Annotated in this window: 57 protein-coding genes and 1 pseudogene (1 of these 58 cut by a window edge); 44 read left to right on the top strand and 14 right to left on the bottom strand. The window is 69.6% G+C overall.

What is annotated here, in order from left to right:
- Positions 1-583, bottom strand: a 583-nt coding sequence (locus B1729_RS07920) for a LysM peptidoglycan-binding domain-containing protein (RefSeq protein WP_163631845.1), incomplete at its 3' end; no start/stop codon positions are given.
- 200 nt (positions 584-783) lie between these two features.
- On the opposite strand from B1729_RS07920, the gene B1729_RS07925 reads away from it, so the two are divergent.
- Positions 784-1,134: an Rv2175c family DNA-binding protein gene (locus B1729_RS07925; protein ID WP_239526216.1), complete on the top strand. Its 351-nt coding sequence runs from the start codon at positions 784-786 to the stop codon at positions 1,132-1,134.
- 76 nt (positions 1,135-1,210) lie between these two features.
- On the opposite strand, the gene B1729_RS07930 is transcribed toward B1729_RS07925, so the two are convergent.
- Positions 1,211-2,305, bottom strand: coding sequence for a polyprenyl synthetase family protein (locus tag B1729_RS07930; RefSeq protein ID WP_239539532.1), 1,095 nt, complete (start codon positions 2,303-2,305; stop codon positions 1,211-1,213).
- Between the two features lie 63 nt (positions 2,306-2,368).
- Here B1729_RS07930 and B1729_RS07935 point away from each other — a divergent pair, with 63 nt between their 5' ends.
- The 10 genes from B1729_RS07935 (at position 2,369) to B1729_RS07980 (ending at position 13,495) form a co-directional block, all read left to right on the top strand.
- Positions 2,369-2,734: a DUF3040 domain-containing protein gene (locus B1729_RS07935; RefSeq protein ID WP_163620261.1), complete on the top strand. Its 366-nt coding sequence runs from the start codon at positions 2,369-2,371 to the stop codon at positions 2,732-2,734.
- Between the two features lie 195 nt (positions 2,735-2,929).
- Positions 2,930-3,361, top strand: a complete 432-nt coding sequence (mraZ, locus tag B1729_RS07940) for a division/cell wall cluster transcriptional repressor MraZ (RefSeq protein ID WP_163620259.1) — start codon at positions 2,930-2,932, stop codon at positions 3,359-3,361.
- A 122-nt stretch (positions 3,362-3,483) separates the two neighbouring features.
- A complete protein-coding gene (rsmH, locus tag B1729_RS07945) occupies positions 3,484-4,452 on the top strand; it encodes a 16S rRNA (cytosine(1402)-N(4))-methyltransferase RsmH (RefSeq protein ID WP_163631847.1) in 969 nt (322 codons plus the stop codon).
- Positions 4,449-5,075 (top strand): hypothetical protein, encoded by a 627-nt coding sequence (locus B1729_RS07950; RefSeq protein ID WP_239539534.1) that lies wholly within the window; start codon positions 4,449-4,451, stop codon positions 5,073-5,075. Before rsmH ends, B1729_RS07950 begins: the two co-directional genes overlap by 4 nt.
- A 48-nt stretch (positions 5,076-5,123) precedes the next feature.
- Entirely contained in the window at positions 5,124-6,911 is a 1,788-nt protein-coding gene (locus B1729_RS07955; RefSeq protein ID WP_163631850.1) for a penicillin-binding protein 2, read from the top strand.
- Between the two features lie 41 nt (positions 6,912-6,952).
- Positions 6,953-8,368 (top strand): UDP-N-acetylmuramoyl-tripeptide--D-alanyl-D-alanine ligase, encoded by a 1,416-nt coding sequence (gene murF, locus B1729_RS07960; protein WP_163631853.1) that lies wholly within the window; start codon positions 6,953-6,955, stop codon positions 8,366-8,368.
- The gene (gene mraY / locus B1729_RS07965) at positions 8,365-9,477 is read left to right on the top strand and encodes a phospho-N-acetylmuramoyl-pentapeptide-transferase (RefSeq protein WP_163631856.1); all 1,113 of its coding nucleotides are present in this window, start codon (positions 8,365-8,367) and stop codon (positions 9,475-9,477) included. Before murF ends, mraY begins: the two co-directional genes overlap by 4 nt.
- Positions 9,474-11,027 (top strand): UDP-N-acetylmuramoyl-L-alanine--D-glutamate ligase, encoded by a 1,554-nt coding sequence (gene murD / locus B1729_RS07970; protein WP_163631859.1) that lies wholly within the window; start codon positions 9,474-9,476, stop codon positions 11,025-11,027. Before mraY ends, murD begins: the two co-directional genes overlap by 4 nt.
- Positions 10,978-12,255, top strand: a complete 1,278-nt coding sequence (gene ftsW, locus B1729_RS07975; RefSeq protein WP_163620249.1) for a putative lipid II flippase FtsW — start codon at positions 10,978-10,980, stop codon at positions 12,253-12,255. The genes murD and ftsW overlap by 50 nt, the downstream gene beginning before the upstream one ends.
- Before the next feature lie 142 nt (positions 12,256-12,397).
- Positions 12,398-13,495, top strand: a complete 1,098-nt coding sequence (locus B1729_RS07980; RefSeq protein ID WP_163631862.1) for a UDP-N-acetylglucosamine--N-acetylmuramyl-(pentapeptide) pyrophosphoryl-undecaprenol N-acetylglucosamine transferase — start codon at positions 12,398-12,400, stop codon at positions 13,493-13,495.
- On the opposite strand, the gene B1729_RS07985 is transcribed toward B1729_RS07980, so the two are convergent.
- On the bottom strand, positions 13,481-13,855 hold the full coding sequence (locus B1729_RS07985) for a GntR family transcriptional regulator (protein WP_163620245.1): 375 nt from the start codon (positions 13,853-13,855) through the stop codon (positions 13,481-13,483). The genes B1729_RS07980 and B1729_RS07985 overlap by 15 nt on opposite strands.
- Entirely contained in the window at positions 13,852-14,766 is a 915-nt protein-coding gene (locus tag B1729_RS07990; protein ID WP_163620243.1) for a hypothetical protein, read from the bottom strand. The genes B1729_RS07985 and B1729_RS07990 overlap by 4 nt, the downstream gene beginning before the upstream one ends.
- A 107-nt stretch (positions 14,767-14,873) precedes the next feature.
- Between B1729_RS07990 and murC the strand changes: the two genes are divergently transcribed.
- The 9 genes and pseudogenes from murC (at position 14,874) to B1729_RS08035 (ending at position 22,768) form a co-directional block, all read left to right on the top strand.
- Positions 14,874-16,364: a UDP-N-acetylmuramate--L-alanine ligase gene (gene murC / locus B1729_RS07995; RefSeq protein WP_239539536.1), complete on the top strand. Its 1,491-nt coding sequence runs from the start codon at positions 14,874-14,876 to the stop codon at positions 16,362-16,364.
- 6 nt (positions 16,365-16,370) lie between these two features.
- Positions 16,371-17,513 carry an FtsQ-type POTRA domain-containing protein gene (locus B1729_RS08000; RefSeq protein ID WP_163631865.1) on the top strand — a complete coding sequence of 381 codons (1,143 nt, stop codon included), beginning with the start codon at positions 16,371-16,373 and terminating at the stop codon, positions 17,511-17,513.
- A 169-nt stretch (positions 17,514-17,682) separates the two neighbouring features.
- Positions 17,683-18,834: a cell division protein FtsZ gene (gene ftsZ / locus B1729_RS08005; RefSeq protein WP_163620240.1), complete on the top strand. Its 1,152-nt coding sequence runs from the start codon at positions 17,683-17,685 to the stop codon at positions 18,832-18,834.
- Positions 18,835-18,853: 19 nt separating this feature from the next.
- Positions 18,854-19,540: a YggS family pyridoxal phosphate-dependent enzyme gene (locus B1729_RS08010; protein ID WP_239539538.1), complete on the top strand. Its 687-nt coding sequence runs from the start codon at positions 18,854-18,856 to the stop codon at positions 19,538-19,540.
- Between the two features lie 32 nt (positions 19,541-19,572).
- Positions 19,573-20,037 carry a cell division protein SepF gene (sepF, locus tag B1729_RS08015; protein WP_163620265.1) on the top strand — a complete coding sequence of 155 codons (465 nt, stop codon included), beginning with the start codon at positions 19,573-19,575 and terminating at the stop codon, positions 20,035-20,037.
- A 9-nt stretch (positions 20,038-20,046) separates the two neighbouring features.
- The gene (locus B1729_RS08020; protein ID WP_163620236.1) at positions 20,047-20,346 is read left to right on the top strand and encodes a YggT family protein; all 300 of its coding nucleotides are present in this window, start codon (positions 20,047-20,049) and stop codon (positions 20,344-20,346) included.
- A 138-nt stretch (positions 20,347-20,484) separates the two neighbouring features.
- Positions 20,485-21,057 carry a DivIVA domain-containing protein gene (locus B1729_RS08025; protein WP_163620234.1) on the top strand — a complete coding sequence of 191 codons (573 nt, stop codon included), beginning with the start codon at positions 20,485-20,487 and terminating at the stop codon, positions 21,055-21,057.
- A 3-nt stretch (positions 21,058-21,060) separates the two neighbouring features.
- Positions 21,061-21,591, top strand: a pseudogene (gene lspA, locus B1729_RS08030) (signal peptidase II); the annotation flags it as partial.
- A gap of 256 nt (positions 21,592-21,847) precedes the next feature.
- Complete coding sequence (locus B1729_RS08035) at positions 21,848-22,768, top strand: RluA family pseudouridine synthase (protein ID WP_163631871.1); 921 nt, start codon at positions 21,848-21,850, stop codon at positions 22,766-22,768.
- Positions 22,769-22,809: 41 nt separating this feature from the next.
- Here the strand turns inward: B1729_RS08035 and B1729_RS08040 are convergent, their stop codons facing one another.
- Positions 22,810-23,286 carry an NUDIX domain-containing protein gene (locus tag B1729_RS08040; RefSeq protein WP_163631874.1) on the bottom strand — a complete coding sequence of 159 codons (477 nt, stop codon included), beginning with the start codon at positions 23,284-23,286 and terminating at the stop codon, positions 22,810-22,812.
- Between the two features lie 94 nt (positions 23,287-23,380).
- On the opposite strand from B1729_RS08040, the gene B1729_RS08045 reads away from it, so the two are divergent.
- The 9 genes from B1729_RS08045 (at position 23,381) to B1729_RS08085 (ending at position 34,009) form a co-directional block, all read left to right on the top strand.
- On the top strand, positions 23,381-23,950 hold the full coding sequence (locus B1729_RS08045) for a GNAT family N-acetyltransferase (protein WP_163620228.1): 570 nt from the start codon (positions 23,381-23,383) through the stop codon (positions 23,948-23,950).
- 9 nt (positions 23,951-23,959) lie between these two features.
- On the top strand, positions 23,960-24,409 hold the full coding sequence (locus B1729_RS08050; RefSeq protein WP_163631877.1) for a hypothetical protein: 450 nt from the start codon (positions 23,960-23,962) through the stop codon (positions 24,407-24,409).
- A gap of 72 nt (positions 24,410-24,481) precedes the next feature.
- Positions 24,482-25,087 (top strand): RNA polymerase sigma factor, encoded by a 606-nt coding sequence (locus B1729_RS08055; protein ID WP_163631880.1) that lies wholly within the window; start codon positions 24,482-24,484, stop codon positions 25,085-25,087.
- Positions 25,062-26,144 carry a hypothetical protein gene (locus tag B1729_RS08060; RefSeq protein WP_163631883.1) on the top strand — a complete coding sequence of 361 codons (1,083 nt, stop codon included), beginning with the start codon at positions 25,062-25,064 and terminating at the stop codon, positions 26,142-26,144. Before B1729_RS08055 ends, B1729_RS08060 begins: the two co-directional genes overlap by 26 nt.
- Before the next feature lie 182 nt (positions 26,145-26,326).
- A complete protein-coding gene (gene dnaE, locus B1729_RS08065) occupies positions 26,327-29,845 on the top strand; it encodes a DNA polymerase III subunit alpha (protein WP_163631886.1) in 3,519 nt (1,172 codons plus the stop codon).
- 119 nt (positions 29,846-29,964) lie between these two features.
- Positions 29,965-31,110: a hypothetical protein gene (locus B1729_RS08070; RefSeq protein ID WP_239539549.1), complete on the top strand. Its 1,146-nt coding sequence runs from the start codon at positions 29,965-29,967 to the stop codon at positions 31,108-31,110.
- Between the two features lie 30 nt (positions 31,111-31,140).
- A complete protein-coding gene (gene hisD / locus B1729_RS08075) occupies positions 31,141-32,442 on the top strand; it encodes a histidinol dehydrogenase (RefSeq protein ID WP_163631889.1) in 1,302 nt (433 codons plus the stop codon).
- A 31-nt stretch (positions 32,443-32,473) separates the two neighbouring features.
- Positions 32,474-32,965 (top strand): transcriptional regulator NrdR, encoded by a 492-nt coding sequence (gene nrdR, locus B1729_RS08080; protein WP_163620216.1) that lies wholly within the window; start codon positions 32,474-32,476, stop codon positions 32,963-32,965.
- Between the two features lie 18 nt (positions 32,966-32,983).
- Complete coding sequence (locus B1729_RS08085) at positions 32,984-34,009, top strand: quinone-dependent dihydroorotate dehydrogenase (protein WP_163620213.1); 1,026 nt, start codon at positions 32,984-32,986, stop codon at positions 34,007-34,009.
- A gap of 45 nt (positions 34,010-34,054) precedes the next feature.
- On the opposite strand, the gene B1729_RS08090 is transcribed toward B1729_RS08085, so the two are convergent.
- Positions 34,055-34,651 (bottom strand): DUF3043 domain-containing protein, encoded by a 597-nt coding sequence (locus B1729_RS08090; protein ID WP_163620211.1) that lies wholly within the window; start codon positions 34,649-34,651, stop codon positions 34,055-34,057.
- A 47-nt stretch (positions 34,652-34,698) separates the two neighbouring features.
- On the opposite strand from B1729_RS08090, the gene B1729_RS08095 reads away from it, so the two are divergent.
- The 6 genes from B1729_RS08095 to B1729_RS08120 all read left to right on the top strand — a co-directional run bounded on the left by B1729_RS08095 (position 34,699) and on the right by B1729_RS08120 (position 40,782).
- The gene (locus B1729_RS08095) at positions 34,699-36,099 is read left to right on the top strand and encodes a dipeptidase (RefSeq protein ID WP_163631892.1); all 1,401 of its coding nucleotides are present in this window, start codon (positions 34,699-34,701) and stop codon (positions 36,097-36,099) included.
- Between the two features lie 128 nt (positions 36,100-36,227).
- A complete protein-coding gene (gene erpA / locus B1729_RS08100; RefSeq protein ID WP_163620208.1) occupies positions 36,228-36,593 on the top strand; it encodes an iron-sulfur cluster insertion protein ErpA in 366 nt (121 codons plus the stop codon).
- Positions 36,594-36,761: 168 nt separating this feature from the next.
- On the top strand, positions 36,762-37,664 hold the full coding sequence (gene coxB, locus B1729_RS08105) for a cytochrome c oxidase subunit II (protein WP_163620206.1): 903 nt from the start codon (positions 36,762-36,764) through the stop codon (positions 37,662-37,664).
- Positions 37,665-37,666: 2 nt separating this feature from the next.
- Positions 37,667-39,430, top strand: a complete 1,764-nt coding sequence (gene ctaD, locus B1729_RS08110; RefSeq protein ID WP_163620204.1) for a cytochrome c oxidase subunit I — start codon at positions 37,667-37,669, stop codon at positions 39,428-39,430.
- A 1-nt stretch (position 39,431) separates the two neighbouring features.
- Positions 39,432-39,896, top strand: a complete 465-nt coding sequence (locus B1729_RS08115) for a cytochrome c oxidase subunit 4 (RefSeq protein WP_163620202.1) — start codon at positions 39,432-39,434, stop codon at positions 39,894-39,896.
- 55 nt (positions 39,897-39,951) lie between these two features.
- Positions 39,952-40,782 (top strand): protein phosphatase 2C domain-containing protein, encoded by an 831-nt coding sequence (locus tag B1729_RS08120; protein WP_163631895.1) that lies wholly within the window; start codon positions 39,952-39,954, stop codon positions 40,780-40,782.
- 9 nt (positions 40,783-40,791) lie between these two features.
- Here B1729_RS08120 and B1729_RS08125 read toward each other — a convergent pair whose 3' ends face one another.
- The 5 genes from B1729_RS08125 to B1729_RS08145 all read right to left on the bottom strand — a co-directional run bounded on the left by B1729_RS08125 (position 40,792) and on the right by B1729_RS08145 (position 45,854).
- Positions 40,792-41,211 (bottom strand): rhodanese-like domain-containing protein, encoded by a 420-nt coding sequence (locus tag B1729_RS08125; RefSeq protein WP_163631898.1) that lies wholly within the window; start codon positions 41,209-41,211, stop codon positions 40,792-40,794.
- A gap of 210 nt (positions 41,212-41,421) precedes the next feature.
- Entirely contained in the window at positions 41,422-43,227 is a 1,806-nt protein-coding gene (locus B1729_RS08130; protein WP_163619529.1) for a cytochrome bc complex cytochrome b subunit, read from the bottom strand.
- Positions 43,228-43,271: 44 nt separating this feature from the next.
- Entirely contained in the window at positions 43,272-44,351 is a 1,080-nt protein-coding gene (locus B1729_RS08135; RefSeq protein ID WP_163619371.1) for a Rieske 2Fe-2S domain-containing protein, read from the bottom strand.
- Between the two features lie 37 nt (positions 44,352-44,388).
- Entirely contained in the window at positions 44,389-45,192 is an 804-nt protein-coding gene (locus tag B1729_RS08140) for a cytochrome c (RefSeq protein ID WP_163619373.1), read from the bottom strand.
- A 20-nt stretch (positions 45,193-45,212) separates the two neighbouring features.
- Positions 45,213-45,854, bottom strand: a complete 642-nt coding sequence (locus tag B1729_RS08145) for a heme-copper oxidase subunit III (RefSeq protein WP_163619375.1) — start codon at positions 45,852-45,854, stop codon at positions 45,213-45,215.
- A gap of 187 nt (positions 45,855-46,041) precedes the next feature.
- Between B1729_RS08145 and trpD the strand changes: the two genes are divergently transcribed.
- The 3 genes from trpD to B1729_RS08160 all read left to right on the top strand — a co-directional run bounded on the left by trpD (position 46,042) and on the right by B1729_RS08160 (position 48,727).
- Positions 46,042-47,103: an anthranilate phosphoribosyltransferase gene (trpD, locus tag B1729_RS08150; RefSeq protein WP_163619377.1), complete on the top strand. Its 1,062-nt coding sequence runs from the start codon at positions 46,042-46,044 to the stop codon at positions 47,101-47,103.
- Between the two features lie 114 nt (positions 47,104-47,217).
- Positions 47,218-47,706: an aromatic ring-opening dioxygenase LigA gene (locus B1729_RS08155; protein WP_163619379.1), complete on the top strand. Its 489-nt coding sequence runs from the start codon at positions 47,218-47,220 to the stop codon at positions 47,704-47,706.
- Between the two features lie 19 nt (positions 47,707-47,725).
- Entirely contained in the window at positions 47,726-48,727 is a 1,002-nt protein-coding gene (locus B1729_RS08160) for a PHP domain-containing protein (protein ID WP_163631901.1), read from the top strand.
- Between the two features lie 48 nt (positions 48,728-48,775).
- Here B1729_RS08160 and B1729_RS08165 read toward each other — a convergent pair whose 3' ends face one another.
- A complete protein-coding gene (locus B1729_RS08165; RefSeq protein ID WP_163631904.1) occupies positions 48,776-49,699 on the bottom strand; it encodes a 5'-3' exonuclease in 924 nt (307 codons plus the stop codon).
- 237 nt (positions 49,700-49,936) lie between these two features.
- Between B1729_RS08165 and B1729_RS08170 the strand changes: the two genes are divergently transcribed.
- Genes B1729_RS08170 through B1729_RS08185 form a run of 4 tightly spaced genes read left to right on the top strand, consistent with a single transcriptional unit; the run spans position 49,937 to position 54,334 of the window.
- Positions 49,937-50,863: a hypothetical protein gene (locus B1729_RS08170; protein ID WP_163631907.1), complete on the top strand. Its 927-nt coding sequence runs from the start codon at positions 49,937-49,939 to the stop codon at positions 50,861-50,863.
- Positions 50,860-52,113 (top strand): acylneuraminate cytidylyltransferase, encoded by a 1,254-nt coding sequence (locus B1729_RS08175; RefSeq protein WP_163619386.1) that lies wholly within the window; start codon positions 50,860-50,862, stop codon positions 52,111-52,113. The genes B1729_RS08170 and B1729_RS08175 overlap by 4 nt, the downstream gene beginning before the upstream one ends.
- Positions 52,110-52,982: an N-acetylneuraminate synthase family protein gene (locus B1729_RS08180; protein ID WP_163619388.1), complete on the top strand. Its 873-nt coding sequence runs from the start codon at positions 52,110-52,112 to the stop codon at positions 52,980-52,982. The genes B1729_RS08175 and B1729_RS08180 overlap by 4 nt, the downstream gene beginning before the upstream one ends.
- Positions 52,979-54,334 (top strand): DUF6716 putative glycosyltransferase, encoded by a 1,356-nt coding sequence (locus tag B1729_RS08185; protein WP_163631910.1) that lies wholly within the window; start codon positions 52,979-52,981, stop codon positions 54,332-54,334. The genes B1729_RS08180 and B1729_RS08185 overlap by 4 nt, the downstream gene beginning before the upstream one ends.
- Here B1729_RS08185 and B1729_RS08190 read toward each other — a convergent pair.
- Together B1729_RS08190 and B1729_RS08195 are read right to left on the bottom strand one after the other, a co-directional pair.
- Positions 54,253-54,780 (bottom strand): hypothetical protein, encoded by a 528-nt coding sequence (locus tag B1729_RS08190; RefSeq protein ID WP_163631911.1) that lies wholly within the window; start codon positions 54,778-54,780, stop codon positions 54,253-54,255. The genes B1729_RS08185 and B1729_RS08190 overlap by 82 nt on opposite strands.
- A gap of 236 nt (positions 54,781-55,016) precedes the next feature.
- A complete protein-coding gene (locus B1729_RS08195) occupies positions 55,017-55,538 on the bottom strand; it encodes a hypothetical protein (RefSeq protein ID WP_239539551.1) in 522 nt (173 codons plus the stop codon).
- Between the two features lie 423 nt (positions 55,539-55,961).
- Here B1729_RS08195 and B1729_RS08200 point away from each other — a divergent pair, with 423 nt between their 5' ends.
- A complete protein-coding gene (locus tag B1729_RS08200; RefSeq protein ID WP_163631914.1) occupies positions 55,962-56,327 on the top strand; it encodes a TraR/DksA family transcriptional regulator in 366 nt (121 codons plus the stop codon).
- Between the two features lie 52 nt (positions 56,328-56,379).
- Positions 56,380-56,629 carry the 5' portion of a YchJ family metal-binding protein gene (locus B1729_RS08205; protein ID WP_345770806.1) on the top strand. Its footprint extends 140 nt past the window's final position, so only the first 250 of its 390 coding nucleotides appear in the window; it begins with the start codon at positions 56,380-56,382; its stop codon lies off the right edge, out of view.

Genomic DNA, 56,629 nt, shown 5'->3' on the forward strand with positions numbered 1-56,629 from the left:
TGATCGATGACCAGCCGAGACCGTTGGCCGACAGCACCGCGTTGACGCTGACGCCGTGACGCTGGGCGATGACGCTGATCGTGTCCCCACGCTGGACCGTGTAGGCACCGCCGGCCGGGGCCGGGGCGGGGGCGGGGGCCGGGGCGGGGCTCGCGGGTGCGGGTGCGGCGGCTGCGGCGCCGAGCTTCAGCACCTGCCCCGGGTAGATGGTCGACGACCAGCCGAGTCCGTTGAGCGCGAGCACGTCGCCGGTGCGCAGCCCGAAGCGCGCGGCGATGCGGCTCACGGTGTCGCCGCGCTGGACGGTGTAGGTCGCAGGTGCCGCCTCGGCGGCCATCCGGGCGGCGGCCGGCGCGGCGGAAGCGGCGGCCGGCGCGGGGGTCAGCGTGTGGGATGCGGACGTGGTCGCCATCTCGGGCGCCGCCCCGCGAATGCCGGTCGGCGGGTCGGCCGGCCGGACCGCGTCCACCGCTCGCGTGCCCGCTGCAGCGGCGGCGTCCCCCGTCGCGGCCTGCGCGGGAGCGGCTGAGAGCGTCAGCGCGATCGAGCCGGCGACGGCCACCGGGACCCCGGCGAAGAGCACCCGCGAAGGGCCGGCGCTCCTATGGACGGTATTCCTGGTACTCCGCACCTGTCGCACGAGTTCCCCCCTCAGTCGACTTCGAAAGACCGTGTCACGGAAGTCGATTGGTGTCAACGCCTGCTATAAGAAGAGGCCTGTGTGACTGGAGTGGCCAGAGTGCGAGCGCATTCGGTCCCACGTCATCTGAGATAGTTGTCTCCGTGACCTCTGACGACGCTCCCCGCTTCGAGACCGACTGGCTCACTCTTCCGGACCTCGTGGATGTGCTCGGCGAACCGCTCGGCCGGGTGCGCCGCATGCTCGACGAGTTCCAGCTCGTCGGGTCCAAGCGCGACGGCGTGCTGAAAGTCCCGTCCGTCTTCATCGTCGACGGGCATCCCCTGCCGTCGCTGCGCGGCACCGTGTTCGTGCTCCACGACGCCGGCTTCTCGGACGACGAGGCGATCGACTGGCTGCTCAGCCCCGAGGAGTCCATCGGCATGCCGCCGATCGAGGCGCTCCTCGCCGGTCGCAAGAGCGAGGTGCGCCGGGTCGCACGCACGGTGGTCTGAGCCGGGGCAGCCGAGCCGGTCAGCGCGCGCGGTCCAGCTGACGCCCGAGGATCGGTCGCCACGCGACGGCCGGTGCTCAGGTCGTGCGAACGGTCGCGGCGCGCGCCAGATCGCGGAGCTCGCCCACCGCGGCATTGCCGAGGCGTGCACCGGACAGCGCGCGGTCGGCTTCGCGGGCGTAATCGGCGATGAGGCGTTCGATGCGGTCGAGCGCTCCGGTGTCGACGATCGTCTGCTGCAGTGACGCGATCTGCTCGGCGTCGAGGTCGGGCTGTCCGATCAGCTCGTCGACGATGCGGCGTGATCCCGGGGCGAGCGCCTCGCGGGCGTACGCGATGAGAACGGTGCGCTTTCCCTCGCGAAGATCGTCCCCTGAGGGCTTGCCGGTGGCCGACTCGTCGCCGAAGACGCCGAGCACGTCGTCGCGCAGCTGGAACGCCATGCCGAGCGGATGCCCGAACGCGGCCAGCGCGGCCGCCTGGGCGGCATCCGCTCCCGCAAGGGCCGCACCGATCGCGAGAGGCTGCTGCACGCTGTACCGCGCGGATTTGAAGGATGCCACGCGCAGCGCCCGCTCGGCGTGCCGCTCGTCGGGCTCGGTCGCGAACGCCGATTCCTCCGCGATGTCGAGGAACTGGCCGAGCGTGACCTCGCGGCGCATCAGGGCGTACTCGCGGCGCGCCGCGGCTGCGCGGTCGGGCGTGGTCTCGGCGAGCCCTTCCTCGAGGAGGTCGTCGCTCCAGGCCACGAGGAGATCGCCGACCAGGATCGCACCCGACCGACCGAAGGCGTCGGCATCGCCGAGCCAGCCGGACACGCGGTGCCCGGTTTCGAGCGCGCGGTGCGCCGCGGGACGGCCGCGGCGGGTATCGGAGTTGTCGATGAGGTCGTCGTGGACGAGCGCGGCGGCATGGAACACCTCGAGCGCCGCGGCTGCTGCCAGCACGGGATGCGGAGCGTCGCCGGCCGGCGCCGACGCCTCCTCCACAGCCCTCCACCCGGCGATGCAGAATCGCCCTCGGAGTCGTTTGCCGCCTGTCGCCGCATCGGCTGCGGCGGAGACGAACCGGTCCGCCTCGGCGCCGGCATCCATCACGTCCTCGCGCTGAGCCGAGATGAACATGTCCACTCGCTGGGAAATGGCTTCGATCGGTTCTGCGGGGGCGGACACGGGCCTAGCCTAGTGAGGAACGGCACGCGTACAATCGAGCCACCGAAGTACAGAGGGGGATGCATGCCACTCTCCGAACAGGAGCAGCGCCTGCTGGACGAGATGGAGCGCCATCTCATGCGCAACGACGCGGATGTCGTCAGCGCGCCCCGCGACGGACGCACTCTGAGCTATCGCAACATCGTCTACGGCACGATCCTCGTGCTGCTGGGGCTCGGCGGTCTCATCGTCGGGGTCTCGCAGCAGCTGATCGTCGTCGGCGTCATCGGCTTCGTCGTGATGCTGGGCGGAGTCCTCCTTGCCGTTACACCGGGCCGCGGTCCCGGCAAGATGCGCGTCGAACCCGACCGACCGGCAAAACCGCAGAATGCCTCGTCGTTCATGGATCGCATGAACGACCGGTGGGACAAGCGGCAGGGCGAGCGCTGAGCATCGCCGGCTGAGTCCGCACGAGAAGCACCGACCTTCGGGTCGGTGCTTTTTTGTTGCCCGAGAACCCCCTCGATTCCCATGCGCGACGCTGCGCGGGAGCGGATTGTCATCGAATCGATAGCAAAGTGGAGGAGAGTGGAGTAAAGTGGCGTACAACCCGGGGGGGCCGGACGAAGGGGGTGTGATGTACCGATGCTTTTGGGCACGCACACACCCAAGCTCGATGACAAAGGTCGCGTCATCCTCCCGGCGAAGTTCCGCGACGATCTCGGTGGGGGTGTCGTCGTGACGCGCGGGCAGGATCGCTGCCTGTACGTGTTCAGCGAGAAGGAGTTCGAACGGGTGCACGACCGCATCCGCGAGGCACCGCTCGCCAACAAGCAGGCACGCGACTTCCTGCGCATGTTCCTCTCGGGTGCCAGTGCCGAGAAGCCCGACAGTCAGAACCGCATCACGATCCCCCCTCCGCTGCGCGCATACGCCGGCCTGGAGCGCGACCTCGTCGTCACCGGCGTCGGCGCCCATGCCGAGATCTGGGACGCCACGGCATGGAACACCTATGCCGAGGCCAACGAAGAGACATACGCCGAGCTGGAGCAGGAGGTGATTCCGGGCCTGTTCTGAGGCTCCTGTCGCCTGAGCCCTGACTCCCAGCCGCTCCCGCCCTGTCGCCACTTCCCCGGTGCCAGGTCAGAGCGGATGGGGATCAGGACCCAGGAGACAAGACCCCGGAGGCCCCGACGACCATGAACCTGCGCGACATCCACACCCCGGTCCTGCTCGAGCGCTGCATCGAGCTGCTCGCCCCCGCGCTCCAGCGCGAGGGCGCGGTCTTCGTCGATGCCACGCTCGGCATGGGCGGTCATTCCGAGGCGTTCCTCGAGCGCTTCCCGAACCTGCACCTGGTCGGTCTCGACCGCGACACCGATGCACTGCGCATCGCGGGGGAGCGCCTGGCGCGCTTCGGCGATCGCATCACTTTCGTGCACACCGTCTACGACGGGATCGCGGATGCCGTCACCTCCAGCGGTTTCGCCGCGGCAGACGGCATCCTGTTCGATCTGGGCGTCTCGTCGCTGCAGCTCGACGTCGCCGACCGCGGCTTCGCCTACGCCCAGGATGCCCCCCTCGACATGCGCATGGACCAGTCGGCGGGCACGACCGCGGCCGACATCCTCGCCACCTACGGCGAGGGCGACCTCCGCCGCATCTTCGAGCGCTACGGCGAGGAGAAGCTCGCCGGACGCTACGCGCGGGCCATCATCGCGGCCCGCTCGCAGGCGCCGATCGAGCGGTCGGGGCGGCTCGTCGAGATCCTGCAGGCTGCGACCCCCGCGGCCGTGCAGCGCGCGGGTCACCCGGCCAAGCGCGTGTTCCAGGCGCTGCGCATCGAGGTCAACCGCGAGCTGTCGGTGCTCGAGCGCGCCATTCCCGCGGCCCTGGACATCCTCCCGATCGGCGGACGCATGGTCGTGCTGTCGTACCAGTCCCTCGAGGACCGGCTGATCAAGCGCGCCTTCGCCGAGGCATCCGCTTCCACCGCGCCCGCGGGCCTGCCCGTCGAGCTTCCCGAACATGCTGCCAAGTTCCGACTGCTCGTCAAAGGTGCCGAGCTCGCCACCGACGAGGAGCGCGCGGTGAACCCGCGCGCGACACCGGTACGCCTGCGCGCCGCCGAGCGCGTCCGGCCCGAGCACGCGGGAGGTGCGTCATGAGCACGATCGCGAACGCCACGACGGCGGCCAGCCTTTCGGGGTCCGCTGTGCGCCGACCCGTCGGCAGCGCCGCACCGGATCGAGCGGATGCCCCGCGCCGGCGTCTGCAGGTCGTCGATGCGCCGGCTCGCCGGCGTCGGCCCAAGCTCTTCTACGGGATCGTCGCGGTGATGGGGGCGTTCCTCATCGCAGCGGCGCAGATGTCGCTGTCGATCATGACGACGCAGGGGACGTACGAGCTCGCAGCCCTGACCAAGGAGCAGCGCGACCTGACGTACGAGAAGCAGATCCTCTACGACGACGTCGCCGGGCTGAGCTCGCCGCAGTACCTCGCCGCGAACGCCGCCGCGCTCGGCATGGTGATCAACGAGGCGCCGAGTTACCTGCGGCTGAGCGACGGCTCGATCCTCGGTCCGTCGGAGGTGGCGATGGGATCGTCGTCGGTCGACGCGATCGGCCGAGGTGCGGTGGCCAACGCGCTCATCACGGACACCCCGCTGGTCACGGTGCCCGACGCCACGATCGACGGCGTCCCCGTCGACGTTGGTGAGACGCCCGACGGCGGAGTCGGCAACACTCCGCCGCCCCTCACCGACGGACTGCCCACCCCGAGCACACACTGAACCGACGGCAGCCGATACGAGAACGCGAGATCAGAGCACGAGACGGACATGACGACACGAAGCACGAGAAGTCCCCGCCGCCGCACGGTCGTCGCTCTCGCCGTCGTCCTGGCCGTCCTCGCGGGCTTCATCGTGCGACTCGTCGACATCCAGGTCGTGAACGCCGACGACCACGTCAAGGATTCGCTCGACACCGCATTCGCCGGCCAGCAGAAGCTGTACGGCGCACGCGGCACGATCATCGACGAGACGGGTCAGACCCTGGCAGGAAGCATCCTGCGCTACGACTGCCAGCTCGATCCGCTCCTCCTCACGCAGACCGATGCGGACGTCCTCGCGGAGAAGTCGGAATCGCGCCTCTGGGCGGACGTGTCGAACGACGTGGCCGAGATCACCGGCCAGACCCCTGAAGAGGTGCGCGCGATCGTGGGCACCGCCCTCGCCGAGGACCCGGAGACGCGGTACGCCAAGCTCCGGAACGGCGTGTCGACCGAGCAGTTCCGCGCCCTGGCCGACCTCAAGATGCCCTACATCACCTGCAACTCCCACCCCGCACGCGCCTATCCGGACGGGGCCGTCGCGGGCAACCTGGTCGGCTTCATGGGAACGGACGGCGAGGCGCTGGAAGGGCTCGAGCAGTCGCAGAACGACTGTCTGGCTGCGACCAACGGCGAGCGCCGCTACGAGCGCGGCAAGGACGGCGTCGTCATCCCCGGCACCGAGACCGAGACCCCGGCAACGGACGGCGGCACGCTGGAGCTGACGATCAATCGGGATCTGCAGTGGTACCTGCAGCAGCTCATCGCCGAGCAGACGCAGAACATGGCCGCGCAGCACGGCTCGATCCTCGTGTACGAGGTCAAGACCGGAAAGGTGCGGGCGGCGGCCGAGTACCCGACCGTCGACCCCAACGACGTGGACGCGACCGCAGCGGACGACCGCACCAGCCAGATCCTTCGTGGGACGTTCGAACCCGGGTCGACTTTCAAAGGCCTGACCGCGGCGACCGTCATCGACGCGGGCGGACAGTCGCCGGATTCCACCGTCGTGGCGTCCGGGCTGGAGAACTTTCCCAACGGCGCGCGCGTGCGCGACTCCTTCCAGCACCCGGCGCACACCTACACGCTCACCGGCGTGCTGATCGACTCGTCGAACGCCGGAATCTCGAAGTTCAGCGAGAAGGTCGACAACCAGACGCGCTACGACTATTTCCAGCGCTTCGGCATCGGTCAAGGCGCGTCGACCGGCTATCCTCTCGAAGCGAACGGCCTGATCCATCCCGTCGAGGAGTGGGGTGCGCAGACGGCGTACAACACCTCGTTCGGTCAGGGTGTCACCACCACGATGCCCGAACTGGCCCGCGCGTACGGGGCGATCGTCAACGGCGGCGTCAAGATGCCGCTGCAGATCATCGAGTCCTGCACCAAGCCCGACGGCACGGTGATCGAGCCGGATCTCGCCGAGCCCGAGCGGGTCGTCAGCGAGAGCACGTCGGCCCAGATGCGCGAGATGCTCGAGAACGTGTTCCTGCAGGCCCCCTACGCCAAGACCGTCGAGATCCCCGGCTATCGCATCGGCGGCAAGACCGGCACCGGCGAGAAGGCCGACCTGGTCAACGGCGGCTACAAGCAGGGCGTCTACTACACGACGATGGTGGGCTTCGCGCCGGCCGACGACCCGCAGTACGTGGTTGTCGTCACCCTGGACGAGCCGACGAAGGTAACATCGTCTGCGGCCAACGCGACGGCGTTCCAGAAGGCCATGACCCAGGTTCTCAAGACCTACCGCGTCATGCCCTCGACGACGTCGCCGGAGCTGCTGCCCAAGTTCGGGTAGTCCTGTGCCGGATTGCTGCTGAGGGCCGGAGTACCCCCAAGATGATCGCGCTCACCATCGCCCAGATCGCCCGTGCCCTCGCGGGCGAGGTGCACTTCGCCGACGGCGACACGCCCGACACGCTCATCTCGGGAGCGGTCGACACCGATTCCCGGCTCATCGCTCCGGGCGGCGTGTTCGTCGCGAAGCCCGGCGACGAGACCGACGGGCACCTGTTCGTCGACTCGGCGGTCGAGAAGGGCGCGGCGCTGGCGATCGTCGAGCGCCGGGTCGGCGCCGACGTCACGCAGGTGGTCGTGCCCGACGCGGTCGCCGCCCTCGCAGACCTCGCGCGCGAGGTCGTGCAGCGCGTCCGGGATGCCGGTGACCTGCGCGTCGTCGGCATCACCGGGTCGAACGGCAAGACCACGACGAAGAACCTGCTCGCCCGCATCCTCGAGGGCGAGGGCGAAGCCGTCTCTCCGAAGGCCTCGTTCAACAACGAGGTCGGCGCGCCGCTGACGATGCTGCGCGTCACCGAGACCACGGAGTTCCTCGTGAGCGAGTTCGGTGCGAGCGCGCCGGGTGAGATCGCGCGGCTCGCAGGGCTCGTCGACCCCGATGTCGGCGTCGTCCTCATGGTGGGCATGGCGCACGCCGGCGGGTTCGGCGGCATCGAGGCGACCTTCCACGCCAAGTCCGAGCTCGTCCGGGCGCTGAGCGCCGGGGGAGTGGCGGTGCTCAACGCGGACGACGCCCGCGTCGCCGCGATGGCCCCGATCGCCGGCGAGCAGGGCGCTGCCGTGCGCTGGTTCGGCCGCGGCGCCGCCGCCGCAGATGTCCGCGCCGACGATGTCGTGGTGACGGCATCCGGAACGTCCTTCACGGTGACCGCCGACGGGATCTCGCTGCCGCTCCGCCTGCGCGTGCTGGGCGAGCACCACGTCATGAACGCCCTCGCCGCCATCGCCGCGGCGACCACCCTCGGTGTCTCGCTCGCCGACGCCGTCGCGCGTCTCGAGACCGTGGAGATCGCCGAGCGGTGGCGCATGCAGCCGCTCGGGTCGGACCGCGTCCGCATCATCAACGACGCCTACAACGCCAGCCCCGACTCGATGTCGGCGGCCCTGCGCACCCTCGCCCAGATCACCGGGCCGGGCGAGCGCACCGTTGCGGTCCTCGGTGCGATGAGCGAGCTCGGCGAATACGCGGAGGAAGAGCACGACCGCGTCGGTCTGCTGGCCGTGAGACTCGGCATCCAGCGCATCGTCGTCGTCGGTGACGCCGCGCGCCGGATGTACCTGGAAGCCGTCGCCCAGGGCTCGTGGGACAACGAGGCCGTCTTCTTCGCGACGGCCGACGAGGCCTTCGACTATCTCCAGGGTGAACTGCGCGACGGCGACCGCGTGCTCGTGAAGTCGTCGAACTCGGCCGGGCTGCGGTTCCTCGGCGATCGTCTGGGAGAATCGTTCTCGTGAGATCTCTCCTGACCGCGGCGGCGATCTCGCTGGCATTCACACTCTTCCTCACCCCCGTGTTCCTGCGGCTCTTCCGCAAGTGGGGCTGGGGACAGGTCATCCGCACGCCGGAGGACATCCGCAACCCCAACCACCAGACGAAGCGCGGCACGCCGACCATGGGCGGCACCATCTTCATCGTCGGCACGATCGTCGGCTACCTGGTCGGCTGCTACGTGGGGAACAACCCGCCGACGATCTCGGGCCTGCTCGTCATCTGGATGATGGTGGGCCTCGGCGCGGTCGGCTTCATCGACGACTACATGAAGGTGCGCCAGCAGAAGTTCATGGGACTGAGCGGCTGGCGCAAGATCGTCGGCCAGGTCATCGTGACGGTGCCGTTCGGCATCGTGGCCCTGAACTTCCCGAACGACTTCGACCAGACGCCGGCCTCGCCGTACGTGTCGGTGTTCCGCGACGTGCCCGTGCTCGGCTTCATGACGCTTGGGCTCATCATCGGCTGGATCCTCTACCTGGCGTGGGTCACCTTCATCGGAGTGGCCTTCTCGAACAGCACGAACGTGACGGACGGACTCGACGGCATGGCGGCGGGCGCCGGCATCTTCGTCATCGGCGCCTACAGCCTCATCGCGTTCTGGCAGTTCAACCAGGCTTGCTGGGGTGGCGAGGGGCTCTCGGCGGCCGCCAAGGCCGCGTGCTATCCGACCCGTGACCCGTTCGACCTCGCGATCATCTCTGCGTCCTTCGTCGGCGCGCTCGTCGGGTTCCTCTGGTGGAACGCCCCGAAGGCCAAGGTCTTCATGGGCGACGTCGGGTCGATGGCCATCGGCGGCGTCATCGCCGCGATGGCGATCCTCACGCGCACCGAACTCCTCGCCGTGCTCGTCGCCGGCGTCTTCATCATCGGCCCCGGCTCGGTGATCCTGCAGCGCCTCTACTTCAAGATCACGCGCGGCAAGCGGCTCTTCCTGATGAGCCCGTTCCACCACCATCTCGAACTCCGCGGCTGGTCGGAGGTCACCATCGTCGTGCGCATGTGGATCATCGCGGGCCTCCTCGCGGTGTCGGGCGTCGGCTTCTTCTACGTCGAATGGCTCTCGCGCACATGACCTCGGAACGCCTGTCCACTCTCACCAGCTGGAACGCCGACTGGAAAGGGCTGCGGGTCGCGGTGCTCGGGATGTCGGTCACCGGCTTCTCCGTCGCCGACACGCTCGCCGAGCTCGGCGCCGAGGTGCTCGTCGTGACCGAGAGCGCCGACGAGGAGTTCGAGCGCCTGCTGCCGGTCATCGGGGTGCGGCTCTGGACCGGGAGCCTCGACGCCGTGCCGGCCGAGCTCGCGGACTTCGCGCCGGAGGTCGTCGTGGCGTCGCCGGGCTTCGCGCCTCGGCATCCGGTCATCTCGTGGGCTCGTGAGAACGACATCGCACTTTGGGGAGACGTCGAGCTCGCGTGGCGGGTGCGCGACAAGGTGGTGCGATCGGACGGCACGCCCGCGGACTGGATCCTGATCACCGGCACCAACGGCAAGACCACGACCACCCGACTCACCGCGACCATGCTCGTCGCCGGCGGCCTCAGGGCTGCCCCCGTGGGTAACATCGGCACTCCCGTGCTGGACGCGGTGCGCGACCCCTCCGGGTTCGACGCGCTGGTGGTCGAGCTCTCGAGCCACCAGCTCTGGTACCTCGGGCTGCAGGACTCGCCTGATCCGTTGTCGCCGTGGGCGGCGGTGTGTCTCAACCTCGCCGACGACCACCTCGAGTGGCACGGCTCGTTCGACGCCTACCGCGCCGCGAAGGCGCAGGTGTACGACAACACGCGCGTCGCGTGCGTGTACAACAAGGCGGATGCCGCGACCCAGCGCATGGTCGAAGACGCCGAGGTGGTCGAGGGGGCGCGCGCGATCGGCTTCGATCTGGGCGTGCCCGGTCCGAGCGACCTCGGGGTCGTCGAGGGCATCGTGGTCGATCGCGCCTTCCTGGACGACCGGCGCACCAGCGCGCTGGAGCTCACCACGGTGGAGGAGCTGGCCGCGAAGGGCCTCGCCGCGCCCCACATCGTCGCGAACATCCTGGCCGCCGCCGCGCTGGCGCGGTCGATGGATGTCGCACCCGCGGCGATCCGCGATGCCCTGCGCGACTTCCGGCTCGACCCGCACCGCATCGAGGTCGTCGCGCAGCACGAGGGCATCACCTGGGTCGACGACTCCAAGGCCACCAACCCGCACGCCGCGGCTTCGTCGCTCGCGGCGTACCCCGGTGCCGTGTGGGTCGTCGGCGGCCTGCTCAAGGGCGTCGACGTGTCGGAGCTCGTCTCGGGCCGGGGCGCAGGCACCAAGGCGGCCATCGTGATCGGCGTCGACCGGGCGGCGGTGCTCGCCGCGTTCGAGCGACACGCGCCCGCGGTGCCGGTGTTCGAGGTCGAGGCCGTTGAGACTGAAGAGGTCATGGCGCAGGTCGTCGAACTGGCGGCAGGGGTGGCGCGTGACGGGGACGTGGTTCTGCTCGCTCCCGCTGCGGCATCCTTCGACCAGTTCGCCTCCTACGCGGACCGCGGTCGCAGATTCGCTGCCGCGGTGAGGGATCGGATCGGAACGGGGGAGCAGCGTGACCACGACGCAGCCGCCGCGGACCCGGCAGACCCCGACGCCGCCTGAACCGCCCGCCCGCCGCGGACTCGCCGCGCGGGTGTCGCTCGGCCGCGTCTTCGCGCCGGTGCCCAGCGAGTTCCTGCTCATCGCCTCGACGGCGCTCCTGCTGACGGTCTTCGGGCTCGTCATGGTGCTGTCGGCGACGTCCGCCACTGCGACGGCCGCCGGCGAGGCGCCGTGGGAGATGGTGATCAAGCAGGTCATGTTCGCCGTGATCGGCATCCCGCTGATGTTCGTCGCCAGCCGTCTGCCCGTCGCCTTCTGGAAGAAGATCGCGTGGCCGGCGCTGATCTTCGGCATCGCCTTCCAGCTGCTGGTGTTCATTCCCGGGCTCGGCATCGACATGGACGGCAACCGCAACTGGATCAACGTCGGCGGCGTCCAGGCGCAGCCGTCGGAGTTCCTCAAGCTCGCGCTGGCGATCTGGGTAGCGTTCGTGCTCTTCCGCAAGCGCACGCTCCTCGCCGACTGGCGTCACGTCTACATCCCGCTGGTTCCGGTCGCGGGCCTCGCGCTGGCGACGGTGATCGCGGGAAGCGACCTCGGCACGGCGATGATCCTCGCCCTGATCGTGCTCGGCGGGCTGTTCTTCTCCGGGGTGAAGCTGCGTGTGTTCATCCTGCCGATGCTGGCGGCCGCCGGCTTCGTCGCGTTCTACTTCCTCACCAGCGCCGACCGCATGCGGCGGTTCTGGAGCTTCCTGAACCCGAACTGCCTGGCGGACTACTACAACGACTGCTATCAGCCGCTGCACGGCATCTGGGGACTCGCCAGCGGCGGGATCTTCGGTCTGGGCCTCGGCAACTCCCGCGAGAAGTACGACTGGCTGCCGGCCGCGGCGAACGACTACATCTTCGCGATCGTAGGGGAGGAGCTCGGGCTCATCGGCTGCGCCGTCGTGCTGACGCTGTTCGCGCTCTTCGCCGTCGGCGCGTTCCACGTCATCCGCAAGACGGACGACCCGTTCGTGCGCATCGCCGCGGGTGGCATCACGGTGTGGATCGTGGGCCAGGCGCTGATCAACATCGGCGTCGTCCTGCGCGTCTTCCCCGTGCTGGGCGTGCCGCTGCCCTTCATGTCGCAGGGCGGCACCTCGCTGGTGTCGGTGCTGCTGGCCTCGGGCGTCCTGCTGGCGTTCGCGCGGTCGCTGCCCGCCTCCGTCGCCCGGCGCGAGGCGGCGATCGCCGAGGCCCGAGCGGCCCGCGAGCGCGCCAAGCTCCGCGCCGTGCGCTGAGCCGAGGCATCCGTCGGGGTCCATGTCGTGCGGTGTGTGCGGGTTCGGGGCGCACGGCGGACCGCTTGGGGCGCGTGACGCGCGCCCCAAGCGTCCGCCGTGCGCCCCAAACCCTGTCGGCCTGGCCGGGTAGGCTCGGGGAGTGACGACGTACCTCCTGGCCGGCGGCGGTACCGCCGGACACGTCAACCCGCTCCTGGCTGTCGCCGATGCCCTGCGGGCCCGGGACCCCGAGGCCGAGGTGCTCGTGCTCGGCACCCGCGAAGGGCTCGAGGCACGGCTGGTGCCCGAGCGCGGCTACGAGCTGCTCTTCGTCGACAAGGTGCCGTTCCCGCGTCGGCCGAACCCGGCCGCGGCCGCCTTCCCGGCACGGTTCCGCCGTGCGATCGCGCAGGTGCGCGCGCACATCTCCGCACGCCGCGTCGACGTCGTCGTCGGCTTCGGCGGCTACGCGTCGGCCCCCGCGTACATGGCGGCACGCCGCGAGCGCGTTCCGTTCGTCGTGCACGAGGCGAACGCGCGTCCCGGGCTCGCGAACGTGCTGGGCGCACGGTCGGCTGCCGGCGTCGGGGTCGCTTTCGAGGGCACACCGCTGAGGGGCTCTCGTGTCGTCGGGATGCCGCTGCGCCGCGAGATCGTCACGCTCGACCGCGACGCGCTCCACGCCGAGGCCGCCGCGCACTTCGGCCTCGACCCGGCGAAGCCGGTGCTGCTGGTGTTCGGCGGCTCCCTCGGCGCACAGCGCCTGAACGCGGCGTTCGGTGAGGGCCACGGCGCCGGCTGGCGCGATGTGCTCGATGCCGGCTGGCAGCTGCTGCACGTGACCGGTGAGCGTTCGGAGCTGCCCGACCCGGGCGCCGCAGGCTACGCCGTGCGCCGCTACGTCGACCGCATGGACCTCGCGTTCGCGCTGGCGGACTTCGTCGTGTCGCGGGCAGGAGCGGCGACCGTCAGCGAGCTCAGCGCGCTCGGCATCCCGACCGTCTACGTGCCCTACGCGGTCGGGAACGGCGAACAGGCGCTCAACGCCTCGTCTGCGATCCGCGCCGGCGCGGCGGTGCTGATTCCGGACGCCGAGTTCACCGGCGACCGCGTGCGCGCAGAGGTCATCCCGCTGCTGTCCGACGACGCTCGGCGTGCCGCGATGGCGGCGGCTGCGGCATCCGTCGGCACCCGGACTGGCACCGAGAACGTTGTCGAGATGATCGACGAAGCGCTCCGGGAGTCAGGACGCGGGTGAGGTCTCGCCCCCGCGCAGCGCGGCGGTGACGATCGCGAGGGCCTCGTCGGCGTCGAGGCGCAGGTCGCGCACCTGGGCCGCGAAGGCGGCGGCGGCCCGCTGCAGCTGCTGACGCGCAGGGTCGGCGTCGAACGCCACGAACGTGCCGTTGCGGCCGCGGGTCTCGATGACGCCGGATGCCTCGAGCTCTCGGTACGCGCGTGCCACGGTGCCCGGCGCGATGCCCAGCTCTTCGGCGAGGCGCCGGACCGTGGGAAGCCGTTCGCCGGCACCCAGCTCCCCGGATGCGACGGAGTCGACCAGCCCGGCGCGGAGCTGCTCGAACGGCGGGACGGGCGAGGACGGGTCGATGACGATCATGCGAACTGCTCCTCTGAAGCGGGCGTCGCCGGATGAAGGAAGTCAGGGTAGATCGAAGCAGGCAACTTGCCCTGACCGAGGGTGTAGAGCACTTGGATCGCGGGGATACCCCACCACGGGAACAGTGCCGAAACGTCGCTGGATCCTGGAAGCAGCCAGGCATCTGCGCTGAGCGTGAGGGCGCATCCGAGCGGGAGCCACGCCGCGGTCGCCGCGCCCATCCGGAGCACGCTGAGCGCGTCCGCGCGGAACAGATCGTCCCATGCGAGTTCGAGGGTGTCGGAGGCGGGCTGCGGCTGCGCGAGCACGAGGCGCTCGGCGAACCTGCCGCCGACCGCGGTGAGGACGGCGAAACCCAGCGCGGTGTAGGCGAGCACCAGCTCAACGCGATCGACGGGGCGGAGCGCGGCAGTGACCGCGAGGATCGCACAGCTCGCCGTGGCGGCGACCAGGAGGACGGGCGGCGTCAGTCGGCGCCCGCGCCCGACGTAGTCGCGGACACGGAGCGCGCGCGGGCGAGCGACACGGACGGCCGTGGGCGCCGGATGGAAGAGCCGTTCGCGGAGGTTGACAACCACCGCCGTCGCCGTCAGGACGACGAGGAAGATCGACAGCGTGACGAGCCACAGGAACTGTGGGCTCGACGACAGTGGGGTAGCCGCGAAGACCACGGACGCTGCGATGACGGTCGCGAGAAGACCCCACATATTCGCCCTGAGCAGGGATCTGGTGCGGTGGCGAACGCTGAGGGCCATCGCCTCCGAACCGAACGGCAGACGCGCACGCAACGCGGTCCGGTAGGCCGGCGTCGCGCCGAAGTCCGCACCGCGTGAAGCGATCAAGGCGATGACGGCCACCGCGGCGATTCCGGCGAGAACGCCTCCGTTGAATGTGGTGACCCAATCGAGCATGAGGCGATCGTGTCACGTTTTGTATCAATGTGTCAATACAGTTCCGAGGCGCCTGCTCAGCGCGCCGGGGCCGCGGAGACCGTCACCCAACTTAGGATTGACGGGCCATGATCAGACCCGATCTCAGTCTTCCCATCCCCGACGACATCACCGCCGCCCACTTCATCGGAATCGGCGGATCCGGCATGTCGGGGCTCGCCCGCATGTTCCTCGAGCGCGGCATCCGCGTGTCGGGGTCCGACCGCGCCGACAGCAAGGGGCTGCGCGAGCTCGCCGAGCTCGGTGCGACGGTCCACGTCGGCCATGACGCAGCGAATCTCTCCGACGACGTCGACACGGTCGTGCACACGGGCGCCATCTGGCCCGAGAACCCCGAGTTCCTGCTGGCCAAAGAGCGCGGGCTGCACGTGATCCACCGCTCGCAGGCGCTGTACTGGCTGATCGGCGGACGCCGGCTCGTGTCGGTCGCCGGCGCTCACGGCAAGACCACGTCGACGGGCATGATCGTCACGGCGCTGCGCGACCTCGGGGTCGACCCGACGTTCGTCAACGGCGGCGTCATCGCGCAGCTCGGCGTATCGAGTGGCAGCGGGCGGGACGACCTCTTCGTCATCGAAGCCGACGAGTCGGACGGCACATTCCTGCTGTACGACACGTCGATCGCACTCATCACCAACGTGGACCCCGACCACCTCGACCACTGGGGCACGCGGGACGCCTTCTACGCCGCGTTCGCCCGGTTCGCGAACGAGGCGCGCGAGGCGGTCGTGATCTCGTCCGACGACGCCGGCGCCCAGCTCGTGACGGCGCAGCTCACCCATTCGCGCGTCGTGACCTTCGGTGAGGCCGAGGGAGCGACGGTGCGCGTCACCGACGTCGTCACCGACGGCCCTGTCTCGTTCCGCCTCACCCACGACGGGGTCACGGTCGACGCGCAGCTTCCCATCCCGGGCGCCCACAACGCGATCAACGCGGCCGGCGCCGTCGCGGTGCTCCTCACACTCGGCCATTCACTCGAGCCGGCCGTGCGCGCCGTCGAGGGGTTCGCGGGCACCGTGCGCCGCTTCGAGCTCCACGGCGTCGAGCGCGGCGTAAGCGTCTTCGACGATTACGCGCATCACCCGACCGAGGTCGCCGCCGCCCTTGCCGCGGCGCGCACGGTCGTCGGCGACGGGCGCATCATCGCGATCCAGCAGCCCCACACCTACTCCCGCACGAAGGACATGTACCAGGAGTTCGCCGACGTGCTCGAGCGCTTTGCCGACCACACGGTCATGCTCGACGTGTACGGCGCGCGCGAAGACCCCGTGCCGGGGGTGACCGGCGAGCTGGTGAGCGATGCCTTCGCCGACCCGTCGCACGTGCACTTCGTGCCCGACTGGCAGGAGGCCGCCGACTACACCGCGTCGGTCGCCCGCGCAGGCGACTACGTCATCACCCTCGGCTGCGGGAATGTGAACCTGATCATCCCCCAGGTGCTCGAGGCGCTCGGTCGCGCGCGCGGCGGAACGACGAGCCCCGATGTCTTCACTCCCGCCCGGCCTTCTGGCCTGGCCGACCCGTCGGGCCCCGCCGGCCTGTCCAGTACCGCGGAGTAGGACCGCATGCGCCGCCCGTCGCCGTTGCCGCAGCCGCCGGTCGCCTCGCGCGGCCAGGCGCGTGCGGGTGCGCCGACCCCGCCGGCCGACGACCACACGGCCGGCGACGACTGGGCCGGCGTCGCCCCGGCCGACGACTACTCGATCGAGGATCGTCCGGTTGAGGACCATCCGACCGAGGATCTCTCCGTCCTCCGTGAGGCTGGGCCTCGCGCGACTGAATCCGCCCGCGAGACGCAGGCCGGCAGCACGAACTCCGCCCTGACGGACGGGAACGACACGGCCCCGGTCATCCCGCTGTCATCGCCGACCGCCCTGCCCAGCGCGGCCCCCGCACCGGACTCGGGGCGGGCACCCGGCTCTGCCGCGAAGACGGATGCCGGGGACGTCGGCTTCCGCGAGGTCTGGCGGGCATCGCGTGCCCGTCGCAAGGCGCTGCGCGCCGAGATCCGCCGCTTCACCGTGCGACAGCGACGGCGGCGCGCGATCTGGCTCGGGGCCGCGGCATCCGTCCTCCTCCTGGCGCTCGGAACGCTCGGTGCGGCGTACAGCCCGCTCTTCGGCGTGGAGAGGATCTCGGTCGTCGGGGCGCAGCAGCTCGCGGCGGACGACATCTCCGACGCGCTGGCGACCCAGCTGGGCACGCCTCTGCCGCTGGTCGACGAGAGCGCCGTGAAGGCCGCGCTCGTCGCCTTCCCGCTGATCGAGACGTACGCCCTCGAGGCCCGGCCGCCCCATGAGCTCGTGGTGCGGATCGTCGAGCGCACGCCGATCGGCCTGATCGAGACCCGCGCGGGCTACACGCTCGTGGACGCCGCGGGCGTCGCGCTGTCGACGGCGGCGACGCCGAGCGCCGGCATGCCCGTGCTCGCGATCGCGGGCGGCATCGACTCCGACGCCTTCGCGGCGGCCGGACAGGTGATGCGCGCGCTGCCGGACGACATCCGTGCACAGGTGACGGAGGTGACCGCGTCGACCCCCGATGACGTGACGCTCACCCTCGGCGGGTCGAATGCGCAGGTGGTGTGGGGGAGCGCGGACCGGTCGGCGGACAAGGCGCTGAATCTCGCCAAGATGATGGCCCAGCGTCCACCGGCGGACGTCACGACCTACGACGTGACGTCGCCTGAGGTCGTCGTCGTGCGCTGAGCCTTCTCCTGACGGCCACTTCCGGGACCGGATGCGGCGACACGCCGTTCCGTTGCGGCCGAGCGCGCAGTGTCCGCTTACTTTCGAGTCAAGGAATTGCATACCGGGCAATTCTTTATACCTCTACTAGAGGTTGAAGGTTAAAAGGTCCAGGGCTACGGAGGCCGGCATGAGCCAGAACCAGAACTACCTCGCCGTGATCAAGGTCGTAGGCGTCGGCGGCGGCGGCGTCAACGCGGTCAACCGCATGATCGAGCTCGGCCTGCGCGGGGTCGAGTTCATCGCCATCAACACCGACGCCCAGGCGCTGCTGATGAGCGACGCCGACGTCAAGCTCGACGTCGGACGCGAACTGACCCGAGGGCTCGGCGCAGGTGCCGATCCGGAAGTGGGCCGTCGCGCCGCCGAAGACCACGCCGAAGAGATCGAAGAGGCGCTCCGCGGTGCCGACATGGTCTTCGTGACGGCGGGCGAAGGCGGCGGCACGGGCACGGGCGGCGCGCCCGTGGTCGCGAAGATCGCCAAGTCCATCGGCGCCCTCACCATCGGTGTGGTGACCAAGCCTTTCTCGTTCGAGGGCCGCCGCCGTCAGCAGCAGGCCGAGACCGGCGTCGCCAAGCTCAAGGAAGAAGTCGACACCCTCATCGTGGTGCCGAACGACCGCCTCCTCGAGATCAGCGACCGCGGCATCTCGATGATCGAGGCGTTCGCGACGGCCGACCAGGTGCTCCTCGCCGGTGTGCAGGGCATCACCGACCTCATCACGACGCCGGGTCTCATCAACCTCGACTTCGCCGACGTCAAGTCGGTGATGCAGGGGGCCGGATCGGCCCTCATGGGCATCGGCTCGGCCCGCGGCGCAGATCGTGCCATCAAGGCCGCCGAGCTCGCCGTCGAGTCGCCGCTGCTCGAGGCGTCGATTGAGGGTGCGCACGGCGTGCTGCTGTCGATCCAGGGCGGATCGAACCTCGGCATCTTCGAGATCAACGACGCCGCCCAGCTCGTCAAGGAGGCCGCGCACCCCGAGGCGAACATCATCTTCGGAACGGTCATCGACGACACGCTCGGCGACGAGGTGCGGGTCACCGTCATCGCGGCCGGCTTCGACGGCGGCGAGCCGGAGAAGCGCATCGAGCCGATCGCGGCCGCGCGTGTGGTCTCGACTCCCGCGGTGCCGGCCACCCCGGCCGACGAAGCGGCGAAGGATCGCGATGTCGTCGAGCAGGTGCCCGTCCCCGTCTCGGTCGGCGCCGTCACCGAGTCGTCGTACGACACGGCGTTCGGCGACGATGATCTCGACATCCCCGACTTCCTCAAGTAAGCCGTCGGCACGCCCGGCCGTGACAGACCTCCGTGCGCGTCTCGCGGTGATCGATGAGCGGATTGCGGATGCCGCACGCGCGGCCGGTCGCGATCCCTCGGAGCTCACCCGCATCGTGGTGACCAAGTTCCACCCCGCTTCGCTCGTCGACGAGCTGTACACGCTCGGCGTGCGTGACGTGGGCGAGAACCGGCAGCAGGAGTTCAGCCGCAAGGTCGTCGAGGTGGGCGATCTCGCGGGCCTGCGGTGGCACTTCATCGGGCAGGCGCAGACCAACAAGGCTCGTGCGATCCGGGCCGCGGCATCCGTCGTCCATTCGCTCGACCGCACCCGGCTCGCCGACGCGCTCGACGCGGCCGGCGAGCCGGGGGAGCCCCCGCTCGACGTGCTGCTGCAGGTCAACCTCACGGACGACCCGGGCCGCGGGGGCGTTGCCCCCGGCGAGCTCGAGGCGCTCGCGTCGCACGCCGCTGCGCTGCGCTCGCTGCGCGTACGCGGCGTGATGGCGGTCGCACCGCTCGACGAGCACCCGGCGGACGCGTTCGCCCGGCTGAACGCCCTCGCCGGCACCGTGCGCGCGGTCGTGCCCGAGGCGGATTGGATCTCCGCCGGCATGACGGCGGACTTCGCCGAGGCGATCGCGGCGGGCGCGACACACCTACGCATCGGTTCGGCAATCACCGGCCCCAGGCCACAACGCGGTTAACCTCGGAACAGATGAGCACTACGGAGGATCAGATGTCGAACCCGCTCAAGAAGACCATGGTGTACCTCGGACTCGCAGACGAGGAAGAGGTCTACGAGGAGCCTGCGCCCCAGCCGCGTGCTCGCAAGTCGGAGCAGGTCGTCGACAAGCCGGCCGCTCCGATCACACCGATCCACCGGCCCGCCGTGGTGCGTCAGCCGGCACCGGCGACGATCAACGAGATCCTGACGGTGCATCCCAAGCAGTACCGCGATGCCCAGATCATCGCCGAGAACTTTCGTGACGGCATCCCCGTCATCATCAACCTCTCTCAGATGAGCGACGCCGACGCGCGTCGTCTGATCGACTTCGCCAGCGGCCTGTCGCTGGGGCTCTACGGGCGCATCGAGCGTGTCACGAGCAAAGTCTTCCTGCTCTCGCCCGAGAACGTCGCCGTATCGGGCGATGGGGCCGTCCCGCAGGCGGATCCGGAGTCGGTCCCCTTCACGCAGCCGTAGTCTGGCTACGTGGCAGTCGTCCAAATCATCGCAGCGATTCTCAACCTCGCGCTGCTCCTCTATGTCTTCGTGTTGCTCGCGCGGCTGATCCTCGACTGGATCCCGTTCTTCAACCGCGAGTGGCGCCCGCGTGGCGCCGGGCTCGTGGTCGCCGAGCTCATCTACACCGTCACGGATCCGCCCATCAGGCTGTTCCGGCGCTTCATCCCGCCGTTGCGCGTGGGTGCCGTCGCCATCGACTTCGGGTTCGCGCTGACGATGCTGGGATGCTTCATCCTGCTCAGCATCACGCGCACACTTGCGGGCTGAATCGGCGACTCACTGTGACGCGGGCCGCGCCTTCGACACTCGCAGAACCGATGACTATGCTTTGCTGATACGAACGGCCGCCAGCAGGCGGTCGCCCCGACATCGGCCAGCGACCAGACGCTCGAAAGAGGAATCACCATGGCATTGTCCCCCGATGACGTCGTCACCAAGCAGTTCCAGCACGTCCGATTCAAAGAGGGCTTCGACCCCGACGAGGTGGACGATTTCCTCGACGAGATCGTCGTGGAGTGGCGCAAGGCTCTCACCGAGAACGAGGAGCTGAAGGCCAAGCTGGCGGCGTACGAGTCGGGTGCTGCGCCCGCACGAGCCGCGGAGCCCGCTCCGGCTCCCGTCGCTGAGGCCGCACCGGTCGGCGGTGCCGCCCCCGCCGCGAGCGCGGGCATCATCGAGCTGGCCCAGCGCCTGCACGACGAGCACGTCGCCGAGGGCATCGCGCAGCGCGACCAGCTCATCTCCGACGCCAAGTCGCAGGCGGCTTCGATCGTCTCCCAGGCCGAGACCCGCGGCCGCGAAGAGCTCGCGAAGCTCGACCGCGAGCGCACCACGCTCGAGGGCCGCATCACCGAGCTCCGCAACTTCGAGCGCGACTACCGCGCCCAGCTGCGCAGCTACATCGAGGGCAAGCTGCGCGACCTCGAGACCTCGGCGACGACGTCCGGCGCCCAGCCGGTCTCGGCGCTGGGCCTCTAGGCCTTGACGCGTCGACCTCCCCTTCGTCAGGCGGCGGCCGGCACCATCATCGCGATTCTCGCGGTGCTGGTGCTGGCCGCCGACCAGTTGGCGAAGTACCTCGCGCTCGAGAACCTGCCGTTCCAGGAGCCTGTCGAGGTCCTCGGCGACTTTCTGAGCTTCTACCTCACGCGCAATCCCGGCGCCGCCTTCTCGCTCGGCGAGGAGGTCACGTGGATCTTCACGATCGCACTGGCCGGCGTCGCGGGCGTCATCGGCTGGCTGGCCGCGACGCGGGTGCGTTCGCGGCTCTGGGCCGTCACGCTCGGGCTTCTCCTGGGCGGCGTCCTCGGCAACCTCACCGACCGGCTCTTCCGTGACCCCGGGTTCGCCGTCGGGCACGTCGTCGACTTCATCAACACGCCGTGGATGTGGTTCTTCCCCGGCATGTCGCCGGCGATCTACAACATCGCCGACATCTTCATCGTGTGCGACATGATCGCGATCGCACTGCTGGTCCTCGTCGGGGTGCACATGGACGGCTCGCGCGATCGCGATCGCGGCCGCGACGACGAGGAGTCGCAGCTGGGCGCAGAGGGTGACCAGTCCGCGCCGGGCGGTGCAGTGGCGGGATCCGGCAACGCGTTCCCCGTAGCGGACGCCGATGCCGGGATCCCGGCCGACGAGCGCGGTCTGCCGCCGCTGAGCGCGAGCGAGCAACTCGCGGTCGAGGAAGCGGCCGAGCGCCAGGCGGATGAGTTCGAGGCCGAGCCGGAGACCCGGCGGCCCGGGCGCGACGCCGAGATCTGACATGGGATCCCGCAGCCTCCCCGTTCCCGACGGGCTCGACGGTGCTCGCGTCGATGCGGCGCTCGCGAAGATGCTCGGCTTCTCGCGCACCTTCGCGGCCGACGTGGCCGATGCCGGCGGCGTGTCCATGGACGGGCGCACGCTCTCGAAATCCGACAAGCTGCGGGGCGGGGCCTGGCTCGACGTGGCGTGGACCCCCAAGGAAGAGCCTCGCGTGATTCCGGTCGAGGTGCCCGACCTCGGCATCGTCTACGACGATGACGACATCGTGGTCGTCGACAAGCCCACCGGCGTCGCCGCGCACCCCTCGCTCGGATGGGAGGGCCCGACGGTGCTGGGCGCCCTCGCCGCCGCCGGCTACCGCATCGCGACGACAGGCGCTGCGGAGCGCCAGGGCGTCGTACACCGCCTCGACGTCGGCACCAGCGGGCTCATGGTCGTCGCCAAGACCGAGTCCGCGTACGTCGCGCTCAAGCGCGCATTCAAGGAGCGCGAGGTCGAGAAGATCTACCACGCCGTCGTGCAGGGGCACCCCGACCCGCTCGCCGGCACGATCGACGCGCCCATCGGGCGGCATCCTTCGCACTCATGGAAGTTCGCCGTAACCCCCGACGGCAAGGATTCGATCACGCACTACGAGACGCTCGAGGCCTTCCCCGGTGCGTCGCTGCTCGAGATCCATCTCGAGACCGGTCGCACGCACCAGATCCGGGTGCACATGGCCGCCCACCGGCATCCGTGCGTCGGCGATCCGCTCTACGGCGCCGACCCGACGATGTCAGCGAGACTCGGCCTCACCCGGCAGTGGCTGCACGCGCACGAGCTCTCATTCGCCCACCCGGCCACGGGGGACTGGGTCACCTTCACCTCGGCGTACCCCGCCGACCTCGCCCACGCGCTCGAGGTGCTGCGCGGCGACTGATCGCGCGCGTCCGCACGCCTCCGCGCGGTGCGGGTGACCGGTCAGAGGCCGCCCTCGAACCAGGCGGCGTGCTCGTCGCGCAGCGCGAACTCGATCCGCCGGCGCATGTCGGGCAGCTCGAGCTCCGGGAGCGCATCGACGTCGTACCAGCCGACCTCGGTCATCTCGCCGTCTGCCGGGTACGGGTCTCCTGACACCCACGTGCAGCGGAAGGTGAGGTCGAGGTAGTCGGACTGATCGCCGTTCGGGTAAGTGACCCGCGGGATCTGGTGCACCCACGCGAGCCGTTCGACGCGGCACACGACATCGGCCTCCTCGAGCGTCTCGCGCACCGCGGCATCGGCGGGCTCCTCGCCCGGGTCGACGATGCCCGTCACCGGTGTGAGGTGCCCGTTGTCGCTGCGGCGCCCGAGCAGCACCTGTCCCTCGCGGAGCACGACAGCGGTCACACCGACGAGCGGCAGCGGGCGGGTGCCGACGAATCGGCGCAGATCGAGGACGAAGTCGGGGGTCGGCATGCACTCACCGTATTGCGGGCCGGCGCGTCGGCAGGTGCCGCCACGGCGGTGTCGGCGTATGGCGGATGTCGGATGCCGTGGTCACACTGGTCGCATGGCGATCGAAGTGCGGCCGGCCACGGTGTTCGACGACGTGGCGGCTCTGGTGGGGCCGAAGAACCCGCAGTCGAACGTGTGCTTCTGCCTGAGCTACCGCATCCCGGCGAAGGAGGCGACCGCTCTGCGCGGGCCGGAGCGCGCCGAACGCGTGCGCCGGCTCATGGACGAGGAGGGTCCGATCGGCGTGCTCGCATACGACGGCGACGAGCCCGTCGGCTGGGCGGCCGTCGCACCCCGCACCCGCACGCACTTCGCGACGTTCCGCAAGATCCCGCACGTCGACGACCTCGACGTGTGGTCGCTCTGGTGCTTCCGGGTGCGGCCGGGCCACCGCAAGAAGGGTGTGATGCATGCGCTCATCGACGGAGCCGTCGACTTCGCGCGGCAGAGCGGCGCTCCCGCGATCGAGGGATACCCGGTCGACAACGGCGATGCGAGGGTGGACCTCACGATGGCCTACGTCGGCACACGGCGCCTGTTCGAGCAGGCCGGTTTCGCCAAGGCGGCCGACACGACGTCGGTGCTCTCGGGATTCCCCCGTGTGCTCATGCGGCGCGACCTCTAGCGTGGACGCGTGAACCACCTCCTGCAGCGCCGCCTCGAACGTGCGAACACGCTCTACCTCGACTTCGTCGACACGATCCCGGCCAAGCACCTGGGCTCGCATCTGCGCGATCTGCCGTCCGACGCGATCGGCCACCAGCTGTGGTGCGTGCTCGGCGCGCGCGAGAGCTTCCCGAAGGCCGCCCGCGCGGGGGAGTGGCAGGGCTTCACGAGCCCCGTCGCGCGGGATGAGACCACGGATGCCGCGGCACTCCGTGCCGCCTTCGTCCAGACGGCCGCCGACATCGATGAGTGGGTCGCCGGCATCGACGCCGGCGACGAGGACTCGCTCCGCTACGTCCTCGCCCTCCTGGAGCACGAAACGCAGCATCAGGGCCAGCTCATTCGGTACCTCTACGGCCTCGGCATCGACCGGCCGCACTCATGGCAGCAGCAGTACGCGCTCGATGAGGACTTCTGAGCGACCGACTTTCTGAGAGACCGAGTTCTGAGATTCCGTGAACCGTCCCCGCAGTATCCGGCAATACCCGTTGTGAGTACAGACAGCGAGATCATCCGCCGGTCCGTCGATGCACCCTCCGCGTTCGCGGAAGTGTTCGAGCGGCACGCACGGGTGATCGGGGCGTTCGCCGCCCGCCGGGTCGGATCCCACGCCGCGGAAGATGTGCTGAGCGAGACGATGCTCGTCGCGTTCCGGCGTCGGCACGACTTCGATGCCACGTGGGAATCGGCGAAGCCCTGGCTTCTCGGCATCGCGTCGCGCGTGATCAAGAAGCATCGCACCGAAGAAGCCCGGCAGTGGCGCTCGTTCGAGGCATCCGTCTCCCGCGGCGATCACACGAGTGACGGCGCGATCGAGGCGGCCGGTGACCGGGCGGATGCCTCGTCCGCCGTGCGTGCGCTGGCACCGCGCATCGCGGCGCTGGCCGCGCGAGACCGCGAGACGCTGCTCCTGTACGCGTGGGGCGACCTCACCTACGAGGAGATCGGCATGGCGCTCGGGGTTCCCGTCGGCACCGTGCGATCGCGCCTGAACCGGGTGCGGCGCAAGCTCGCGCCGCCGGGGTCGCACGCGTCCGTCCGACTCACGTGGATCGCGAAGGAGGAGACCGATGGAGCTTATGGAACGAGTGCGTGACCTCGGGCGGGACGCCCCGACCCTTTCCGACGAGGGGATCGGCGCCGCACGACGGGCGCTGCTCAGCGAGATCGCCCGGGAGGTGCGAGCGGATGCCGCGGCCACCCGCCGCCGCACCGTCCGCTGGATCGGCGGCTCGGCGCTGGCCGGCGGGCTGGCGGCGACGGCACTGGTGATCGGGTTCGTCGCGGTGCCGGCCACAGCGCCGACAGCGTCGGCTGCGGCACAGGTGCTGGAGAAGGCGGCGGCGGCGAGCATTCGGGCCGCAGAGGAAGTCGTGCCGGCCGGCAGCTACACACGGGTCAACACCGCATTCACGTCGCTCACGACGTACGACGAGCAGATGCCGGCCGGTGCGAAGTTCAACAACGCCTTCCGCTCGGAGGCGGAAGCCGTGATCCTCATCGAGGATGAGTCGAGCGTCTATGTGCCCGCGGACCCCGCGGGTGAATGGGTGCGCGAGCGGAGTCCCTACCAAGTCACGGAGTCGGTCGGCCCGCGTGCCGCCGAGGCCGCCGAGGCGTGGAGTCGTGAGCTGAACCCAGGGTTGGGATTGGCTGGCATCACGCGGTACCCCGCAGGCGTCGCCGAAGGCGGTCGCGATGGTGACGTGGTGACCTACTACCTGGACGGCCGCGAGACGTACGAGGACATGCCGACGGATCCCGACGGGGTGGTCGCGTGGTTCGAGGAGCGGTATGGCGCGGAGGGGGAGCCCGACGGCATGGCGCACTTCTTCATCGAGACCATCGGTGACCTCATGTCGTTCAACCTGGCGCCGGCGACCGCGCGCGCCGGGATGCTCAGAGCGTTCGCGTCCCTTCCGGGTGTAGAAGTCGTCGCGACCGACGGTGACCTGACCACGCTCGCATACGAGCGAGACTTCGAAGCGGGACCGGCTCGTGTGGAGTTCGTGCTCGACACCGCACGCGGCTACGTCGTGCAGTCGACCAACTGGGGGATGGGCGAGTACGACGAGCCCGTGTCCTTCGAGGGCGTCCCCGATTGGCAGAGTCGTACGGTGTCGACGGTCTCGATCGTCGATTCGGCGCCCTGATCGCGGACCGGGAGCCGGCCGCGAGGGCGCCGGGCGGAGGCATCCGCTCGGCGCACTCGCGCATCGCAACGACCTTCAACACAGTGACCTTCAACTCGAAGGTGAGGCGACCTCGCCAGGAGAGTCCGCGGACTCGCGGAGGCCGTGGCGAGAGTGTCCGAGACCGTACCTAGACTCGATCCGTGGCATCCGACTCCTTCGTTCATCTGCACGTGCACAGCGAGTACTCGATGCTCGACGGCGCCGCCAAAATCGGCGCCATGACCCAGGCGGCGGCGGACTACGGCATGCCGGCGATCGCCGTCACCGACCACGGCAACACCTTCGCGGCGTTCGAGTTCTACAACGCGGCCAAGGCGGCGGGTGTGAAGCCGATCATCGGCCTCGAGGCGTACGTGACCCCGGGCACGCACCGCAGCGACAAGTCGCGCGTCCAATGGGGTTCGCCCGAGCAGAAGAGCGATGACGTCTCGGGCTCCGGCGCCTACACCCACATGACGATGTGGAGTCAGAGCACGGAGGGCATGCACAACCTCTTCCGGCTCAGCTCGCTGTCGAGCATGGAGGGGTACTACTTCAAGCCGCGCATGGACCGGGAGCTGCTGGAGACCTACGGCAAGGGTCTCATCGCGACGACGGGCTGCCCGTCCGGCGAGGTGCAGACGCGTCTGCGGCTCGGTCAGTACGACGCCGCGCGCGCGGCGGCCGCCGAGTTCCAGGACATCTTCGGCAAGGAGAACTACTTCGCCGAGATCATGGACCACGGGCTCTCGATCGAGCGCCGCGTCATGACCGACCTGGTGCGCCTCTCGAAGGATCTCGGCATTCCGCTCGTCGCGACCAACGACTCCCATTACACCCACCAGCACGAGGCCGACGCGCACGCGGCCCTCCTCTGCGTGCAGTCCGGCTCGACGCTGGACGACCCGAACCGATTCAAGTTCGACGGCGACGGCTACTACATCAAGACCGCCCAGGAGATGCGCCAGATCTTCCGAGAGCATCCGGAAGCCTGCGACAACACCCTCCTCATCGCCGAGCGCTGCGAGGTCGAGTTCAACACGAGCGCGAACTACATGCCGCGCTTCCCGGTCCCCGACGGCGAGACCGAAGACAGCTGGCTCGTCAAGGAAGTCGAGACGGGGCTGCATTACCGCTATCCCGACGGCATCCCCGACAAGGTTCGCAAGCAGGCCGAGTACGAGACCGGGATCATCCTCCAGATGGGTTTCCCCGGCTACTTCCTGGTCGTCGCCGACTTCATCAACTGGGCGAAGGACAACGGCATCCGAGTCGGCCCCGGCCGTGGCTCCGGCGCCGGCTCGATGGTGGCTTACGCCATGCGCATCACCGATCTCGACCCGCTCGAGCACGGCCTCATCTTCGAGCGGTTCCTCAACCCGGACCGCGTCTCGATGCCCGACTTCGACGTGGACTTCGACGACCGTCGCCGCGGCGAGGTGATCGACTACGTCACGGAGAAGTACGGCTCTGAGCGCGTCGCGCAGATCGTGACCTACGGGACGATCAAGTCGAAGCAGGCGCTGAAGGACGCGGGGCGTGTGCTCGGCTTCCCGTTCAGCATGGGAGAGCGTCTCACGAAGGCGATGCCGCCGGCCGTGATGGGCAAGGACATGCCGTTGAACGGCATGTTCGACCCGCAGCATCCGCGGTTCAAGGAGGCAAGCGAGTTCCGCGCGCTCATCGACACCGACCCCGATGCGAAGACGGTCTTCGACCGCGCGCTGGGGCTCGAGGGACTCAAACGTCAGTGGGGCGTGCACGCCGCCGGCGTCATCATGTCCAGCGAACCGCTGCTCGGCATCATCCCGATCATGCGCCGCGAGCAGGACGGCCAGATCGTCACGCAGTTCGACTACCCGTCGTGCGAGACGCTCGGGCTCATCAAGATGGACTTCCTGGGGCTGCGCAACCTCACGATCATCTCCGACGCGCTCGACAACATCCGGATGAACCGGGGCGAGGAGCTCGACCTCGAGCATCTCGCGCTCGATGATCGGGACGCCTACGACCTGCTCACCCGTGGCGACACCCTCGGCGTGTTCCAGCTCGACGGCGGCCCGATGCGGTCGCTCCTGCGCCTTCTGAAGCCCGATAACTTCGAGGACATCTCGGCCGTCATCGCGCTGTACCGGCCCGGCCCGATGGGTGCCAACTCGCACATCAACTACGCCCTGCGCAAGAACGGTCAGCAGGACATCACGCCGATCCACCCCGAGCTCGAAGAGCCGCTGAAGGACATCCTCGACACCAGCTACGGCCTGATCATCTATCAGGAGCAGGTCATGGCGATCGCGCAGAAGGTGGCGGGCTTCTCGCTCGGACAAGCAGACATCCTCCGCCGCGCAATGGGCAAGAAGAAGAAGTCCGAGCTCGACAAGCAGTACGAGGGCTTCTCCGGCGGCATGAAGGAGCGCGGCTTCGGCGATGACGCCATCAAGGCGCTGTGGGACATTCTGCTGCCCTTCTCGGACTACGCGTTCAACAAGGCGCACTCGGCCGCGTACGGCCTGGTCTCGTACTGGACCGCGTACCTCAAAGCCCACTATCCCGCCGAGTACATGGCGGCGCTGCTGACCAGCGTGGGCGATTCCAAAGACAAGATGGCGGTCTACCTCAACGAGTGCCGCCGCATGGGCATCAAGGTGCTGCCGCCTGACGTGGGCGAGTCGATCCGCTACTTCGCGGCAGTGGGGGAGGACATCCGATTCGGACTCGGCGCCGTCCGCAACGTCGGCGCCAACGTCGTCGACGGCATCGTCACCGCACGCAAGGAGGCGACGTTCGCGTCGTTCCACGACTTCCTGGTCAAAGTCCCGATGCATGTGGCCAACAAGCGCACCATCGAATCGCTCATCAAGGCCGGAGCGTTCGACTCCATGGGCGACACCCGGCGTGCTCTGCTCGAGGTGCATGAGGATGCGACCGAAGCGGCCGTCGACCGCAAGCGGAACGAGGCGCAGGGCGCCATCGGGTTCGATTTCGACAGCCTGTACGACGCCGTCGAAGAGGTGGCGCCGCCGAAGGTGCCGCCGCGGCCGGAGTGGACCAAGAAGGACAAGCTGGCCTTCGAGCGCGAGATGCTCGGCCTCTACGTGTCGGACCACCCGCTCGCTGGTCTCGAGATCCCGCTCGCCAAGCACGCCTCGACGAGCATCCACGACCTGCTGGCGTCGGAGGATATCGGCGACGGCGACCAGGTGACGATCGCCGGCCTCGTGACCAGCGTGCAGCATCGCGTCGCCAAGCAGAGCGGCAATCCGTACGGCATGATCACGGTTGAGGACTTCGACGGCGAGATCACCGTCATGTTCATGGGGAAGACCTACACCGAGTTCCAGCACATGCTGGTGGCCGACTCGATCCTGGTGGTGCGAGGACGGGTGTCGCGACGCGACGACGGCATGAACCTGCATGCGCAGTCGGCCTTCACCCCCGACCTGGGGACGACGGATGACTCGAGCTCGCTGGTCCTCGTCATGCCCGAGCGGCGCGCGAGCGAGGCGCTCATCGGCGAGCTGCTGCAGACCCTGACCCGCCACGCCGGTGACACCGAAGTGTCGCTCAAGCTCCACAGCGGCACGGTGGCGAAGGTTTTCGAGGTGCCGCACACGGTGCGGATAACCCCTGATCTGTATGGCGAGCTGAAGGGTCTTCTCGGGCCGCAGTGCCTGGGATGACGCGGTGACGCGAAGGCGACGACGAATGTCGCGGTGTCTCGCGTGGTCTCATCGCTGTCTCATGCGCCGTGGGTAATATCGGGTCGACGCGGGCCTCAGGTCCGCCGGAAGGGACGATTGTGACGGACGAGAAGCAGGACGGGAACATCGACGAGGCGGTTGCGACCGAAGAGCCGCCGCAGTACGGAGTGGGGCCGTTCTCGATCCGTGAGGTGGCCCTCGCGGGCACGTGGCTCGTCGCATTCGTCGTGTCGTTCTTCCCGATCTACGGAGACCTGGGCGTCGGCCCTTCGGTCTGGAGCAGCGGGATCGACTGGGTCCTCACCGTCGGGGTGCCCACCGTGGCGGTGTTCCTCATCGTGCTGCGCCGGCTCTCGCCGCAGGGCATCCGCCGGGTCGGGTCGCTCGGGATCGACCAGTTCGCATCCGTCGCGTTCTCGGTCGCCACAGTGCTGTGGCTCACCATCATCTGGAACTCGTTCATCCAGCTCGCCAGCGGACGCGCCTTCCTCGGCACTTGGGTCGTGTGGGTGGAGTTCTTCCTCATGCTCGCCGGCGTCTTCCTGACCGTGCTGGCGCCGTTCATCGCGCCGTTCGCGCAGGACTTCCGCGGGCGCCCCGAGGTTCCGGCCCATCGCAACGCCCGTCCGGTGCTGCCGGTCTCGCCCCGCCCGGCGTTCGTGCGACCGGAGCCCGCCGCCGACGAGGACGCTCCGTACTCGGAGGACACCGCCACCGCCGACGAGAACGCGTACGAAGCCGCCCCGGCGCACGCCGCGCAGGCACCCGCGACCCCGTACGCGGCGTCTGCCGACGGCTCGGAGGCCACGGCCGACGCGGGCGTCGACGATACGCCCCGCGGCGCGTACGACGACGCAGAGACCACGGTCCTCCCGCTCGACGAGCAGGACGCCGACGCCGATGCGCGTGCCGACGTCGCCGCGGCCGCGACAGCGACCACCGTGGCCGCCGACCGGCCCGCGGCCGCGACCGAGCCGGTCCACGCGCGCGAGTCGTTCGAGCACGTCGAGAACCCGTCGTCGACCGTCGAACCCGCTGTGGCGACCGCGCCGCAGCACCAGGCGTTCTGGGCCCTCGTTCCCGAGGAGCGCGACATCGTCGACGAGATCGGCATCCCCGTGTTCCGCATCGGGCCGACCGCCTGGGCGCTCGTCATCGAGGATCGCGGCGACGCCTTCGTGGTGCGCCACGAGGACGGCCGCATCGGCTACCTGCACGACGTCTCCGGCGTCACGCGCGGCTGAGCGCGTCCGCCCGCGCGGTACCGTAGACGGATGCTCCGAACGATCGACCTGCGCGGGCGCACGCTCTCGCCCGCCGAACTCCTCGCGACCGTTCCCCGTGCCGCAGCGGCCCGGGAAGAGGCCCTCGCGACGGCAGTGCACATCGTCGACGACGTGGCTTCTCGCGGCGAGGCGGCTCTGCGCGAGCAGGCCGAGAGGTTCGACGGTGCAACCGGCCACGACATCCGGGTGCCCGCCGCGCACCTCGACGAGGCCCTTGCGGCGCTCGACCCGGCGGTGCGCTCGGCGCTCGAAGAGGCCATCGCGCGCGTGCGGGTGGCGTCCGCAGCCCAGGTTCCCGCGCCGACCGTCACCGAGCTCGGACCCGGCGCCCGGGTGACGCAGCGGTGGCAGCCGGTGCGTCGCGTGGGTCTGTACGTTCCGGGCGGCAAGGCCGTCTACCCCTCGAGCGTCGTGATGAACGTCGTGCCGGCGCAGGTCGCCGGCGTGAGCGAGATCGCGCTCGCTTCACCGCCGCAGCGCGAGTTCGGCGGCCGGGTGCACCCGGTGATCCTCGGCGCCGCGCGGCTCCTCGGCGTCACCGAGGTGTACGCGATGGGCGGCGCGGGAGCGATCGGCGCGCTCGCGCACGGCGTCGCATCCCTCGGCCTCGAGCCGGTGGACGTCGTCACCGGTCCCGGCAACAACTTCGTGGCGGCGGCCAAGCGCGCGGTCGCGGGTCTGGTCGGGACGGATGCCGAAGCCGGCGCCACCGAGATCCTCGTGGTCGCCGACGAGACCGCCGACGCGCGGCTGGTCGCCGTCGACCTCATCAGCCAGGCCGAGCACGACGAGCAGGCCTCCGCCGTGCTCGTGACGACCTCCGAGCGCCTCGCGGACGACGTGCTCGCAGTGATCGCCCCGCGGGCGGCGGCGACGCGGCACGCCGCGCGCGTCGCCACGGCACTCGCCGGCCCGCAGTCCGCGATCGTGCTCGTCGACGACCTCGCCGCGGCCACGGCGTTCTCGAACGCCTACGCGCCGGAGCACCTCGAGCTGCACCTGGCCGACCCCCGCCCCGGCGACTTCGTCCACGCGGGCGCGGTGTTCGTGGGGCCGGACTCGCCGGTCAGCCTCGGCGACTACCTCGCCGGCAGCAACCACGTGCTGCCCACCGGCGGCCAGGCCCGGTACGCCGCCGGGCTGTCGGCCGCGACGTTCCTGCGCACGCAGCAGGTCATCGAGTACGACCGCGACGCGCTCTCGGTCGTCCGCGACGCGATCGTGACCCTGGCCGAGGCCGAGGCCCTGCCCGCCCACGGCGAAGCGATCACAGCCCGGTTCCAGGACTGAGACCGGGTTCCCGGCGTAGGCTGTCTCTGCCATGCACTGCCCGTTCTGCCGCCACGCCGATTCGCGCGTCATCGATTCGCGCACCAGCGACGACGGTCTCAGCATCCGTCGCCGTCGTCAGTGCCCCCAATGCGGTGGCCGCTTCACGACGATCGAGACCGCCAGCCTCAACGTCATCAAGCGCTCCGGCGTGATCGAGCCCTTCAGCCGCGAGAAGGTCATGTCGGGCGTGCGCAAAGCGTGCCAGGGGCGTCCGGTGACGGACGCGGATCTTGCGGTGCTCGCCCAGACGGTGGAGGAGAGCATCCGCCAGACCGGTGCCTCGCAGCTCGACGCCAACGAGATCGGCCTGGCGATCCTCGGGCCGCTGCGCGAACTGGACGAGGTGGCTTACCTGCGGTTCGCGAGTGTCTACCAGGCCTTCGACTCGCTCGAGGACTTCGAGACGGCGATCGAGCAGCTGCGCGTCGATCATGGCCGCGCCCGCGCCGCGGACGAGAGCGCGGCGGTCGCGGGGGAGTGACCGGATAGCCTAGGAGGGATGTATCCCCTCCTCTTCCGCACCGTGCTGTCGCGCATGGATCCTGAGTCCGCCCACCACAGCGCGATGGTCGTGATCCGGATGCTGGGGGTCCCGCCCTTCTCGTGGGTCGCGCGTGCGATCACCCGGCCCGCCCCGCAGCTGGCGACGACAGCGCTCGGCCTCACGTTCGACTCGCCGTTCGGTGTCGCCGCGGGCTTCGACAAGGACGTCAAGGGTGCGGCGGGCCTGCACGCGCTGGGTTTCGGTCACGTCGAGGTCGGCACCGTGACGGCGATCCCGCAAGACGGCAACCCGCGCCCGCGACTCTTCCGCCTGATCCCGGACCGCGCCGTCGTCAACCGCATGGGCTTCAACAACCACGGCGCCGCGGCTGCCGCGACGCGGCTCCGCCGGCTGCGCCGCCGCTCGCGGCGCACGGTGCTCGGCGTCAACATCGGCAAGAGCCGGGTCGTCGAGGTCGCGGACGCGACCGCCGACTATGTGCGCAGCGCGACGCTGCTGGCGCCGCTCGCCGACTACCTCGTCGTCAATGTGTCGTCGCCGAACACTCCGGGACTCCGCGGGCTGCAGGCGGCCGAGACGCTGCGGCCGCTGCTGGACGCGGTGCGTCAGGCCGCGGGCACCACGCCGCTGCTGGTCAAGATCGCGCCCGACCTGCCCGACGACGAGGTCGTCGCGATCGCAGAGCTCGCCGTCGATGCAGGACTGGCCGGCATCATCGCCACGAACACGACGATCTCGCGCGACGGGCTCGTCACCGACCCCGCAGTGGTCGCCGCTGCCGGCGACGGCGGTCTGTCGGGGGCGCCGCTGAAGGCGCGCGCGCTCGAGGTGCTGCGACTGCTGCGCGAGACGGTTCCTGCCGCCTTCTGCGTCATCTCCGTCGGCGGCGTCGAGACCGCCGACGACGTGCGGGAGCGGTTGGTTGCCGGAGCGACCTTGGTGCAGGGCTACACGGCGTTCCTCTACCGCGGCCCGCTGTGGGCGCGGCAGATCAACCGCGGGCTCGCGAAGCGGCGCTGAGCAGCCCGGTGACGCCGGCGCGGGCAGGCTTGCGGCAGTGCGGGCTCAGACCGGCTTCTGGCCGCGCTTGACCTGCGGCTTGGGCAGACGCAGGAAGCGCATCTGGACGGTGCGCATCGCCGCGTACCAGCCGAGGCCCTTCTCGACCTTGCCCTCGCCGAACTTCTTCTTGGCGGCGCGCTTGACGGTGATGGATGTGATGACCATGTCGCCGATCACGAAGAAGATGAAGATCCACAGACCCACGAAGGCGTAGTACTGCACGGCCGGGAGGGGCAGGAACGTCGCCAGGATGACGAGCACCATCGCGGGCATGACGGCTTCGCCGAGGTGCCAGCCGCCGTCGACCCAGTCGCGCACGAACTTGCGCTGCGGGCCCTGGTCACGTGCCGGCAGATAGCGCTGCTCGCCGTTGGCCATGCCGATGCGGGCCTTCTCCCGCTGAGTGGCGAGGTCGGCTTTCGCGCGCGCCCTCGCCTCCTTCGTGTCGGCGACGAGGGGGCGCTTGCGGGCGGCCTCCTGCTCGGCGCGGGAAGGAGTGGGGCGTCCCTTGGGCGAGGGACCGCCGAGGGGGACGCCGTTCAGCGCGGTGCCCTCCGACGGTGCGTCGTTGGACGAGGGTGCTGCAGGTGTCTTGGCCACGGATGATCCTCGATGTGCGGAGTAGGGGTGCACTTAAGATTACCCGCATGACGTCTGAGCTCTCCCGACAGGATGCTGTGCGCGATGCCGCGGCATCCGGCATCCCGTCCGCCCTCGCCGATCTCGGCACCCTGGTGCGCATCCCGTCCGTCGCCTTCCCGGGGTTCGACCCCGAGCAGGTGCAGCGCAGCGCAGAGTCCGTCGCCGCCCTCGTACGCGAGACCGGGCTCTTCGAGACGGTCGAGATCCGCACCGCGGCGGTGCCGGAGACGGGAGAGCAGGGCAACCCGGCCGTGCTCGCCACCCGGGCGGCCCGCAACGGGCGGCCGACCATCCTGCTGTATGCGCACCACGACGTGCAGCCGGTGGGCGATGAGTCGCTCTGGGAGTCGTCGCCGTTCGAGCCGACGGTCCGCAGTGGTCGCCTGTACGGTCGCGGCGCGGCCGACGACAAGGCCGGCATCATGGCGCACGTCGCGGCGCTGCGCGCGCTCAAAGAGGGCATCGGCGACGACTTCGACCTCGGTGTCGTGCTGTTCTTCGAGGGCGAGGAGGAGGCGGGATCCCGCTCGTTCGCACAGTTCCTATCCGACAACGCCGACGCGCTCCGCGCCGATGTGATCGTCGTCGCCGACTCGGGAAACTGGGACGCGAAGACTCCTGCGCTCACGGTGTCGCTGCGCGGCAACACCCGCTTCACCCTGAGCGTGCGCACGCTCGAGCACGCGTCGCACTCCGGAATGTTCGGCGGTGCGGTCCCTGACGCCATGATGGCCACCGTCAAGCTGCTCTCGACGCTCTGGGACGACGACGGCGCGGTCGCCGTGGCCGGACTCTCGGAACGGGATGCCGACACCCCGCCGTACAGCGAGGAGACACTGCGCGACGAGGCGGGGCTGCCCCCCGGCGTCTCGCCGATCGGCCGCGGCACGATCCTCAGCCGCATCTGGAACAAGCCGTCGATCACGGTGACCGGCATCGACGCGCCGAGTGTCGTCAACGCCTCGAACACGCTCAGCCCCGAGATCTCGGTCGTGATCAGCGCCCGCATCGCCCCCGGTCAGCGTGCACGCGACGCGTACGCGGCGATCGAAGCCCACCTGCGGGAGCACGCGCCGTTCGGCGCGCAGCTCTCGTTCAGCGACCAGGACTTCGGCGACGCATTCCTGGTCGACACCTCGGGCTGGGCTGTCGCGGCCGCGCGGGAGGCGCTGCACGAGGGCTACGGCGTCGAGTCCGTCGACATCGGTGTGGGCGGATCGATCCCGTTCATCGCGGACCTGGTCCGGGAGTTCCCCGGCGCGCAGATCCTCGTCACGGGCGTCGAGGACCCGCATTCGAAGGCGCACAGCCCGAATGAATCGCTGCACCTCGAGACGTTCCGCAACGCCGTGCTGGCCGAGGCGCTGCTGCTCGAGAAGCTCGACGCGCGCACCCCGCAGGCGTAGGCGAGTCTCCGGGATCGGCGTGGACACGCCGATCTCGGAGCCTCCTCTCGGCGGGCACGCGTAGAATCGACGTCATCCCGCCGCCTGCAGTGGATGATCGATCCGGGCGGCCCTTCCGGAGGAGTGCCATGACCGACACCGCACTGACGACCGAGCAGACCGCGAACGAACACGGTGTGCTGCTGACCGACGCCGCCGCCGTCAAGGTCAAGAACCTGCTGAACCAGGAGGGGCGCGACGACTTGCGCCTGCGCGTCGCCGTGCAGCCCGGTGGATGCAGCGGCCTGATCTACCAGCTCTACTTCGACGAGCGCTACCTCGACGGTGACAAGACGGTCGACTTCGACGGCGTCGAGGTCATCATCGACGACATGAGCGTCCCCTACCTCGACGGCGCCACGATCGACTTCAAGGACACCATCTCGGAGCAGGGCTTCACGATCGACAACCCCAACGCGGCCGGTTCCTGCGCCTGCGGCGACAGCTTCCACTGACGGTCGGCCCTCCGACACTTTTCCGGCGGGTCCGGCACGCTTCGAATAGCGGCCGGGCCCGCCTTTTTCGATCTGCGGGACGCGATTCAACCTGGGCGGATGGCCTGAATCCCCTGGGCGCTTGCCCTAGACTGGCAAGAGTCCTGTTCGTGATCGGAAAGGTGCACAGTGCCTTCGAAACGCCGTATCCGCTGGGCCGTTCTCCCGCTCGGGATCGCAACGGCAGCAGTCCTCGCCGGATGCACCCCGACCGAGCTGCACGGCTTCCTCCCCGGGTTCACCGAAGACGGCCAGCCGGCCACGAACCGCACCGACATGGTCGCGGGTCTCTGGGTCAACTCCTGGATCGTCCTGCTCGCCGTCGGCGTCGTCACCTGGGGCCTCATGGGGTGGGCCGCGATCGCGTACCGCCGTCGCAAGGGTCAGATGGGCCTTCCCGTCCAGCTGCGCTACAACATGCCGATCGAGATCTTCTACACGATCGTGCCCCTCATCCTGGTGATCGGCTTCTTCGCCTTCACCGCGCGCGATCAGACGATCCTCGAGACGCAGTACGACGAGCCCGACGTGTCGATCACGGCGATCGGCAAGCAGTGGGCCTGGGACTTCCAGTACGATGGCGAGTCCGACGACGACACCGTCTGGACCATGGGCGTCCAGGCGCAGAGCGCTCCCAACGGCGACCGCGACGAAGCGGAACTGCCGACGCTGTACCTGCCGGTCGACCAGACGGTCAAGATCAAGCTGCAGTCGCGCGACGTCATCCACTCGTTCTGGATCATCGACTTCCTTTACAAGAAGGACATGTACATCGGCAAGGACAATTTCTGGTCCTTCACGCCGACCCGCGAGGGCACCTATGCCGGCAAGTGCGCCGAGCTCTGCGGCGAGTACCACTCCGCGATGCTGTTCAACGTGGAGGTCGTGAGCGAAGACGAGTACGAGGACTACCTCGAGTCGCTCCGCGACGCCGGTCAGACCGGTGACATCAATGACGCGTACGACCGCCTGCAGAACGCCCCGGGAACGGGTGCGACCGGCGAGGCGTCAGACGAAGAGGGAGACCACTGATCATGGCGACGACGCTTCCGCTCCAGGAGACGACGCAGGGTCGCCCGACCACCCTGCCGCCGCGTCAGGCCGCCCTGCTCAGCGCTTCGCGCGTCGAGCAGAAGGGCAACATCATCGTCAAGTGGATCACGTCCACCGACCACAAGACGATCGGCTACCTGTACCTCATCTCGTCCGTCATCTTCTTCCTCCTCGGCGGAGTGATGGCGCTGATCATCCGTGCAGAGCTCTTCGAGCCCGGCATGCAGATCATCCCGACGAAGGAGCAGTACAACCAGCTCTTCACGATGCACGGCACGATCATGCTGCTGATGTTCGCGACGCCGCTGTTCGCGGGCTTCGCGAACGCGATCCTGCCGCTGCAGATCGGTGCGCCGGATGTCGCGTTCCCGCGTCTGAACGCGTTCGCCTTCTGGCTGTTCCTGTTCGGATCGACGATCGCCGTCGCCGGATTCCTCACCCCGCAGGGCGCGGCGTCGTTCGGATGGTTCGCCTATCAGCCGCTCGCGAACGCCAGCTTCTCTCCGGGTGCGGGCGGAAACCTCTGGATGCTCGGCCTCGGCATGAGCGGTTTCGGCACCATCCTCGGCGCGGTGAACTTCATCACCACGATCATCACGATGCGCGCGCCCGGCATGACCATGTGGCGCATGCCGATCTTCTCGTGGAACACGCTGATCACCAGCATCCTGGTCCTGATGGCCTTCCCGGTGCTGGCCGCCGCGATCCTCGCCGCTGCCGCGGACCGCGTCCTCGGCGCCCACATCTACGACCCCGCCAATGGCGGCGTGCTGCTGTGGCAGCACCTGTTCTGGTTCTTCGGCCACCCCGAGGTGTACATCATCGCGCTGCCGTTCTTCGGCATCGTCTCGGAGATCTTCCCGGTCTTCAGCCGAAAGCCGATCTTCGGCTACAAGACCCTCGTCTACGCGACGATCGCCATCGCGGCGCTGTCGGTCGCGGTGTGGGCTCACCACATGTACGTCACGGGGGCCGTGCTGCTGCCCTTCTTCGCCCTGATGACGATGCTCATCGCCGTGCCCACGGGCGTGAAGATCTTCAACTGGATCGGAACGCTCTGGCGAGGGTCGGTGACGTTCGAGACGCCGATGGTCTTCGCTCTCGGCTTCCTGGTGTCGTTCGTCTTCGGCGGTCTCACCGGCGTGATCCTCGCGTCGCCGCCGCTCGACTTCGCCCTGTCGGACTCGTACTTCGTCGTGGCGCACTTCCACTACGTGGTCTTCGGCACGGTCGTCTTCGCGATGTTCGCCGGCTTCTACTTCTGGTGGCCGAAGTGGACCGGCCGGATGCTCAACGAGCGCCTCGGCTACGTGCACTTCTGGATGCTGTTCATCGGCTTCCACATGACCTTCCTCATCCAGCACTGGCTGGGCGTGGACGGCATGGTCCGCCGTTACGCCGACTACTCCGAGGCGGACGGCTGGACCTGGCAGAACCAGGTGTCGACGATCGGCGCGATCCTCCTCGGCGCCTCGATGATCCCCTTCCTCTTCAACGTGTGGATCACGTCGCGCAAGGCGCCCAGGGTGACGGTCAACGACCCGTGGGGCTACGGCGCGTCGCTCGAATGGGCGACCTCGTGCCCGCCGCCGCGGCACAACTTCACGTCGATCCCGCGCATCCGCAGCGAGCGGCCCGCGTTCGACCTGAACCACCCCGAGGCGGGCATCCCCGTCGGCGTCGGACCGGCGAAGGACGCCCCCGAAGCCCCGGTTGCAGACCTCGCCGAGGGAGAGGTGAAGTAAGGTGCGCACGAACACCGGACTCTGGTGGTTGCTGTCCGCGTTCTTCCTGGTCGTGGCGGTGATCTACACCGCGTGGAACCTGCTCTCGCATTGGGACACCAACGCCACGGGCGGCCAGCAGATGTGGGAGACGATCACCCTCTCGATCGAGTGGGTCGGCAGTGTCGCGCTGCTCTTCACCGCCATGATGGCTGCGCTCATCGCCTTCTACATCGGCCGCGTGCACAATGCCCAGGGCGGCGAGCTCCCCGAGGACCGCCTGACGGCCGACATCGACGACGGTGACCCGGAGCTCGGTGAGTTCAGCCCTTGGTCGTGGTGGCCCATCGTGCTCGCCTTCTCGGCGGCGCTCGGCATGATCGGCCTCGCGGTCGGCGCCTGGCTCATGCCCATCGGCATTGGCGTCTTCGTGGTCGCCATCGTCGGCTGGGTGTACGAGTACTACCGCGGCTACTTCGCCCGCTGAGCGGCGATCTGACGCTTCGCGTGGCTCACCACGCACACTGCCCGGGTGCCCGTCCATGACGGGGACCCGGGCGCGTCTGCGTGCGGCCGCGTGCTCTGACATCGGTCTGCACCGCGCGACCAACCAGGATGCCGCGTTCACGTCGTCCTGGGGTGCCGCCGTCGCGGATGGGGTCGGCGGCGGACCTGCCGGCGATCTGGCCTCGGCGACCTTCATCCACCGCCTGGCGGCCGGTCGGCTGGACGGACTCGAGCCCGTGCAGCTCGCCGACAGTGTGCGGTCGGCGAACTGGGATCTGCGCGCCCACGTCGAGCGCGATCCTTCGCTCCGCGGCATGGCGACGACCTTCACCGGCATCTTCGTGGCGCGCGACGGCGGCGTCCTGCTCGCGCACACCGGCGACTCCCGCGCGTACCGGCTGCGCGGCGGGCAGCTGGTGCAGGTGAGCCGCGACGACTCGCTCGTCCAGGCTCTGGTGGACCAAGGCCTCGTGTCGATCGCGGAGGCCGCCTCGCACCCTCGTCGCAACCTCATCACCGCGTCCCTCAGCGGCGCTGAGCGTGACGCCGCTGCGGTGATCGCCTTCGATGCGCCGGCGGGGGATCGATGGCTGCTGTGCAGCGACGGGCTCACCGACTATGTTCCGGATGCCGAGATCCGCGCACTTCTGATGAACATCCCGGATGCGGCGGCAGCTGCCGAGGCGTGCGTCGCCCTCGCCCTCGATGCCGGCAGTCGCGACAATGTCACCGCGGTTGTGTGCGACGTCGTCGATCCTGAGTTACGGCGCACACGCGGCCTGGCGGCCCGCCGGGCAGAGCTGGCGCCGACGTCGTTCTACGGCGCGGCAGCGACGCGCTTCATGGAAGGGCTCGAGTCGGCCTGACCGGGCCGATCAGCCCGCGACCTTCGCGCGGACGACCATCACCTGGGCGTCGAACACGCGGGGGAGTTCACCCTCGTCGTTCTCGGTGGGCTGGCCCTCGCGCACCCAGTATTCGTATCCGCCGATCATCTCTTTGACGGCGTAGCCGAGCTTCGCGAACTCGACGGCGCCCTTCGCGCCGGCGTTGCAGCCGGGGCTCCAGCAATAGACCACGACGCGGGTCGAAGGATCGATCTCGCGCGGTGCACGCTCCGCGATCTCGCGGTACGGCATGTGGATGGCGCCCTTGATGCGCCCCTGCTCCCACGCCTCGTCGCCGCGCACGTCCACCAGCACGAATGCCTCTCCGTCCTTCTGTGCGGCGTACACGTCGGAGGCGTCGGTCTCGACGGCGAGCTTGGCGGAGAAGTACGAGAGTGCATCGGTCATGCCTCCACGCTACGACAGCGAAGAAAACAGCGGCCCTGCGGGCGCGGTCAGGTCGCGTTCGATTCCTGCCGATCCAGGGGAGTGCCCTGCGGTTCGGGGCGTCGTCGGCAGCGCATCGGCGTCGTTCCCGCGGGGCGCCACGAGAATGACAGATGCCTCGGCACGATCGTGAAGATCGTGCCGAGGCATCCGTCTGGTAGTGGTCTCGACCTACTGGTCGGACTCCTTCTCACGGTTCCTGGGCGACTTCGTTCCCTGCTCGGGCTCGGGCACGATCACGTTCGAGGGGCGGACCGCCGTCTCGGAGTTGTGGCCGTCGTCGATCGGCTTGTGCGGGGCATCGGGCACACCAGCACGCTCATGTGCGCCCTGCAGCTCGAGGTCCTCCTCGGCCGCGATGTGGTCGAGGCCGTGATGCTGGTGAGCGAGGGCCGCGTCGAGTTCCGCCTGCGAGACCGGGGTGAGCCGATCCTCGAAGAACCAGCGCGAGATGGACGCGCGGACGTTCTCGTGCCACGGGATACGACCCTGGGCGTTCGGGCGGACCACGAGCGGCTCGTAGGTGTCGAAGTCGGCCAGCTTGAAGCGCTCGTACTCGTCGACGGGCTGGTGCACCTCGATGTACTCGCCACCGGGGAGACGCACGATTCGGCCCGACTCGTAGCCGTGCAGGGCGATCTCGCGGTCCTTCCGCTGCAGCGCGATGCACATGCGCTTCGTCACGAAGTACGCGACGATCGGCCCGAGGATCAGCAGCGCCTGCAGCGTGTGGATCACGCCCTCCATCGTCAGCCAGAAGTGGGTGGCGATGATGTCGGAGGCTGCCGCGGCCCAGAGCACTGCGTAGAACGTGACACCGGCGGCACCGATGGCGGTGCGCGTCGCGGCGTTGCGCGGACGCTGTGCGATGTGGTGCTCGCGCTTGTCGCCCGTCACCCACGCCTCGATGAACGGATAGATCAGCACGAGGACGATGAACAGACCGAGCACGACGAGCGGCACGAGGATGTTGAACGACCAGGTGCGGTCCAGGAAGACGAACTCCCAGCCCGGGGGCACCAGTCGCAGCGCGCCGTCGGCGAAGCCGATGTACCAGTCGGGCTGCGTGCCGGCCGACACGGGGGACGGGTCGTACGGGCCGTAGTTCCAGATCGGGTTGATCGTGAACAGCGACGCGATGAGCACGATCACGCCGAACGTGATGAACAGGAAGCCGCCCATCTTCGACATGTAGACGGGCATCATCGGGTAGCCCACGACGACGCTGTTGGTGCGCCCTGCGCCCGCGAACTGCGTGTGCTTGTTGATCACCATCAGCATGAGATGGAGCACCAGCAGGCCGACGAGGATCGCCGGGAGCAACAGGATGTGCAGAGAATACAGGCGGCCGACGATCGCAGTGCCGGGGAACTCGCCGCCGAACAGCAGGAACGAGGTCCAGGTGCCGATCAGCGGGATTCCCTTGACCATGCCGTCGATGATGCGCAGGCCGTTGCCCGAGAGCACGTCGTCGGGGAGCGAGTAGCCGGTGAAGCCCTCGCCGAGGGCGAGGATGAACAGGATGAAGCCGATGACCCAGTTGAGCTCGCGCGGCTTGCGGAACGCACCGGTGAAGAACACGCGGAGCATGTGCACGCCGATGCCGGCGACGAAGACGAGCGCCGCCCAGTGGTGCATCTGGCGCACCAGCAGACCGCCGCGGAGGTCGAACGAGATCTCGAGGGTCGACGCCATCGCCGCCGACATCTCGATGCCGCGCATCGGAAGGTAGGCCCCGTTGTAGTGCGTCTCGACCATCGACGCCTGGAAGAAGAACGTCAGGAACGTGCCCGACAGCAGCACGACGACGAAGGCCCACAGCGCGATCTCGCCGAGCATGAACGACCAGTGGTCGGGGAAGATCTTGCGGCCGAGCTCCTTGACGAAGCCGGAGAGGCTCGTCCGCTCGTCGATGTAGTTCGCGGTGGCGCCGATGAAGCGGCCGCCGAGGGGCTTGTCGCGCCCGTTCGGTGACACGGGCGCCCCGGGAGCCTCAGGCTGCTCGGTGACGGTTGAGGTGCTCAATGACGCTCCCAGAAGCTCGGGCCGACGGGCTCGTTGAAGTCGCTCCTCGCGATGAGGTAGCCCTCGTCGTCGACGGTGATGGGCAGCTGCGGCAGCGGGCGAGCGGCCGGGCCGAAGATGACCTTGGCATGGTCGGTGACGTCGAACTGCGACTGGTGGCACGGGCAGAGCAGGTGATGCGTCTGCTGTTCATACAGCGCCACCGGGCAGCCGACGTGGGTGCAGACCTTGGAGTAGGCGACGATGCCGTTGTACGACCACTCCTTGCGCTCCTCGGACTCGACCAGGTCCTCGGGCAGCAGGCGGACGAGGAGCACGAGAGCCTTGGCCTTCTCCTCGAGGTAGCCGTCGCTGTGGGACACCTCGGCCAGGGCCTCGGGGATGACGTGGACGGCGGAGCCGAGGGTGAGGTCCGCGGCACGGATGGGCTCGCCCGACGGGTCGTGCGCCAGGCGCATGCCTTCCTTCCACATGGTGTGCTCGAGGAGATACACGGGGTCTCCCGCGTGCGGCTTCTCGGGAGAGCTGAACGGCGCGAGTCCCCGGAAGAGCACGACGCCCGGAACGACGGACGCGACGAGCGCGGCGATCAGCGAGTTGCGGACCATCGCACGACGACCGAAGCCGGATTCCGCGTCGGCGTCGGCGAAGGCCTTGATGGCCGCTTCACGCGTCGTGTCGCGTCCGCGCGTGGCGTGACGGGGCTCGACGAACTCGCGGTCGGACATGACCGCCTTGGACCAGTGGATCGCAGCGACGCCGATGGCCAGCAGCGCAAAGGCGATGCCGAGTCCGATGAAGAGGTTGTTGTTGCGGATGTCGACCATCCGGCCGCTCTCGATCGGGAACAGCATGTAGGCCGCGATGGCCCAGATGCTGCCGGCGATCGAGAGGTAGAAGAGCGTGTAGATGCCGCGCACGGCGCGCTTCATCGAAGCCGGGTCCTGGTCGGTCATCCGCTCGCGGTGCGGAGGGAGGCCAGGGTTGTGCACCGGGTCGGGGACCGCGACGGCGAGCCCGGGGGAGGGCTTCCAGGAAGCCCTCTCGTGCTCGAGCGGGTCGTCCTCGTGGGCCATGCTGCTCCTCGTCAGTGTTGCGTGTGTCGTACGTAGATCAGTTGGACTTCGCCGTGATCCACACGGTGATGGCGATCAGCGAGCCGATGCCGAAGATCCAGATGAAGAGGCCCTCCGAGACGGGGCCGAGCGAGCCGAGCGTGAATCCGCCGGGCGACTCGTTCTCCTGCAGGTAGAGCAGGTAGGTGATGACGTCGCGCTTCTCTTCGGTGGTCAGCGTCAAGTCGTTGAAGACCGGCATGTTCTGCGGCCCGGTCACCATCGCCGCGTACATGTTGAGCGGGGTCGTGGTGTGCAGGTTCGGGGCGTACTTGCCCTCGGTGAGGGCACCGCCGGCACCCGCGACGTTGTGGCACATCGCGCAGTTGATGCGGAAGAGCTCGCCGCCCTCCGACGCATCGCCCTCGCCGTCGAGCACCTCGTCGTCCGGGAAGCTGGGGCCCGGGGCGATGGACTGGATGTACTCGCCGATCGCGGCGATCTGCTCGTCGGTGAACTGCACCGGCTTCTGCGGGGCCTGGGGCCCCTGCATCTGCAGCGGCATGCGACCGGTGCTCATCTGGAAGTGCACGGCGAGCTCGCCGACGCCGTACAGCGACGGTCCGTCGTCGGTCCCCTCCACATCCAGGCCGTGGCAGGTGGCGCAGTTGGCCTGGAACAGCTTCTCGCCGTCTTCGACGGTGAGCGCGGAGTTCGTCACCGTCTCGGGCGTCGTCGCCGCCATCGCGGCGGATGCCCCGGCGTAGACGCCACCGGTGATGAGCAGGCCGATGCCGATCAGTGCGGCTGCGGCCCAGGGGCTGCGGCGGCCTTTCGAGCGGCGCGTGGTCTCTCGTGCCATGTCGGGTTACAGCTCCGCTCTCACTTGAGGAAGTAGATGACGAGGAAGAGGGCGATCCAGACCACGTCGACGAAGTGCCAGTAGTAGGACACGACGATCGAGGAGGTCATCTCTTTGCGCCCGAAGTTCTTGACGGCGTACGCGCGACCGATCACGAGGAGGAAGGCGATGAGGCCGCCGGTGACGTGGAGGGCGTGGAAGCCCGTGGTGAGGTAGAACGCCGACGCGTACGAGTTCGCGCTGATCGGCAGGCCCTCGGCGACGAGCTGGGCGTACTCCCACACCTGGCCCGAGACGAAGATCGCACCGAGTGCGAAGGTGAGCCAGAACCACTCGACCATGCCCCAGCCGAGCCAGCCGCGCTTCTTCAGCGAGTACGGCTGGAATCGCTCGGCCGCGAAGACGCCCATCTGGCACGTGACCGACGACAGCACGAGGATGATCGTGTTCACGGTCGCGTAGGGAACGTTCAGCAGCTGCGTGCTCTCGGCCCATAGTTCGGGGGAGGTGCTGCGCAGGGTGAAGTAGATCGCGAACAGGCCGGCGAAGAACATCACCTCGCTGCCGAGCCACACGATGGTTCCGACAGCGACCGGATCCGGCCGCTTGACGGACCGCATGGCCTGGGAGTAGGTCGCTGTGGAGGTCGTCACGCTCCCCATTATGGCCGATTCGGGCCCCCGATTTTCGCATCGGAGGGCATCTCTTTGCCCGTCCGGGAACTTAGGGCAACCTAAGAGGTCCCTGCGACTCTGCCGTGAACACGTGGTGAAGACGCAGAATCGCGCGGGGCGGCACCCCGTGTCACGAAAGGGTTCCGATTCGCGCGCCCGGCTAGGCTTCTCGGTTATGGCGGAGCTGTACACCTGGCCGGGAATCCTCACGACACTGCTCGAGCGGCGCGACCTCAGCGTCTCGGAGTCGACGTGGGCGATGCGGCAGATCATGTCGGGCAGCGCCACGCCGTCCCAGCTGGCGGGCTTCCTGGTGGCGCTGCGTGCGAAGGGCGAGACCGTCGACGAGATCGTCGGCTTCCGCGACGCCATCCTCGAGGCGGCGCTGCCGCTTCCGGTCGACGCGGCGGTGCTCGACATCGTGGGCACCGGAGGGGACCGCTTCGGCACCGTCAACGTCTCCACGATGGCGGCGCTCGTGGCTGCGGCATCCGGGATTCCCGTCGTGAAGCACGGCAACAAGGCCGCCAGCTCGTCATCGGGTTCCTCCGACGTGCTGGGCGCGCTGGGCGTCGATCTCGCGCTCTCACCGGACGCCGTCGCCGAGACGCTCTCGCGGGCGGGGATCACGTTCGCGTTCGCCGCGGCGTTCCACCCCGGCTTCAAGCACGCCGGCGCGACGCGCAGCGAGCTGGGAGTGCCGACCGTGTTCAACTTCCTCGGCCCGCTCTGCAACCCCGCGCGCGCCGAGGCGAACGCGGTCGGTGTGGCGCACCTCGACCGCGTGCCGCTCATCACCGGCGTGTTCCGCACACGCGGCGCGACGGCGCTGGTGTTCCGCGGCGACGACGGGCTCGACGAGCTCACCACCACCGGACACAGCAGGCTCTGGGAGGTCAGCCGAGGCGACATCCACGAGCACGACCTCGACCCGCGCGACCTCGGCATCCCGGTAGCCGACATCGACGATCTCCTCGGGGGCGACCCCGCGCACAACGCCGCGGTCGTGCACCGGGTGCTCGGCGGCGAGGAGGGTCCGGTGCGCGACATCGTCCTGCTCAACGCGGCCGCCGGCATCGTCGCCTACCGGCTGTTCCGCGATGCCGCAGAGGTGCAGCGGCCGATCCTCGAGCGCCTCGCCGAGGCGCGCGACGCCGCGGCGGCCGCGATCGACTCGGGTGCGGCCACGGCGACACTCGAGCGCTGGGTCCAGACCACGAAGGCGCTCTCGCGCTGACGGGTGACGCGCCGATTTTCCACCGCGTGTGGTTTAGTACGGCGCGCGGTCTTCCGCCGCACGGCAGGGCGCCGATAGCGTGTGCCACAACGCACCCGTGATCGAGGAGGACGCATGAGCCAGGAAGAGCCCCGCACCGCCGACGTGGTCGAGCCGCCTGAGAAGAAGGTCGGCCTCGTGAAGGCGGTCGGCATCCTCGGCATCGTGGGCGGCATCCTGCTGATCGTGGTCGGTGTGATCGCGTGGATCGGCGTGACCAACCAGCTGTCGGCCGAGAACATCACGATTCCGGACGACGCCGCGGCGTTCCAGGGTCAGCAGGTGACCGGCCCGTTCACCGCTTTCGTGCAGGCTGACATCATCAACCACCACGCGCTCGAGGCATCCGGCGGCAAGACCTACGCCGAGCTCGACCAGGACGACCCGGTGCGCGCGACGATGATGCAGGCGTCGTTCCTGCGAGCCTCGCTGTTCACCTCGATCGTCGCGTACGGCGTCGCGCTGTTCGCGGCCGGCATGGGCGTGCTCGCGATCCTGTTCGGCTGGGCGATCCACCGGCTTGCGAGCGTGCCGGTGGTGATCAAGCGGGCGAACGTCGTCTGATCAGGCGGCCATATCCGACGTGCACCCCCACGACGCCCTCAGCGAGATCGCGACCCTCCTCGAACGGGAGCGGTCGTCTCGGTACAAGTCGAAGGCGTTCCGGGCGGCCGCCGACGCCATCCAGGGACTGACCGACGAAGAGCTGCGCGATTCCACAGCTCTGCGTCGGCGCAAGGGGATCGGCGAATCCACCTTCGCGGTGATCCAGCAGGCGCTGGGCGGCGAGGTTCCCGGCTACCTGGTCGATCTGCGCGAGCGTGCCGGCGTGCAGCGCGCCTCGACGCTGCGGCCGCTGCTGCGCGGCGATCTGCACGCCCACAGCGACTGGTCGGACGGCCTCACCTCCATAGACCTCATGGTGGATGCCGCCCGCGCGCTCGGCCACGAGTACCTCGCGCTCACCGACCACTCGCCACGGCTGCGGGTCGCCAACGGCCTCTCTTCCGAGCGTCTGCGCGCTCAGCTCGACGTCGTGGCGGGGATGAGCGGCGACGGGTTCACGCTGCTGTCGGGCATCGAGGTCGACATCCTCGAGGACGGCACGCTGGACCAGGAGAGCGAGATGCTCGATCGGCTCGACGTGGTCGTGGCCTCGGCGCACTCGAAACTGAGGATGGAACGCGCACCCATGACCCGCCGGCTCGTCGCGGCGGTGTCGAATCCGCACACGGATGTGCTCGGCCACGTCACGGGCCGGCTCGTCGAGGGTTCGCGGGGCACGAGGCCGCCGTCGACGTTCGACGCCCGCGCGGTGTTCGAGGCGTGCGAAGCGCACGGGGTCGCGGTCGAGATCAACTCCCGACCCGAGCGCCAGGATCCGCCCGACGAGCTGATGGCGCTCGCGCTGGAGATCGGATGCCTCTTCTCGATCGATTCTGACGCGCACGCGCCCGGGCAGCTGTCGCTGCTCGACTACGGTGCCGAGCGCGCGGAGCGCCTGGGAGTGCCTCCCGAGCGCATCGTCACGACGTGGCCGCTGTCGCGACTGCGTGAGTGGACAGGACGCGAGCGCGGCGCCTGATCCGGTGCCGGTTCCGCACTGTCCGGCGGACGGCGCGTCACCGCTTCCTCAGACGGCGTCGAGCGTGTCGATGATGCGGGTCATGGCCGCGCCGAGCGCCCACCGCTCGGCGAGGGCTGCGGCATCCGTCTTCGCGCGCTCGTCGAGAGGGCGCAGGCGCGGGTCGGGCACGTCGAGCGGCAGATCGCGGACGACGGCGACGACCTGCGGAGCGACGGCGAGATACGGCAGGCCGGCGAGCACCTTCGCCCGCACCCCGGCGGCCATGCCCTCGCCGAGCTCTGCCGCCTCGACGATCCCGGCGAGGTCGCCGTAGGTCGCGAGCAGCCCGGCCGCGGTCTTGTCGCCGATCCCGGCGACGCCCGGCAGACCATCCGAAGAGTCGCCGCGCAGGGTGGCGAAGTCCGCGTACTGCGAGGGGAGGACGCCGTACTTCGCGACGACCGCGGCGTCGGTGAGAACCTCGAGGTTGCTCATGCCGCGGGCGGTGTAGACGACGCGGACGTCGCGGGCGTCGTCGACGAGCTGGAAGAGATCGCGGTCGCCGGTGACGATGTCGACCGACATGGCCGCCGTCGTCGCCAGGGTGCCGATGACGTCATCGGCCTCATGGTCGGCGGCGCCGACGATGCGGATGCCGAGGATGCCGAGCGCCTCGCGGATCACCGGGACCTGCACCTCGAGCGGGTCGGGCACCTCTTCGACGTCGGTGCCGCCGGCGACAACCTCGGCGACGCGGTGCGTCTTGTAGGTGGGAATGAGGTCGACCCGCCACTGCGGCCGCCAGTCATCGTCCCAGCACGCCACGAGATGGGTCGGACGATAGGTCGTCACGAGCCGCGTGATGATGTCGAGGAATCCGCGGACGGCGTTGACCGGCGTGCCGTCCGGTGCGCGGACCGTGTCGGGCACCCCGTAGAACGCGCGGAAGTAGAGGGACGCGGAGTCGAGCAGCATCAGGCGGTCGGTCACGCGTTCATCCTGGCATGCGGCTCCGACGCCCGCCGGGCGACCTGAGCGCCACCTGCCGTTCACCTGCGCGACGGATGCCGGTCGCACGTCGGCACCCGTCTCGTTCACGTCTCGCGCCCACCGTGGGGAGACAACCGGGAGTCCCACGGGCTCAGGGCTGTGCGGGGGCGCAGCCCTGAGCCCGTGATGAGGACCAGCCCCGGGCCCCCGTAAGGGAATGTCGCGAGAGGAGGCGCCATGGGTCGCGAAGACGTGCTGGCGTGGGTCGAGTCGCCCCTGCAGCTGATCGGCGCCGCGGAGTGGGCGGCGTCGCACGGACGGACGGTGCCGGTGGCCGGGCGGCTGACGCCTCAGATCTCGGCCACGGCCGACGAGCTGCTCACCCGCGGCGCGCGCTTCGGTGAGCTTGCGCCCTACCTCGGCATCCCGTGGAGCCTTCTCGCCCGTCACGGCCACTGGCTGGTCGGCGACGGGTTCTCGGGCCAGTTCCGCCTCGCCGCGGCCGTGCTGCGCCCGCACCGCGTCACATTCCTCGACGACGGCGCGTACGCGATCGCGTACGCCGACGCGCTGCTCGGCCGTCGTCCCTACGCGCGGCCGAATGTCGCCGAGCGCGGCGTCACCACTGTCGTCGCGCCGTTCGCGGCCGAGCTCGTGCATCGACGCGCCGCCTCGCGACGCGCCGCCATCTTCACCGCCTTCGACCTCGGCGCCGACCGCCTCGACGGCCTCGCCGACCGCGGGTTCGGCATCCGTCGCCACGATTTCTCGTGGACCCGCGCCACCGCGCCCGCCGCGCCCGCGCTCGGACGGCGCATCGTGCTCGGCAGCGCGCTGCCGGTCGACGGACGGATGATGCTGGTCGACTACGTGCGGTGGGTGCGGGATGCCGCGGCCGGCGGCGCCGTGTACCTCCCGCATCGCCGCGAGACCGCCGAGCAGCTGGACGCGGTCGCGACGGTCCCCGGTCTGCGGATCCACCGGACCGGCCTGCCGGTGGAACTCGTGCTGGCCGGGGCGCGGCATCCGCTCGACGTGCACACCCTTCCGTCCAGCACGACCACGACGCTGCCGCTCGTGCTCGCGGGCACCGGTGCGAGGGTGTTCACGGATGTGGGCCGGAACGGCGCCGCACGCCGCTCGGCACGGACGGCGGCCGCATGAGCGAGGCGGTTGCCATCATCCCGGCCCGCGGCGGCTCGAAGGGCATTGCGCGCAAGAACCTGCAGCGGGTCGGGGGCGTGCCTCTCGTGGCGCGCGCCGTCGACGCGGCGCGTCGGTGCCCGGCCATCGACAGGGTCGTCGTGACGACCGACGACGCCGACATCGCGGCGGTCGCCGCCGAGTGGGGCGCCGAGATCGTCGAGCGGCCTGCGCAGCTGTCGGGTGACCAGGCGTCCAGCGAAACGGCGCTGCTGCATGCGCTCGACGCGCTCGAGGCGCGCAAGGTCGACGTGGGCGTGCTGGCCTTCCTGCAGGCGACGTCGCCCTTCATCGACGTCGATGCGCTCGCCGCCGCCGTGCAGCTCGTGCGATCCCGCCGGCGCGACAGCGTCTTCTCGGCGGTGGAGACGTACGGCTTCCTGTGGGAGAAGGGCCTCGGCGACGCCGCAGAGCCCATCAACCACGAGATCGACGTGCGACCGCGCCGGCAGGATCGCGAGCCGCACTACCTCGAGACCGGCGGCTTCTACGTCATGCGTGCGGCGGGATTCCGGGCCGCACAGCACCGGTTCTTCGGGAGCGTCGGCATCGCCGGCGTGGCACCGCGCACGGCGATCGAGATCGACACTCCCGACGAGATGGAGTTGGCACGGCGCCTTGCGCCGCTCGTCGACCGTGACATTCGGGGCGATGGCGGCGTCGCCGTCGACGCGGTGGTGACCGACTTCGACGGGGTGCACACCGACGACACCGTGCGTGTCGACCAGAACGGCCTCGAGTCGGTGACCGTGAGCCGGTCGGACGGCATGGGGGTCTCGCTGCTGCGGGCCGCCGGCATCCCGTTCCTCATCCTCTCGACCGAGGCGAACCCGGTGGTCGCCGCCCGCGCGCGCAAGCTGGGCGTCGACGTGCGGCAGGCCGCCGCGGACAAGGCCGCAGTGCTGCGGGAGTGGGCGGAGGACCACAGCATCCCGCTGTCGCGGATCGCCTACCTCGGCAACGACGTCAACGACCTCGCCTGCCTCGAACTCGTCGGGTGGCCCATCGCGGTGCCCGAGGCCCACCCGCTCGTCCTGTCGGCCGCGCGCGTCGTCCTCGACAGTCGAGGCGGAGACGGCGCGGTGCGCGATCTCGCGGAGCGCGTGCTCGCCGCGCGGCAGTCCGCGGCCACGGCCCTGCACGAGGCTCAGCGACCCGGCGGGCGGAACCCCGCTACCGATCACCCCACTGCACCACTGGAGGCAACATGACCGTCACCATCGGATCCCGCGTCGTCGGAGGCGGACGCCCCGCGTACGTCATCGCCGAGATCGGGCTGAACCACAACGGCGAAGTCGAGCTCGCCAAGCGGCTCATCGACGTCGCCGCCGACGCCGGTGCGGACGCGGTGAAGTTCCAGAAGCGCACGCCCGAGATCGCCACGCCCGAGCACATGCGCGACATCCCGCGCGACACGCCCTGGGGGCGCATGACCTACCTCGACTACCGCCGCCGCGTCGAGTTCGACCGCGAGCAGTACATCGAGATCTCGGACCACGCGCTGCTGCGCGGGCTCGAGTGGTTCGCCTCGCCGTGGGACGTTCCCAGCGTCGCCTTCCTCGAAGACCTCGGCGTCGTCGCGCACAAGGTCGCATCAGCGTCACTTACGGACGTCGAGCTGCTCGACGCCCTGCGCGAGACCGGTAAGCCCGTCATCCTGTCGACCGGCATGTCGACGAGCGAGCAGATCGACGCGGCCATCCAGGTGCTCGGCACCGACCGCCTCGTGCTCATGCACGCGACCTCGACGTATCCGATGGAGCCGGAAGAGGCGAACATCCGCATGATCCCGACCCTGCGCGATCGCTACCCGGGTGTGCCCGTCGGCTACTCGGGGCACGAGCGCGGGCTGCAGATCTCGCTGGCCGCCGTCGCGCTCGGCGCCGTCGCCGTCGAGCGGCACATCACCCTCGACCGCACGATGTGGGGATCGGACCACGCCGCCTCGCTCGAACCTGCCGGCCTGCAGCACCTGGTGCGCGACATCCGCGTCATCGAGGCGGCACTCGGCGACGGCGTCAAGCGCGTGTACCCCGGTGAGCTCGCGCCCATGGCGAAGCTGCGCCGCGTTCCCGCGTGAGTCCGCACGCGCCCGCCGACGGCAGGCCCCGCGTCGTCGCGATCGCCGACACGGACTCGTATGTGAAGTGGGCGGCGGCGCTCCTCGGCGGGGTGGGTCAGCGATGGGATGCCGCGCTGCTGGTGCTCGACACGCCCCTTGTGGTCAGCGACGCCCAGCTCGCCTCGGCCCTGGCCGGCAGCCGCCTTCCGCGAGACCGCGTGGAGAGGATCGCGTACGGCCGGCTGACCGCGCGTCTCGCCGAACTGCGGGCCGACGTCGTCGTGATCGGAGCGCGGGGTCCGCTCGTGCGCGTGCTCGCGCGCGACCTCTCGGCGCTCCCGCACCGGCCGGTCGTCGTGACGGGCCTGCCGGGCATCTCGATCCCGGCGACCCGCCGCGCCGTCGTCTACCGGCTGCAGAGCGACCTGTTCGTGGTGCACTCGCGGCGCGAGTTGCGGGAGTTCGGGGCGTTGTCGGTGCGCACCGGGTACGCGCATCGCTACGCGCTGGCCACCCTGCCGTTCGCCAGAGGCGCCCGGGTGGCTGCCGGTGGGGCGGTCGCACTGAGCCCGGCGGGCGGCGACCTCGTGTTCGCGGCGCAGGCCAAGGTGCCGGCCGAGCGCGCGGATCGTCTCGGGATCGCCCGGATGCTGGTCCGCGCCGCCCAGGCGGATCCGTCGCGGCGGGTCGTGGTGAAGCTGCGCGCAGCGACCGGAGAGCACCAGACGCACGTCGAGCAGGACGGCTACACCGAGCTGCTCGCGTCACTGGGTCCGCTGCCGCCGAACCTCGTAACCTCGACCGGGCCGATGCGCGACGCGCTGACGACGGCGGAGGGGCTGGTGACGGTGAGCTCGACCGCGGCGATCGAGGCGATCGCGCGCGGCATCCCCGTCATCGCCCTCGACACGTTCGGCGTCTCGCCGCAGCTCATCAACGAGACCCTCGCCGACGCGGACCTCCTCGCGGGCGAGGAGGATGTCGTCGCGCGCCGGTTCCGGCATCCCGATCCGGAATGGCTCGACGAGAACTACTTCCACCACCCCGAGGCCGACGACTGGACCGATCACGTCGAGGCGCTGCTGGCGCAGCGATCAGCCGCTCGCCTGCCGCCCCGGGCGGGACTCGCCCGTCGCGGCGGCGGGCTGCGCGACGCCTGGGAGCGCAGGGTCGCCCTCGGACGCGGCGACACCTCGGCCGCCGGCGCGGTCGCGTACGTGGTCGGCGTTCCGCTGCGCACGACCGTGCGCCTCGTGAATCGCGCGCGCCGGCTCGTCGCCGGCGAGACTCAGCAGCCGGGGCCGGTGGGATCCTCGTCGCACGTGCGGTCCACCAGCGCTGTGCGCACCTCGACGACACGCACGTCGTAGCCGGCGGCCTCCGCGCGGACCACGCCCGGCACGGGTCGCCACAGCCCGCTGCCGAAGTCGACGGATGCCGCGTACTCGACCGTCACCGACACCCCGTACGTCCCCCGCGCGCCGTACACGTGGCTGGTCGCGGTCGGGGTGAACTGCCCCTGCCCGAGGCTGGTCCAGGGCGACCCGCCCGTGGCGGTGCGCGTCGTGGTGCCGTCGCCGTTGTCGAAGACGTAGGCGACCGGCACGAACCGCACGGTGACATCCCAGCCGAGCACGGTGCCCGGGATGCGCTCTTCGGATGCCGACGCCAGCAGGTTCGTCGGCATGCCCATGACGCCGAAGCCCGCCGGCTCGCCGGCGAGGGTCGGCGGTGCGGGACGGAACGACGCCAGGTCGGCGAGGGTGACGTCGGGGACGGCGTTGGTCACGACGGTGACGCCTGTGCAGCGGTTCATCGGGCCGCAGTCCCACGGTTGGGGCGTGGGCTCGGCACGCCGTGCTTCGTTGCTTGAATCGAGTCCCGATTGCGGTTGTGTGCGCCCGCCCTGTTCCGTTTTCGACCCAATGATCTCGACGACCTCGCCCGTGTTTCGACCGCAAAGTCCCGCTGCCGCGTCGGCAAAGTTGCAGTCGCCAGATGAAGTGGGTGACGGAGACGAGGAAAGCGCGATCAGGATGGCGACAGCAGGGATCAGCATGAGCTGTCGCCTGCGATCTCACTGTCTGTGATCAGAAATGCATCGCCAACGAACTTCAGGGATGCTTCGAGCGCGAGCGTCGCGTCCCGATCTTCCGGCGTGACGACGTTGCCCGCAGAATCGAGAAGTCGCGCTGCGCTCGAGTCGAGGCACACGACGGCGATGACTCGCCTCAGGTCGCTTGATGTGCTCTGCCCATCAAATGCCGTTACGACGCTGTCACCCACAAGATGAACGCCAAGCTCATCAAAGCGGCGTTGGCTGTCGATGTGGTTCTCAAGCGCACTTCCAGTGAGGAACAGCTGAGGGTCGGGAGCGTTGGGGTCTTCACGACGGGCGTTCTCTGCGGCGGCGTAAGCCCGGTACGTAGCCTCCGCAGCCGCGAACGCTTCCTCCTCGCTGGCGAACGCAGACGTCGGTGTGGGCGTCGGGTCCATAGGCTCCGGCGTGGTGCAGCCTGCGAGCGTCAGCATCATGAGAGCGCCGAGCGCCGCAGCCGTGACCCGAGTCCTCACGCCCCCACGTTAACCGGTGGTGCCGAGCCGCCGACCGAGTTATCCACAGCGGAGCCAGGTGAAGCCGGCGATCACGCCCGGGGGGTGCGGATCGCCGGCTTCGGGGCGGGCCGATGGGACCGCCCCTCGTGCCCTTCGGGTAGGGCACGAGGAGTGGGCCCGGCGACGCATCGCCGTGGGGTGCGCGGAGCGGGAACGTGATCCCGCTGAGCAATGCATCCAGCTTCCGTCTCCCACCTGGGAGTTCCTTATCGCCCGCCCGCATGAACGCCGCACGCCGGCCGTGCAGGCGCTGTGCTGTCGTCATGACGGCATCGGCCATCGGGCCCCGGGCATCGCAAGACCGTGGCTGCTGGTGCGTCCGGTGGCGGCGATGCGGCACGGCTGCGGCCTGGCATTGACAACCGGGCGTATCCTCGTGCGATGACCACCGCCGCGAGCCGGACCGAGCTGCGAGCGCTCCTGGACGAGCTGCATGACGCGGCGACGGCGCGCGTCGCGGCGATGGACGAGAATCTGACCGAGCTGCGTGCCGACCGTCGCGGCGACGTCGCCGACGACGAGCACGACCCCGAGGGCGTGACCCTGTCGGGGGAGTGGGCCCGCGCCGTCGCGCTCGAAGAGGCTGCACGACGCGAGATCGCCGAGATCGACGAAGCCGTGCGGCGCTGGGAGGGCGGCACCTACGGTGTCTGCGTGGACTGCGGTCGCGGCATCCCGATCGCGCGTCTGCGGGCTCGTCCGTTCGCGACCCGCTGCGTCTCGTGCGCAGAGAAGGCCGGCGCCTGACGTGTCGTTCGGCGCCGCGGCATCCCGAGCCGCCGCCGGGGGCTTTCCGCGCGTGGCGGGGGGAGATCCGTGCCCCTGCGGCAGCGGCGATCGCTTCGACGGATGCTGCGCCCCTGCGCTGCAGGGAACCCCTCCGCCGACGGCCGAGGCGCTGATGCGCTCGCGCTACACGGCGTTCGTCGTGGGCGACGAGCGCCATCTCGCCGCGACGTGGCATCCGGGAACGCGGCCCGAGGACCTGTCTCTCGATCCCGCCCAGCGGTGGACGGGCCTCGACGTCGTCGCTGTCGAGGGCGGGGGAG

Origin of the sequence: Microbacterium sp. B35-04 (genome assembly GCF_010634885.1) — a bacterium.
In the GTDB taxonomy this organism is placed as follows: domain Bacteria; phylum Actinomycetota; class Actinomycetes; order Actinomycetales; family Microbacteriaceae; genus Microbacterium.

Coding starts and splice junctions, on each gene's coding strand:
- B1729_RS07985 (WP_163620245.1), bottom strand. CDS start 13,855: ATGATCGTCATCGACCCGTCCTCGCCCGTCCCGCCGTTCGAGCAGCTC.
- B1729_RS08180 (WP_163619388.1), top strand. CDS start 52,110: ATGACCGTCACCATCGGATCCCGCGTCGTCGGAGGCGGACGCCCCGCG.
- B1729_RS08025 (WP_163620234.1), top strand. CDS start 20,485: ATGGCATTGTCCCCCGATGACGTCGTCACCAAGCAGTTCCAGCACGTC.
- B1729_RS08060 (WP_163631883.1), top strand. CDS start 25,062: ATGGAGCTTATGGAACGAGTGCGTGACCTCGGGCGGGACGCCCCGACC.
- B1729_RS07935 (WP_163620261.1), top strand. CDS start 2,369: ATGCCACTCTCCGAACAGGAGCAGCGCCTGCTGGACGAGATGGAGCGC.
- B1729_RS08040 (WP_163631874.1), bottom strand. CDS start 23,286: ATGCCGACCCCCGACTTCGTCCTCGATCTGCGCCGATTCGTCGGCACC.
- B1729_RS08200 (WP_163631914.1), top strand. CDS start 55,962: ATGACCACCGCCGCGAGCCGGACCGAGCTGCGAGCGCTCCTGGACGAG.
- erpA (WP_163620208.1), top strand. CDS start 36,228: ATGACCGACACCGCACTGACGACCGAGCAGACCGCGAACGAACACGGT.
- B1729_RS08035 (WP_163631871.1), top strand. CDS start 21,848: ATGGGATCCCGCAGCCTCCCCGTTCCCGACGGGCTCGACGGTGCTCGC.
- B1729_RS08045 (WP_163620228.1), top strand. CDS start 23,381: ATGGCGATCGAAGTGCGGCCGGCCACGGTGTTCGACGACGTGGCGGCT.
- B1729_RS08120 (WP_163631895.1), top strand. CDS start 39,952: ATGACGGGGACCCGGGCGCGTCTGCGTGCGGCCGCGTGCTCTGACATC.
- ctaD (WP_163620204.1), top strand. CDS start 37,667: ATGGCGACGACGCTTCCGCTCCAGGAGACGACGCAGGGTCGCCCGACC.
- hisD (WP_163631889.1), top strand. CDS start 31,141: ATGCTCCGAACGATCGACCTGCGCGGGCGCACGCTCTCGCCCGCCGAA.
- B1729_RS08125 (WP_163631898.1), bottom strand. CDS start 41,211: ATGACCGATGCACTCTCGTACTTCTCCGCCAAGCTCGCCGTCGAGACC.
- B1729_RS08190 (WP_163631911.1), bottom strand. CDS start 54,780: ATGAACCGCTGCACAGGCGTCACCGTCGTGACCAACGCCGTCCCCGAC.
- B1729_RS08000 (WP_163631865.1), top strand. CDS start 16,371: ATGCGCCGCCCGTCGCCGTTGCCGCAGCCGCCGGTCGCCTCGCGCGGC.
- B1729_RS07950 (WP_239539534.1), top strand. CDS start 4,449: ATGAGCACGATCGCGAACGCCACGACGGCGGCCAGCCTTTCGGGGTCC.
- ftsZ (WP_163620240.1), top strand. CDS start 17,683: ATGAGCCAGAACCAGAACTACCTCGCCGTGATCAAGGTCGTAGGCGTC.
- B1729_RS08175 (WP_163619386.1), top strand. CDS start 50,860: ATGAGCGAGGCGGTTGCCATCATCCCGGCCCGCGGCGGCTCGAAGGGC.
- B1729_RS08145 (WP_163619375.1), bottom strand. CDS start 45,854: ATGGGGAGCGTGACGACCTCCACAGCGACCTACTCCCAGGCCATGCGG.
- B1729_RS08095 (WP_163631892.1), top strand. CDS start 34,699: ATGACGTCTGAGCTCTCCCGACAGGATGCTGTGCGCGATGCCGCGGCA.
- B1729_RS07990 (WP_163620243.1), bottom strand. CDS start 14,766: ATGCTCGATTGGGTCACCACATTCAACGGAGGCGTTCTCGCCGGAATC.
- murC (WP_239539536.1), top strand. CDS start 14,874: ATGATCAGACCCGATCTCAGTCTTCCCATCCCCGACGACATCACCGCC.
- nrdR (WP_163620216.1), top strand. CDS start 32,474: ATGCACTGCCCGTTCTGCCGCCACGCCGATTCGCGCGTCATCGATTCG.
- trpD (WP_163619377.1), top strand. CDS start 46,042: ATGGCGGAGCTGTACACCTGGCCGGGAATCCTCACGACACTGCTCGAG.
- B1729_RS08135 (WP_163619371.1), bottom strand. CDS start 44,351: ATGGCCCACGAGGACGACCCGCTCGAGCACGAGAGGGCTTCCTGGAAG.
- B1729_RS08155 (WP_163619379.1), top strand. CDS start 47,218: ATGAGCCAGGAAGAGCCCCGCACCGCCGACGTGGTCGAGCCGCCTGAG.
- B1729_RS08140 (WP_163619373.1), bottom strand. CDS start 45,192: ATGGCACGAGAGACCACGCGCCGCTCGAAAGGCCGCCGCAGCCCCTGG.
- mraZ (WP_163620259.1), top strand. CDS start 2,930: ATGCTTTTGGGCACGCACACACCCAAGCTCGATGACAAAGGTCGCGTC.
- murF (WP_163631853.1), top strand. CDS start 6,953: ATGATCGCGCTCACCATCGCCCAGATCGCCCGTGCCCTCGCGGGCGAG.
- B1729_RS07955 (WP_163631850.1), top strand. CDS start 5,124: ATGACGACACGAAGCACGAGAAGTCCCCGCCGCCGCACGGTCGTCGCT.
- sepF (WP_163620265.1), top strand. CDS start 19,573: ATGTCGAACCCGCTCAAGAAGACCATGGTGTACCTCGGACTCGCAGAC.
- rsmH (WP_163631847.1), top strand. CDS start 3,484: ATGAACCTGCGCGACATCCACACCCCGGTCCTGCTCGAGCGCTGCATC.
- B1729_RS08085 (WP_163620213.1), top strand. CDS start 32,984: ATGTATCCCCTCCTCTTCCGCACCGTGCTGTCGCGCATGGATCCTGAG.
- B1729_RS08170 (WP_163631907.1), top strand. CDS start 49,937: ATGGGTCGCGAAGACGTGCTGGCGTGGGTCGAGTCGCCCCTGCAGCTG.
- murD (WP_163631859.1), top strand. CDS start 9,474: ATGACCTCGGAACGCCTGTCCACTCTCACCAGCTGGAACGCCGACTGG.